The following is a 57,671-nucleotide window of genomic DNA, read 5'->3' as shown; positions in this document are numbered from 1 at the left end:
TGTCCTGCCATCGGCTACATCAGCACCGTGCGGATATCGCTTACCGGCAATGCGGCGGATGTGGCGGGCCGACGGAGGCCGGCCGGATCGACGTCCCGGTGAGCTGAGCTCCGCCAGCGACGTGGTTCCAGTGACGCCAAGACACCGAATGAGGCATCATTCGGTGCTCAAGCGTCACCGGAACGAAAGCTTGCCCACCACCTAGCGCGACAGAAGCAGCGCGTCTCCCTGACCGCCACCGCCGCACAGCGCTGCTGCAGCCTTGCCTGAACCGCGGCGCGACAGTTCGAGCGCCGCGTGAAGCACAAGCCGCGCCCCCGACGCTCCGATCGGGTGGCCGAGCGCGATCGCCCCGCCGTGCACATTGACCTTGTCGCCGTCGAGTTCCAGGTCCCGCATCGACTGCACGCTCACCGCGGCGAAGGCTTCGTTGATCTCGACCAGGTCGAGCTCCGAGGCCGTCCAGCCGGACTTGCTGAGGGCATCCGCGATCGCCCGTGATGGCTGCGAGTGCAGCGAGTTGTCAGGACCGGCCACCGAGCCGGATGCTCCGACGACAGCCAGCCAGGTCAGGCCGCGTTCCTCGGCCCAGGACCGGTCAGCGAGGATCAGCGCGCAGGCGCCGTCGCTGAGCGGCGACGAATTGCCTGCGGTGATCGTGCCTTCCTTGTCGAAGGCCGGACGCAGCGCGCTGAGGGTTTCGATCGTCGAGTCCCCACGCACTCCCTCATCGCTCGTCAGCAGCGTCGGCTCTCCACGACGCGAAGGCACGCTCACCGGGGTGATCTCGTCGTCGAACAGGCCGGAGGACTGCGCGGCGGCGGCGCGCTGGTGCGAGCCGAGCGCGATCCTGTCCTGTTCCGCCCGGTTGATGCCGAGCGGCCCGTTGTGCCGCTCGGTAGACAGCCCCATCGAGTCACCGTCGAAAGCATCCGTCAGTCCGTCGAAGGCGGCCGTGTCGACCATCGTGACCTCGCCGTACTTGTAGCCTTTCCGGGATGACGGCAGCACGTGCGGTGCGTTGGTCATCGACTCCTGGCCGCCGGCGACGACGACGGATGCCTCACCGGCGCGGATGAGACGGGCGGCGTCGGTCACAGCGGCGATCCCCGACAGGCACACCTTGTTGATCGTGACGGCAGGGACTTCCCAGCCGATCCCGGCCGCGCGTGACGTCTGCCTGGCCGGGTTCTGCCCGGCCCCTGCCTGCAGCACCTGGCCGAAGATCACCGCGTCGACGTCTGATGCGTCGACGCCCGATCGCTCGAGCGCCGCCTTGAGGGCGATCGCCCCGAGCTCGACCGCGCTGAAACTCGCAAGCTGGCCGAGCAAACGACCCTGCGGCGTGCGGGCTCCGGCCAGGATGACCACATCATTCGGACTCATGGAAGGACTCCTTCGTCGTTTCGCCGCGCTTCATCGCGCGGAATCCTCGTCTTAGCTTGACACGGATTTCGGCCAGTGTTCCCCTGCCGAAATCGAGAGCGTGCTCTACGTCGACTCCACACGAGGTTCAACGAGGTGGTCTTCCTGGCTCGGCGACATCCGCGCGTGGGGCGGGGTGATGTTGTGCCACGCTGCCCCACGAAGACTCATGGACGACCCGATAGGTTTGTACTCACGAGAGGCCGTCACGAGGTGGTCCTCGCTGCTGCCGGCATTACACGCGTTAGCTCGGTGATCCTGGCAGAACAGAGCCGCTTTTTGGCGGCAAACGCAGCAACGGAGGTGCGACGGTGACAATGGACAAGACAGTGGCGAGCGCAGCTGAGGCGGTGGCGGACATCGCGAGCGGATCGTCGATCGCCGTCGGCGGTTTCGGCTTGTGCGGGAACCCCATGACCCTCATCGAGGCGTTGCTTGAGAAAGGCAGCGACGAGCTGTCGATCGTCAGCAACAACTGCGGCGTCGACGACTGGGGACTCGGGGTGCTGCTGGCGAACCGCCGGATCCGCAAGATGACCTCCTCCTACGTCGGTGAGAACAAGGAGTTCGAGCGCCAGTTCCTCTCGGGCGAACTCGAGGTCGAACTGACGCCCCAGGGCACGCTCGCCGAGAAACTGCGGGCGGGCGGGTCAGGGATCGCGGCCTTCTTCACCCAGACCGGGGTGGGCACTCAGGTTGCGGAGGGCGGGCTGCCGCGGCGTTACGACGGTTCCGGCGGGGTCGCGATCGCTTCACCGCCCAAGGACGTCCGCAACTTCCCCGTGCGCGGCGAGGAGAAACCCTTTGTCCTCGAAGAAGCCATTTCGACCGACTTCGCCCTCATCCACGCCGAACGCGGCGACCGCCACGGCAACCTCGTCTTCAACAAATCCGCCCGCAACTTCTCCCCGCTGGCTGCGATGGCCGGCCGGATCTGCATCGCGCAGGTGGAAGAGCTCGTCGAGCCCGGAGAGATCGACCCGGATGCCGTTCACCTGCCCGGGGTCTTCGTGCACCGGGTCCTCTACGTCGGTCCGGACATCGAGAAACGCATCGAACGTCGCACCGTTCGCTCCACGGAAGGCAGCTGAACCATGGCACTCACCCGCAACGAAATGGCCGCCCGCGCCGCTCTGGAACTGGCCGACGGCGCCTACGTCAACCTGGGTATCGGCCTGCCCACCCTGGTGCCGAACTATGTGCCGGACGGGGTGACGGTCACACTCCAGTCGGAGAACGGCATCCTCGGTGTCGGCCCATACCCGACGGAGGATGCAGTCGATCCCGACCTCATCAACGCGGGGAAAGAAACGGTCACAACGCTGCCAGGAACGGCCTTCTTCGATTCAGCACTGAGCTTCGCGATGATCCGCGGCGGCAAGATCGACGCCGCCATCCTCGGCGCCATGCAGGTTTCCGCCACCGGCGACCTCGCCAACTGGATGATCCCCGGCAAGGTCGTGAAGGGTCCAGGAGGCGCGATGGACCTCGTCCACGGCGCAGGCCGCGTCATCGTGCTGATGGAGCACGTCGCGAAGGACGGATCGGCGAAGATCGTCAACGAGTGCTCACTGCCACTCACCGGCCGTGCCGTCGTCGACCGCATCATCACCGACCTGGCCGTCATCGACGTCACCCCTGACGGGCTCGTGCTCGTCGAAGTGGCCCCCGGGGTGAGCGTGGACGAGGTCATCGCCGCCACTGAGCCACCGCTCAAGGTCGCCGTCGGCGTCTGATCGCACACCGACGAAGGAGTCCAGAATGGCAACACTGCTCCCGGGCATCACGGCGAGAACGGTCAAGATGCCGAGGCCCGCCGCCAACATTCTCGAACGCGAGAATACGGGGGACGGACAGGTGCTCGAGCGCTACCAGGACAACGGTTGCGAGGTTCGCGAGGTGCTCTTCGACGGGTGTGGTCACTCTCCGCACCTTGCGCGCCCGGCTGAGTTCCGCGACGCGCTCCTCGCCCGGATCACCGGGGTGAGCGGTCGGCTGCCGTACAGGACGCCCGGCGTAGGATGATCCTGTGCCAGCAGTAAATTTGGGAATGCCCAAGGTCCCCGAGACCCTCGCTCCGCGACGTAAGTCGCGCCAGATCAAGGTAGGCAAAGTCCTCGTCGGTGGCGACGCGCCAGTGAGCGTCCAGTCGATGACCACGACGCCGACTCCGAACATCAACGCGACCCTCCAGCAGATCGCCGAACTGACGGCATCAGGCTGCGACATCGTTCGTGTGGCCGTGCCCAGCCGGGACGACGCCGAAGCGCTGCCGATCATCGCAAAGAAGAGCCAGATCCCGGTCATCGCCGACATCCACTTCCAGCCGAATTACGTCTACGCGGCCATCGACGCCGGTTGCGCGGCGGTACGGGTCAACCCCGGCAACATCCGCAAGTTCGACGACCAGGTCGCAGAGATCGCCCGTCGCGCCAAGGCCGCAGACGTGTCGATCCGCATCGGTGTCAACGCCGGCTCCCTCGACCCGCGCCTGCTGCAGAAGTACGGTAAGGCAACGCCTGAGGCGCTCGTCGAAAGCGCCGTCTGGGAGGCGAGCCTGTTCGAGGAGCACGACTTCCATGACTTCAAGATCTCGGTCAAGCACAATGACCCGATCGTCATGGTCAAGGCCTACCGGCTCCTCGCCGAACGCGGCGACTGGCCGCTCCACCTCGGGGTCACCGAGGCGGGTCCCGCCTTCCAGGGCACGATCAAGAGTGCGACGGCCTTTGGCATCCTGCTCTCAGAAGGCATCGGAGACACGATCCGGGTCTCGCTCAGCGCACCGCCCGCCGAAGAGATCAAGGTCGGCCTTCAGATCCTGCAATCGTTGAACCTGCGTGAGCGCAAGCTCGAGATCGTGTCGTGCCCGAGCTGCGGCCGGGCCCAGGTCGATGTGTACAAGCTCGCCAACGATGTGACCGATGGCCTGGAAGGGATGACCGTCCCGCTCCGCGTCGCCGTCATGGGATGTGTCGTCAACGGACCGGGCGAGGCGCGCGAGGCGGACCTCGGTGTCGCGTCCGGGAACGGCAAGGGCCAGATCTTCGTCAAGGGCGAGGTCATCAAGACCGTTCCCGAGTCGGAGATCGTTGCGACGCTCATCGAAGAGGCAAACCGCATCGCCGCAGAGATGCCCGCGAGCGAGACCTCGGTCGGCGCGCCGGTTGTCAGCGTCAGCTGAGGCGGGCTGTTCGGCGGCGGTTAGCGCCTGACGCGGTAGCGGAGATAGACGACCTTCGATGGGAAGGTGCGGGACTCGAGGAGTTCGAGATCCACCCGCCGCTCGCTCTGGGGAAAGAACGGCAGGCCACCGCCGACGAGCACGGGGTACACCTTGGGGCGATACTCGTCGATCAGGTCCAATGCGGCCGCTTCGGCAGCGAGGGTCGCGCCGCCAATCGCGATGTCGCCCGTTCCCGGTTGGGCCCTCAACCGCTCGATCTCCTCGGCCAGGGAGCCGGATGCCAGGCGGGCATTGCTCTTCACGTCGGTCAGTGCTGTGGAGAACACCACTTTGGGGAGTGGATTCCAGAGCTCGGTCCACACGCGTTCTGAGTCGCTGAGCGACGGATCCTGGGCGGCAGTCTCCCAGTAGAGCATCGACTCGTAGAGTCGCCGCCCAAGCAGATGGACGCCGACACCGCGTATCTGGTCAATCGCAAATTGAAAGAGCTCGTCATCCGGGTCCGCCCAGTTGAAGCCGCCGTCGGGCCCGACGATGTAGCCGTCAAGCGAAACGCCCATCGAATAAGTCACCCTGCGCATCAGGTTCTTCCTCCGCAACGGTCCCACGGTACCCCGATCGCCAGACCCCTCGTGAGGAATCCCCGAAAGTGCTTCACTGGGCATACCACATAACTGAGCAAAACTCACGCTGCTCACGAAGGAGGAGCATCATGGAAACGGCGACGTATCTCGGTACCGACATTGCGGGGCTGATGCACGCGGCACGCGCTGAAGCCCGGCGCATCATGGATGAGAACAAAGGCGACGTGATCAGCGATCACAAAGCCATCCTCGACCGGCTGGAAGCAAGCGACCTCATCACCGATGAGGAAGTGCGAACGCTGATGGAGCTGTACAAACTCGGGTACGAGGCAGGCGAGCCGAAAGGCGACGCCGAACGGGCGTACTTCTCCTCGCGTGACATCTACGACAGGATGGCCGCCAGCGGCAAGGCCAGCCCTGTCGCATTGGTCGTGGCGTCGGCAGCAGTCGGGTCGTTCGAGATCTCGGAGGGATCAGGCGGATCAACCACCGTCACGATCGCCCGGGTGAGCTACGGTTCCAGTCTCGCCGGCATCGGCGCCGGGATCGGTTCGCTCCTTGGCGGACCGGCCGGCGGTGTGTTGGGCGGGGCGATCGGAGGTCTCGTCGGCGGAATCGTGGACGACAAGAAGGGCAAGAAGTAAGGGCTTCAGAGTTCCGTGCTGCTGAGCACATCGGTTGCAGCGATCTTGAGCAGGCCGCCTTCGTCCACCAGCCGGTAGGACGTCACCTCCTTCACCACGCGCCCATCGCGGAAGAAGTAGGTGAGCGTCGCCTGTGCCCGGTCGGGCGCCGATGCGCTGACATCGGCGATTTCGACGTCGGCGATGTTCCCCCAGAACGCCTCGTAGGCGCGTCGGCCACCGGCATGGTTCTCCTGGTAGTCGGCGCTCATCATCGGCCATGCGCCGTCGATATCGCCCGGCAGCATCGCGTAGTAGCCGGAGACCGTCTCGACAGCCCGCTGTTCGGGCGTCGGCGGAACCGGCTCAGGCGTCGCCGACGGCTGCGCGGACGCGGGCGGCGAAGTGGGGGAGGGGGCGGTCGACGGCGAAGCGGCCTGCGATGGGGGTGCCGGGCTGCCCGTCGTTGGGGTCGGGGTGGGGCTGATCGCGGGTTCCGCAGCGTCGCCGGCACCAGGCTGGAGCGGATTGAAAAGCAGAATCGCTCCGACAAGGAGGGCAGCCACTACAACCATGATGCCGGCGATCACACCCGTCCGGCGACGCCACCTGTTCGGCCTCACCGGCGGGGTTTCCGTATGAGGTATAACGTGTGCGGGTTCCGCATCCGTCGTCACCCGGGGAAGGACTGCCGGTGCCCCCAATCGCTCCGTCGTGCCGGTGGGTGGTTCGTAGCGGGTGGGACGGTCGACGGGAACCGTCGGCACGGTGGGGTCGTGCACCGCGGTCGCGGCATCCGCGATCCGTTCGGTTCCGGCATCCTCGATGCGTTCGGTGTCGGCGCCCTCGATGCGTTCAGTTCCGACATCGTCGATGCGCTCGGTCTCAACGTCGTCGAAGACCTCGGTCCGCACGCCCTCGAGGTCCACGCCCTCGGGGTCCACGCCCTCGGGGTCCGCTGGCGCGGGGGCGTCCGGCGACGAATCCGGATCGACGGCTACCGCCGCAGGCGGGACCCGGATGTCGTCGTGCAACGCCGTCAACGACTCGACGACCGATGTCATGCTCGGCCGGCGTTTCGGATCAGCCGCGAGCATCTCCCGCAGTAACGGCGCAAGCGGACCAGCGTGCTCAGGCGGCGAGTACTCGCCCCGGGCCACCTTGTGGAGCAGCGCGATAGCGTTCTTGTCCGAACCGAACGGCGGTGCACCCTCGAGCATCGTGTAGAGAGTCGAGCCGAAAGAAAAGACGTCGGACGCGAAGCTCGTCGGCAGGCCCCGCGCCACCTCGGGCGCGAGGTATGCGGGAGTGCCGTGCATCATTCCCGTCGCGGTGATCGTCGCATCGCCGAGCGCGTGGGAGATGCCGAAGTCGCTGATCATCGCCGAGCCGTCCGCCGTGATGAGGATGTTCCCCGGCTTGACGTCCCGATGCACGATCCGCAGCTTGTGGGCCGCTGCCAGGGCCGAGCCCACCTGCGCCCCGGTCCGCGCCGTCTCGGACGGGGTTAGCGTGCCGTGCTCGCGCAGCAAGGTCGACAGCGGCGTGGACTCGATGAGCTGCATCACGATGCACGGCTGGCCGTCGTGCTCGACGACGTCGAACACCGTAACGGCGTGGGGATGATGAAGCCCGGCAGTGATCCGTGCTTCCCGCATCGCCCGATCAGTTGCCAACTGACGTTCGGCATCCGTCAACTCGAGTTGGGTGCGCAGCATCTTCAGCGCGACATCGCGGTGCAGGCGCTCGTCCCAGGCATGCCAGACGATTCCCATTCCGCCCGCGCCGAGCATCGCCATCAGCCGGTAGCGATCGGCGACGAGGGTGGACGGAGTACTCATGCAACGCGCTCCTTCGCAAACTACGAGAGAACGATACGCCCGCTGTTGGCGATCCCTCGTGGGCTTGCGTCACCGCTCCCGGTGTGGAATGGCGCCTGTTCCGGCGGGGTTTGCGAGCGTACGCAGGCCTGCGATGTCGGCGACACGACCACGAAGGGCGGAAGACATGCACAAGCGACTGCTGGGCCAGGGACTCGAGGTCTCGGCGATCGGTCTGGGGGCGGCGCCGTCGAACGCGGTAACTCCGACCGCAATCGCGGTGACGGTACTCGGGGCGTCCACGAATGTGACCGCCACGGTCGCGAACCGGTCCGCCGTCACTCTCACGCGGACGGCGCCACCGAACGGCGGTAGCGCGATCACGGGCTATCGGATCACGCCATACATCGGTACGGTCGCGCAGACCCTGGTCTCCGGGACACCGCCGGGCGGTCGATCAAGGGCTCGCGACGGTTCGGCGCACCCACCCCGACGTGGTCGGGCGCCTCGGTGAACAGCTCGCGGTCGACGTCGTCGCCAAGCCTCGAGCGAGGGGAAGCGCTGAGACGGGGCAGTCTGCCCGACGAGGAGCCGGTAGCGGCGATGGAGGAGCTTCTACTGCTCGTAGATTTTCTGCTGGCAACAGCCGGCCGGGTGCTCGCCTGAATCCGGTGTATCGAACGGTGCAAATTCCCAGCAGGGTGGCGGATTCCGTCGATTAGACTGACCGAACCGTGGGCGGCAACGACGCTCCCGCGCGACTTCTGGAGAGAAGCCCGCCGTGACACTGACAGCAGAACCCAGCACGCCGGTCCAGCCGACCGAGTTGGCGCGTGCCCACGACATCCTCACCACGATCGTCCGTGCGTACGGCGCGAAGGTCGTCGGGCAGTCGAGCCTCCGAACCAGCCTTCTCGTTGCCATGATGACCGGCGGGCACGTGTTGCTGGAGAGCGTGCCCGGCCTTGCCAAGACCACGGCCGCCGAGGCAATCGCCGAAGCCGTCCAGGCCCGGTTCAAGCGCATCCAGTGCACGCCGGACCTCCTGCCGTCCGACATCATCGGAACGCAGATCTTCGACCCGGCGACCGGGCGCTTCGACACCCAGCTCGGGCCGGTCCACGCGAACTTCGTGCTGCTTGATGAGATCAACCGGTCGAGCGCGAAAACCCAGTCGGCGATGCTCGAGGCGATGCAGGAGCGCCAGACCTCCATCGGCGGCGTGAACTACCCGCTTCCGCAGCCGTTCCTGGTGCTGGCGACGCAGAACCCGATCGAGCAGGAGGGCACGTATCACCTGCCCGAAGCACAGCTCGACCGGTTCCTCATCAAGGAGAACCTCGATTATCCAAGCCTCACCGACGAGGCGGAGATCGTGCGCAGGGTCAATTCGGGCATCTACGACGATGCGGCCCCTGCACTCGCCTCCGCATCCATCGACGACGTGCTGTTTCTCCAGTCGCTCGTACGGAGGGTGTATCTCGACCCGTCGATCCTGAACTACATCGTCCAGGCCGTTTTCGTCTCCCGGAACGCCGAACAGTACCTTTCCCCAGACCTCGCGGCATACATCCAGTACGGCGCGAGCCCCCGCGCATCGATCGCCTTCAGCGCTGTCGCGCGCGCCCTTGCCCTGCTCAACGGACGTGACCATGTCATCCCGGAGGACGTCAAATTCTTCCGGCACCAGGTGCTCCGGCACCGGCTGATCCTGGGCTTCGAGGCAGCCGCAGATAACGTGGAACCTGAAACAATCATCGACGCGATCTTCGCGGCGATCTCCGTTCCCTAGGACGCATCGTGGACGAACTGCTCCACCGCGTGAGGACACGACTGGCGATCCGCGCCCATCGCCGGGTACGCGGACTTCTCGACGGCGAGTACGTGTCGCTCTTCCACGGCAAGAGCCTCGATTTCGACGACCTGCGCGCATACATACCGGGCGACGACGTCAAGGACATCGACTGGAAAGCAACAGCCCGCGTCGGTTCCCCGCTGATCAAGAGGTACATCGCCACGAAGAAACACGCGGTGCTCCTCGTCGTCGACACAGGCAGGGACTTCGCCGCGTTGTCCGAGGGCGGGACGCCGAAGCGCGACATCGCCATTCTGGCTGCCGGGGTGATCGGTTACCTGGCCGTGCGCCATGGTGACCATGTCGGGCTTGTGGCCGGCGATGCGGACGGCACCGAATACGTTCCGCTTCGCGGTACGGAGTCGCACCTCGAACGACTTCTCCGCGTGATCCACCAGCGCACGAGCATGAGCGCCGGTCCCAGTCGCCTTGCCGCACAGCTCGACTACGTCCGGCGAACGTTCCGTCGTCGGATGCTGCTCATCGTGGTCGCGGACGACGGCGCTCTGGCCGGGCAGGTCGAGGAACTGCAACTGGTTCGGCGACTGCACGCCCAGCACGAGATCCTCTGGATCACCATCGGCGACGTCGATCCCACCCTCGGCGACTACGCCGACAAGGACATGATCGATGTCGCCGACGGGCGGGACCTCCCGCCGTTCTTTCGCAGGGACAGCGCGCTACGGGCCGAGTTCGAGGCCGCGGTCGCGACCCGGACCGCTGCATCCGCAGACCTGCTCGACCGGATCGGCATCTCCAGTCACCGCATGACAAGCGAAGAGGATGTCGTACCCGGGCTCTTCCGTCTGCTGGAGGGACACAACCATGCCAGGCGGTGACGGCTTCTACCCGCCGACGATGTACGCGCCGATCTGGGCGATCCTCGGCACGATCCTCCTTGTGCTTGTCGCAGCCTGGTATCTGTTCGTCTGGTGGTTCTCGAACCGCAAACACCGGATGCCGCAACCGGCACCGGCCGTAGATCCCCTCGTTGAGGCGGCCCGGCTGAAGGGCAAGTACTACGGCCTCATCGAAGAGGTGGAGAAAGCCTGGCGCGCTGAGGAACTGAGCACGCGGGCAGCTCACCAGAAGCTCGGCACCCTTGTGCGGTTCTACGTCTTCGAGTCGAGTGGCCGCAAAGCACAGGTCATGACACTGGAAGACCTCAACCAGGCCAACCTTCGGTCGGTGGCCGACGCCGTGGAACAGTACTACCCGGCTGAGTTCGCCGCCGTGGAACAGGGCGATGTGCCGTACTCCGCTGATGTGGCGAGGGAGGTGGTTGGCACGTGGAGCTGATGTACTGGTGGATGCCGCTCCTCTGGCTCGTCGTTACCGCCGGAGTTATCGTGCTGGCTCTGTGGCTGCACGCGAGGCGTCGAGCGCGCAACCTCGCGGACGCCGTACCCGTGGCCCATTCCGACAGGCTCACCGAACTGCCCGCTTACCGGACCGCGTTGGCACGGTACCGGGCCGCCCTGTTCGGCGCTGTTCTCGTCGTTTCACTCGTGCTGGTCGCCGCGGTGCTGATGAGTTCCCGGCTGGTCAGCATAAGCACGTACCAGCCCGAGATGCGGAACCGTGACATCGTGCTCTGCCTCGACGTCTCCGGTTCGATGGTCGACTACGACGCGGCGATCGTAAGGACATTCCGGGATCTCGTCGACAACTTCGACGGTGAACGGATCGGCCTCGTGCTGTTCAACGCATCCGCCGTCACCTATTTTCCCCTGACCACCGATTACCGCTTCGTCCAGGAGCAGCTCGCCTACCTTGAGAACGACCTGTCGTCGCCTCTCTCCGACTACGAATTCATCAACGGAACCCTGCTCGGCGAGGGCTCATCCCTCATCGGCGACGGTCTCGGCTCGTGCGTCCTGCGATTCGATGACGTCGACAAGGAACGGTCCCGTTCGATCGTGCTCGCCACCGACAACTACGTCGCAGGTCGGCCGATCCTCACCCTCCCGGAGGCCGGGGCTCTCGCGACCGAGCGGAGTGTCCGTGTCTATGGCATCAACCCGGGCGACGTCTCGAGCAAGGAATACATCGCTGAGTTCGCCAACGAGATGAAACAGGTGGTCCTCGCAACCGACGGAGGCTATTTCGCGCTCGCCGATCCGTCTGCCATCCCCTCGATCGTCGACGGGATAGAACAGCAGCAGACCACCCGGCTGACCGGCGAACCCATGCTCGTCCGAACGGATGAGCCCAGCTGGCCGTTCGTCCTGAGCGTGCTCGGCACGGCGCTGATCATGTACTTCGGCTGGAGGCTCAAGCGATGACCTTCTCGCCACTCCTCCCGATCGGGATGCTTGTTTTCATCCTCGGCACCATGGCACTCTTCGCGATAGTGCAGTTCGCCCGGGCGCCGAAACGGCCGGGCTCCTGGCACTGGCTGATTCGGCTGGGAATGGTGATCCTGTTGTTCGGGCTTGCTCTCCGTCCTGGGCTGCCCACCAACCTCCGGCCCCCGACAGCGTCAGGGGATGTCGACGTCTATTTCGTGGTCGACACCACGAGCAGCATGGCGGCCGAGGATTACGGCCCGGCAGGCGAACCCCGCCTCGTTGGCGTCCGCGCGGACATCGCTGACATCGCTTCCGAACTCGCGGGGGCGCGGTTCTCGCTGATCACCTTCGACGCCGAAACGGTGCAGCGTCTGCCGCTCACGACCGACACGTCCGCCCTCGTGTCCGGAGCCAACGCCCTGAACCAGGAGGTGACGATCTATTCGAGCGGCAGCAGCATCTCGGCTCCCGCCGGGTATCTCGCCGAACGACTGGCAGGGGACGCCGAACAATACCCGGACCGCACGCGCGTTCTGTTCTACCTCGGCGATGGCGAACAGACCGTTGCGCAGGCGCCTGAGTCGTTCGAGCCCGTCGGCACGTTCGTCGATGAGGGTGCGGTGCTCGGTTACGGCACCGCGTCCGGTGGTCGCATGCGGCAGTTCAACGGATACGACGAGAGCGACGCCGACCGGCCATACATCACCTGGTTCGGCGACGGAGGCATGCAGGAAGCGGTCTCCCGCATCGACGAGGTGGCGCTGGAGTCGATCGCGATGCAGCTCGGCGTGGACTACCTGCACCGCGATGCCGCAGCACCCGTCGACGCGGCCATCGCGGGGATCACTGTGGGCGATGTCAGTGCCGAACGGGAACCGGTGGTCGACACCCCCGAGTTCTACTGGATCTTCGCTATTGGGTTCGGGATGCTGGCCCTCACCGAGATCGGCGCACTCGCTGTCGCGCTCCGTGACCTCCGCCGCCTGGAAGGGGGCGGTCATGCTGCTTAAGGCGACGTCCTCCGCGAAACAGACCCGGCGGAGGATGATCCTGTTCTCCTTCCCGGTTGTGCTCCTTGCGCTGTTCGTTGCCTGGAAGCTGATCAGCATGCCTCTCCTCGCGCAGCGAGGAATCGACGCGTATGAACAGGGCAATTTCGACCGCAGCATCGAGGCATCCGATTCGCTCATGTTCCTCAACGTCGCCGAGCCCTGGATCCCCTACTTCAACAGGGGTACAGCGCAAGCCGCAGGGCAGGCATACTCAGATGCGACCGATGACCTTGCTGAAGCACTCGGGAGAGCACCGCAGGAGCGCCGATGCGAAGTGCGCGTGAATCTCGCCCTGGCCTGGGAAATGCAGGGTGACTCATACTTCGATGCCGGCTACTTCGCGGGGGCGATCAAGCTGTACGAGACCGCCAAGGCCGTCCTGGACGCCGGAGCGGACGAAGGCTGCTTCGAGCAGCAACCGCCGGAGGAACAACAACAGAACCAGCAGGAGCAGCCGACTCCGCAGCAGCCAGAAGACGGCACAGCCGAGCGGCTGCAGCAGGCCGATGAGCGGGTCACCGAAAAACTTCGCCAGAGCGAGCAGCAGGATGCTCCCGAGCAAGCGGGGCCGGATGCCGGCCAGCCTGAGGAGCAGGGCGACGGGGGAGGAGGCAAGGTCGACGACCTGCAAGAGCGCGGGGACCAGGCCGAGCAGGAGAAGCAGGACCAGGATTCAAGCCAGCGCGGTGAGGACAGGAACAGTGACTATGTCGAGAAGCCATGGTGACCGGAGCCTGGGTGACGCGGCGGGGCGTGCCGTCACGCGGCGATAGCATGGACGAATGGTTACGCGCCTCACCAACTTTTTCCTCAAGACCCTTCGTGAAGACCCCGCAGACGCTGAGGTGATCAGTCACCGGCTCCTTGTGCGGGCCGGATACATCCGGCGGCAGGCGCCCGGCATCTTCGCCTGGTTGCCGCTCGGCCTCCGGGTCAAGGGCAAGATCGAACGCATCGTCCGTGAGGAGATGACGAACGCAGGGGCTCACGAGGTCCACTTCCCTGCGCTGCTTCCGCGCGAACCATACGAAGTGACCGGCCGGTGGGAGGAATACGGCGACGGCCTCTTCCGTCTTCAGGACCGCAAGGGCAGCGACATGCTCCTCGCTCCCACCCATGAGGAAGTCTTCACCCTGATGGTCAAGGACCTGTACTCGTCGTACAAGGATCTTCCGCTGTCGATCTACCAGATCCAGGACAAGTACCGCGACGAGGCGCGGCCCCGTGCAGGCCTCCTCCGCGGCCGTGAATTCACCATGAAGGATGCGTACTCCTTCGACCACACCGACGCCGGCCTCGACGCCAGCTACCAGGCACAACGCGACGCCTACGAGCGGATCTTCACCCGCCTCGGCCTCGAGTACGTCATCGTGAACGCCGACGCGGGAGCAATGGGCGGCTCGAAGAGCGAAGAGTTCCTGCACCCGACCCCGGTCGGCGAGGACACCTTCGTGCGCTCTGCTGGTGGATACGCAGCGAATGTCGAGGCGTGGACGACCGAGGTGCCCGCCGCCATCGCCATCGACGGCCAGGCGGAGCCACAAGTCCACGACACCCCCAACACGCCGACCATCCAGACCCTCGTCGATCTCGCCAACGCTGAGCACCCGCGGGAAGACGGCGTCGCGTGGACCGCGGCCGACACGCTGAAGAACGTCGTGCTCGCGCTCAAGGCACTCGACGGAACTCGCGAACTCGTCATCATCGGCGTCCCCGGCGACCGCGACGTCGACCTGAAACGCGCCGAAGTGGCCTTCGCCCCCGCCGAGATCGAAGCGGCCACCGAGGCTGACTTCGCCAAGCACCCCGGTCTGGTCAAGGGCTACATCGGGCCGTGGAGTGAAGACGGGCCTGTTCTGGGCGAGAAGTCTGCTACCGGCATCCGTTACCTGCTCGACCCGCGTGTCGTCGACGGCTCCAGCTGGATCACCGGTGCCAACGCGGACGGCAGGCACGTCTTCGGGCTCGTGGCCGGCAGGGACTTCGTCAGCGACGGGATCGCTGACGTCGCAGACGTTCGCGCAGGAGACCCGGCCCCGGACGGCTCGGGCCCGGTCGAACTGGCACGTGGGATGGAAATCGGGCACGTGTTCCAGCTCGGTCGCAAGTACGCCGAGGCTCTCGGGCTCAAGGTCCTCGACGAGAACGGCAAGCTCGTCACGGTCACGATGGGTTCGTACGGGATCGGAATCACCCGCATCCTCGCGATCATCGCCGAATTGAACAACGACGAGAACGGCCTGATCTGGCCGGAGACCGTCGCCCCGTTCGACGTGCACGTCGTTGCCACCGGCCGCGACGCGGCGGTGTTCGAAGCGGCCGAATCCGTCGTTCGCGACCTGGAGGCATCCGGGTTCGACGTGCTCTTCGATGACCGCCCGAAGGTTTCACCAGGCGTGAAGTTCGGCGACGCAGAACTGCTCGGCATTCCCAGGATCGTCATCGCCGGCCGTGGAGTCGCAGACGGCGTGGTCGAGCTGTGGGACCGCAGGACCGGTGAGCGCACCCCGGTGCCGATCGCTGAAGCGGCGGCTGCGCTCAAGGGCTGACCTCGGCGGAACCCCCGCATTGCTCGGTCACAAATGGCTGGACTTTCTCGCGAAGTCCAGCCATTTTTGACGGAGCAATGGTGTGAACAGCCATTCGGACGCTGTGGTGACGAATGCCCGCATCGTCGGGTAAGTTAGAAGATCGATCCGCCAGTGCAGAAGTGGCGGTGGCAGCTGAATAGAGGGGTACCCCGGTGGACATCGATCTCAACGTACTGAAGATGATGGAGCGGGAAAAAGAGATCCCATTCGATGAGCTCGTCGAGATCATCGAACAGGCCATTCGCACGGCCTATGTGAAGAGCCAGACCGAACCCGGTGAAGCCGAACCCGAGGTGCGCGTCGAACTCAACCGCAAGACCGGGCACGTCGCCGTCCTCGTCCCGGAACGTGACGACGAGGGCGTTGTCATCGGCGAAGCCGAGTCGACCCCGGAGGACTTCGGCCGCATCGCCGCCTTCGCCGCCAAACAGGTCATCAACCAGCGCCTCCGCGACCTTGCCGATGACGCCATTCTCGGGGAGTTCAAGGGGCGCGAAGGTGACATCGTCGCCGGCGTCGTCCAGCAGGGCCCCAATCCGCGGATGGTGCACATCGACCTCGGCACCATCGAAGGCATCATGCCCCCCGAGGAGCAGGTCCCGGGGGAGGAGTACCGCCACGGTGCCCGCATCCGGGTCTACGTCACGAGCGTGGCCAAGGGAATGAAGGGTCCGCAGATCACCCTGTCGCGCACCCACCCGTCGCTCGTCCGCAAGCTGTTCGCCCTCGAGGTCCCCGAGATCGCCTCGGGAGTCGTCGAGATCGTGTCCCTGGCCCGCGAAGCCGGTCACCGCACCAAGATCGCCGTCCGAGCCAACGACCCCAGCGTCAACGCCAAGGGCGCCTGCATCGGCGAGCTCGGTCGCCGCGTGCGTGCCGTCACTGAGGAACTCGGTAACGAGAAGATCGACATCGTCGACTACTCGCCGAACCTGGCCACGTTCGTCGCGAACGCGCTGTCGCCGGCAAAGGTCACCAGCTCATTCATCCTTGATGAGTCCACAAAGGCTGTCCGCGCGCTCGTCCCGGACTACCAGCTGTCGCTGGCGATCGGCAAGGAAGGCCAGAACGCGCGTCTCGCTGCAAAGCTGACTGGCGCGAAGATCGACATTCAGCCGGACAGCATCCTCGAGGACGACTAACGTATGAGCCGACCGATTTGAGGGGATGCTAGGATGGGACCTGTTAGAACGTGCGTCGGATGCCGCGCTCGCGCCGACAGGTCCTCCTTGCTGAGGATCGTGGTCCGGGATTTCGAACTCGTGGTGGACACCGCCGCAGTTCTCCCCGGTCGTGGTGCGTGGCTGCATCCGCAAATCCAGTGTTACCAACTCGCAGTGAAGCGGCGGGCCTTCGGGCGCGCGCTACGCAACAGCGGGAAACTCGACACGGCAGCACTAGAAAATTCAGTACGAGAGAACAGGCTGAACGGCTAATGGACAACTAATGAGCGGCTCGAAATGAGACCCGTCCGTAATTAACGGTCCGCCCTGTCTGGGTGGACCCAGACAGGAGAATAGTGGCTGGAAAACCACGCGTACACGAGATCGCTTCTGAGCTCGGTGTCGACAGCAAGGTAGCCCTTGCGAAACTGAAGGAATTGGGCGAGTTCGTCAAGTCGCCCTCTTCGACGATTGAACCTCCGGTGGCCCGGAAGCTTCGTGCTGCCCTTGAGGCAGACGGCGCCAAGCCCGCCACGGATGCCCCGGCGGCGACGGCGACGAAGTCACCGGCAAAGCCTGGTTCACGACCAGGTCCTGCACCGGTGCCCGCACCGGCCCCCGCGCCAGCACCTGCGGCGAAGGCTGCCCCGGCTCCGGCCGCTGAGGCCCCCGCCGCCCCGGCTGCTGAGGCTCCGGCTGCGCCGGCACCTGCTGCGTCGCCGGCACCTGCTGCGTCGCCCGCTCCCGCCGCGCCGCCCGCGCCTGCTGCTCCGGCCGCAGACGCAGGCTCCGACGAGAAGCCGGCCAGCTCGGGTGCCCCTCGCCCCGGTGCACCCCGGCCAGGCAACAACCCGTTCGCTTCGGCTCAGGGCATGGGGCACCGGCCGACCGGAACCCCGCGCCCAGGCAACAACCCGTTCGCGAGCGCTCAGGGCATGGGCCAGCGCCCGGCAGCCCCGAGCCCGAGCAACATCCCTCGCCCGCAGGCACCTCGCCCCGGATCACCGCGTCCGGGCGCCCCTCGCCCCGGAGCACCGCGTCCAGGTGGCGCCGGTGGATTCCAGCGCCCAGGCGGCCCCGGCCGTCCCGGCGGTGCAGGCGGATTCCAGCGCCCAGGTGCCCCCGCAGCAGGTGGCTTCCAGCGCCCAGGCGGCGCCCCGGGAACCCCCGGCTCAAACTTCGGCCCCAACCGCCCCGCAGGCGGCGGCGGTCGCGGCCGTGGTCCAGGCGGTGGAACCGCAGGTGCGTTCGGTCGTGGTGGCGGCAAGAGCAAGTCACGCAAGTCGAAGCGGGCCAAGAGGCAGGAATTCGAGCTCAGGGAAGCCCCGTCGCTTGGCGGCGTGAGCGTTCCTCGTGGTGACGGAACGACTGTCGTCCGTCTGCGTCGTGGAGCATCCATCTCGGACTTCGCCGACAAGATCGACGCCAGCCCCGGCAACCTCGTGACTGTGCTGTTCCACCTCGGTGAAATGGCGACCGCCACGGAGTCCCTCGATGAGGCGACCTTCGGCATCCTCGGTGAAGAACTCGGATACCGGATCCTCATCGTCTCGCCGGAGGAGGAGGACCGCGAGCTTCTCGAGGGCTTCTCCATCGACCTCGACCAGGAACTCGAAGACGAAACCGACGAAGACCTCCAGGTTCGTCCGCCCGTCGTCACGGTCATGGGTCACGTCGACCACGGTAAGACCCGACTGCTCGATGCGATCCGCAACGCAAACGTTGTGGCCGGCGAAGCCGGTGGCATCACCCAGCACATCGGTGCCTACCAGGTCGTCGCTGAGCACGAAGGCGTCGAACGCCCCATCACCTTCATCGACACCCCGGGCCACGAAGCGTTCACCGCCATGCGTGCCCGTGGTGCGCAGGTCACCGACATCGCGATCCTCGTGGTCGCGGCAGATGACGGCATCATGCCCCAGACGATTGAGGCACTCAACCACGCACAGGCAGCAAACGTGCCGATCGTGGTCGCAGTGAACAAGATCGACAAGGAGTCCGCCAACCCGCAGAAGGTGCGCCAGCAGCTCACCGAATACGGACTCGTCGCCGAAGAATACGGTGGAGACGTCATGTTCGTCGACGTGTCTGCGCGCAACAACATCAACATCAAGGAACTCCTTGACGCCGTGCTGTTGACCGCGGATGCCGGCCTCGACATGCGCGCCAACCCGAACAAGGACGCCCGCGGTGTCGCGATCGAAGCGAAGCTTGACAAGGGTCGCGGTGCTGTTGCCACCGTGCTCATCCAGTCGGGAACGCTGAAGGTCGGAGACCCGATCGTCGCCGGAACGGCTTACGGCCGCGTCCGTGCGATGGCCGACGAGAACGGCGACGCGGTCGAATTCGCGACTCCGTCACGTCCGGTCCAGGTCCAGGGCCTGTCTTCGGTGCCTCGTGCCGGCGACACCTTCCTCGTCACGGATGATGACCGCACCGCGCGCCAGATCGCTGAGAAGCGTGAAGCCGCGGAGCGCAACGCCATGCTCGCCAAGTCCCGCAAGCGCATCAGCCTTGAGGACTTCACCCGTGCACTCGAAGAGGGCAAGGTCGAATCGCTCAACCTCATCATCAAGGGTGACGTCTCCGGTGCCGTTGAGGCGCTCGAGGAGTCGCTGCTCAAGATCGAGATCGACGAGAGCGTTCAGCTGCGCATCATCCACCGCGGTGTCGGTGCGATCACGGAGTCGGACGTCAACCTGGCGACCATCGACAACGCGATCATCATCGGCTTCAACGTTCGGCCCGACCCGAAGGCCCGGGAACGTGCCGCTCGCGAAGGCGTCGACATCCGGTTCTACTCGGTCATCTACAACGCCATCGACGATGTGGAAGCAAGCCTCACCGGCATGCTCAAGCCCGAGTACGAAGAGGTCCAGTCCGGTGTCGCCGAGATCCGCGAGGTGTTCCGCTCCTCGAAGTTCGGCAACATCGCCGGTGTCATCGTGCGTTCAGGAACGATCACCCGAAACGCTCGGGCGCGGGTCATCCGCGACGGCGTCGTGGTGGGAGACAACCTGGCCATCGAATCGCTGCGTCGCTTCAAGGACGACGTCACCGAGGTGCGGACGGACTTCGAGGCTGGTATCGGCCTCGGCAAGTTCAACGACATCCAGATCGGTGACGAGATCGAAACCACTGAGATGAAAGAGAAGCCGCGCGTCTAAGTCGACGTCGGTGGCGACAGCCTCCGTTCACCACCGGGACCCTCCAGGCCCGTTGGTGCACTGGAGGCTGTCGCCGCCGGTACCGCAACCCGCAGTAATGGCTTAAGGAGAAAATCATGGGCGAGAACCCACGAGCACGAAAACTGGCCGACCGCATCCAGGAAGTCATCGCGAAGCGCATCGAGCGCGGGATGCGTGACCCCCGGCTCGGATTTGTCACCATCACCGACGTCCGGGTCACCGGCGACCTCCAGCATGCCAGCGTCTTTTACACGGTGTACGGCTCGGACGAGGAGCGGGCAGACAGCGCCGCTGCGCTCGAAGCAGCCAAGGGGATGTTCCGCAGCGAGGTCGGCAAGAACATCACCGCCCGGCTGACCCCGAGCCTCGAATTCATCCACGACGCGCTCCCGGAGAACGCCAAGCACCTCGACGAGTTGCTTGCCCAGGCTCGCGAACGGGACGAGTCGATCGAAGCACTTAAGTCGACGGCTAAATACGCCGGCGATGAAGACCCATACGTCAAGCCGCGCGTCATCGCGGATGACGAAGACTAAACGAGCAACTACGCCGACAGGGCTGCGTGCCGCCTCAGGGCAGTACGTAGCCCTGTTCTCGTTGCACGGCAAGCCCGTCTGCGAGCAGGCCGGCGAGGGCGCGTTCACGCTGTGGCGCATCCGGCCACAGCGAATCGATCTCGCCCCGCGACACCGGAACATGAGCTGCCCGTAGTTCGGCCATGATCAGCCCGCGCACGTGGCGGTCACTGCCCTCGTACTTCTTCTGCACCGCTTTACGTTTGCCGTCGAACGGTGGGTAACCGGCCAGCCGCCAGGCGCAGGCATCCGCTATCGGGCACGCGTCGCACCGAGGGTTCCGTGCCGTGCAGACGACTGCCCCGAGCTCCATGATCCCGGCGTTGAACGCGTGCGCATCGTCCAGGCCATCCGGCAGCAGCGCCTCGAGTGCCGCCAGGTCGCGTCGCGATGAGGGAGGCCCAGGTTCGCCGTCGCCGTCGATGGCCCGGGCGAGAACCCGCCGGGTGTTGGTGTCGACCACCGGGTGCCGGTTGCCGTAAGCGAAGACCGCAACCGCCCGCGCGGTGTAATCGCCAACCCCGGGAAGCGACAGAAGCGTCGGGACGTCGTGGGGGACGACCCCGCCGTGACGTTCGGTGATTTCAACGGCAGCCCGGTGCAGCCACAAGGCACGCCTCGGGTAGCCGAGGTTCGCCCACGCTCGCACCGCCTCACCCGAGGGGGCGGCGGCGAGGTCCGCAGGGGTCGGCCAGCGCTCCAGCCACTCAGCCAGGCGCGGGATCACACGGGCCACCGGGGTCTGCTGCAGCATGAATTCGGAGACGAGGGTGCCCCAGGCCGGGAATCCCGATTCCCGCCAGGGGAGTGCGCGTCCGTGCTCGGCGAACCACTGGATGACCAGGGCCGGGAGGGCAGACGGTGTGCGCATCAGATCCAGCGTAAGCGAGAAGCCACGGCTCCTTCGCCGCCGGATCGTGCGGGGGTAGGCTCGGGTCATGAGACTGGTCACGACTCCGCGGGTGGACCTGTTGCGAGAGCTGCGGGCGGAGATCCTTCACAACTACCGTGTCGGCCGGGTTCTCATCGCCGTCGACGGCATCAGCGGTTCGGGTACCGCGGCATTCGCCGACGACCTCGCCGAGGTGTTCCGCGAGGAGGACCGCGCGGTCTTCCGGGCCTCGATCGACGACTTCCACCGGCCCCGGGAGGACCGGTACTCTCGGGGGCGCGACTCCGGCGAAGGCTACTATTCCGATTCGTTCGACTATTCCCTGTTCCGCCGCGTGCTCATCGAACCGTTCCGGATGGCTGGGAGCGCAGGTTTCCAGCTCGCCGGGTTCGACGAGGAACGGAACACGGGGGAGGAGGCGCGGTGGGCGACGGGTCCGAAGGACGCGTTCCTCCTCGTCGACGGAGTGTTCCTGCACCGCCCCGAACTGCGCGGCCTCTGGCATTATTCAGTCTGGCTCGACGTTCCCGTCGATGAGGCCTATCGGCGCCTGAACGAGTCGATCGGCGCGGACCGGCGACCGGATGCTGCGTCCAACGCCCGTTACGTCGGCGGGCAGGCGCTCTACACCATCGATGCTGCCCCTCGCGGCCAAGCTTCCGTGGTGATCGACAACGCCGACGAGGCACATCCGACGCGGTCGTTCCTCGACAGCTGCTGACGCGGCATCCGGCCCTCACATGCGCGCCGACTCACTCCCTGCGGACGGGTTCACCCGGTGCGCCGGGTGTTCTTGACCGCTTCGGGTGTGTAGGCGGCAAGGAGCGTGCTCATGAAAGCGATAGAGCTGAGGGCATCCGGTGGCCGGTGCGCGCGGATGCACTCACTGCGGACGGGCTCACGCGGTGCGCCGGGTGTTTTGGTCCGCAGTGGGTGAGTAGGCGGCCAGCTCCGGCACGGTGACGGGCGAGTGAAAGCGTCAGCGCGGAAGGCGGGGAAGCCGCGCCAGCACCTCGGCGGGCGACAGGAACTGGCCGGTCGACTCGACTTCGTGCACGAGCGCCGTCAGCGCGGCGTTCACCGGCGCATGAAAGCCGGCCAGCCGTGCCTCACGCACAACGGCGCCGTTGAGAAAATCGATCTCGGTGCGCTGGCCGCGCTTGAGGGACTGCAGCGTCGAGCCGGGGTTCGGCACCGACCCCATGCGAGCGGCGAACACTAACGGCAGAGCCTGGCCGAGAACGACCGGCAGGCGGGCGAACAGCCGCAGGTTGCGGTCGCTGAGTCCTTGCAAGGATCCGAAACGGATGCCCCTGGCGATCCCGGCGCGGACGGCCTCCCGCATACTCCGCGCCATCACCAGCCGAAGACGTCGGTTGCCGATGACCTCCTGCACGCTGAGGCCGGTGATGGCGGGTAGTGCGTTCAACTGGTTGACGACGAGTTTGGTCCACTGGGCGCCAACGAAGTTGCCGATCGCCTGAACCGGGAACGCTTCGCCGAGCACAGCAGCGAAGCGCAGCACCTCGGCGTCGGGCTTGCCAGTGCCCCTGCCGAGGTAGGTCATCGCCGGCGTCGTTACCGTCACCGATCCCGGCTCGAGATACGACGCCGCGATGATCGACAATGCACCGAAGCAGGAGGAATCCGGCAATGCGTCGCTCGCCGTCTTCACACCGTCGAGCCCGTTCTGCACGACGAGCACAGGGGTTCCTGCGAGCGCGGCGCCGTGCTCGTGGAGCGCCGCAGCGGCATCCTGCGCCTTTACCGTCAGCAACGCGAGGTCGACCGGTTCGTTCAGCCGGTTCGCGGCGACGAGGCGGGTTGTACGCCAATCCCCGAAACCGCCGGACAATCGCACACCGGATGCCGAAACCGCCGCCAACTGCGCGCCCCTGGCCACGAGAATCACGTCGTGCCCTGCCTTCTCGAGCAGGGCGGCAAAGGTCGAGCCAAGTGCCCCTGCCCCGATCACCGCGATTCGCATCCCGCCAGCCTACGATCTCCGCGGCCGCGCGGGCGCGCGATCCGCCTGTGGGAAGATGGTTCGTCGAAAGCAATCAGGGAGTGCAGTGAATTCCGGAATCCTGCTCGTGGACAAGCCCCAGGGAATCACGAGCCATGACGTTGTCTCCCGCACCCGCCGGCTCGCAGGCACGCGCAGGGTCGGCCACGCCGGCACGCTCGACCCGATGGCAACCGGCCTGCTGATCCTCGGGGTGAACGCGTCAACACGCTTGCTCACCTACGTCGTCGGTCTCGACAAGGAGTACCTGGCGACGATCCGCCTGGGCCAGTCCACCACCACGGACGACGCCGAGGGGGATATCGTCGCCACCGCAGCCCCGGATGCTGTCGCCGCGGTTCCCGAGGAAGCGATCGCCTCCGGCATCGGCGCGCTCACCGGGGCGATCAGCCAGGTGCCCTCCAGCGTCAGCGCCATCAAGGTGGACGGCAAACGGGCATACGCCCTCGTTCGCGCAGGAGAGGACGTCGACCTCGCGTCACGACCGGTCACCGTCTCCGTCTTCGAGATCCTCGATCGCCGGGATGCCGCTGGCACGATCGACCTCGACGTCCGGGTCGTCTGCTCCTCGGGCACCTACATCCGCGCGCTGGCGCGCGACCTCGGCTCCGGCCTCGGCGTCGGCGGACACCTCACCGCACTGCGCCGCAGCCGCATCGGACCGTTCGACATCGCCGGCGCCTCGCGGCTCGACGAACTCGACGTGGCCGCAAGCCTCATGTCGCCCGCCGCCGCGGCCTCCGCTCTTTTCCCCACGATCGCGCTGACCGACACCCAGGCGGCCGATCTGGGCCACGGAAAACGGATCGATGCCGCAGCGTTCGGTGAACTGAGCGAACCCGGGCAGGACGGCTTGTACGCCGCCGTAGCGCCGAATTCGAGGCTCATCGGCCTGCTGCGTATTAGCGGAGGCGTCGCCAAGAGCGTGGTGAACTTCCCGCCCGACGAGACGCCCAAGAATGCGCCCGAGAAGACGGCCACGACCGAGGAGACGGCGGATGCGCCGGGTCGGCGGGCAGGGGCATGATCGTCTGGTTCACGACGGTACAGGTTGCTGTCGCCGTCATCGCCGGTGTGCTGTGCATCGTCCTCGGCTTCGCCGGACGCAAACCCAGCGACCTCAGCCTCGGCGCCGTCGCCCTCGTCGAACTGCTGTTGATCGTCCAGTCGATCGTCGCGATCGTTGCGCCGGCGACCGGGAACGAGCCGGTTGGCAACATGCTCGAGTTCTACACGTACCTGGTGTCCGCCCTGATCCTGCCGATCGCCGCAGCCTTCTGGGCGCTCGTCGACCGGAGCAGGTGGAGTACGGTCGTCCTCGGAACAGCCGCCCTCGCGATCGCCGTCATGGTGTACCGGATGCAGGAGATCTGGACCACCCCGGTCGGATGACCGGCCGGGCGGGAACAGGTCCGATGGCTAATACACTGGGAAAGACATGATCAAGAACACTGGGACGGCCCGCGCGGCCGCCGGAACCGCCGAGGTGCACCCGGCTCGCATCTCCGGCGTCGGCCGGGTCCTCGTCGCCGTCTATGGCGTGCTGGCCCTCGCTGCCACCGGTCGTTCGTTCGTACAGATCGTCGGCCGGTACTCGGAGGCGCCCGTCGCGTACACGCTGTCGGCCCTCGCTGCCGTGGTGTACATCGTCGCGACGATCGCCCTGATCCGGAGCGGGAGTGGCTGGTACCTGGTCGCCTGGATCACGATCAGCTTCGAGATGCTCGGCGTCCTCGTCGTCGGGCTGCTCAGCATCGTCGACCCGCAGCTGTTCCCCGATGACACCGTGTGGTCGGTCTTCGGCCGCGGGTACCTGTTCATCCCGCTCGTGCTTCCGATCCTCGGCCTGTGGTGGCTCGCCAAACACCGACCGACTCGCGGCGCCACCGCATGATCACGTTCAACGCCCTCTCGGAGATTCCCGGCGACTTCGGCCCGTCCGCCGTGACGATCGGCAAGTTCGACGGTGTCCACGCCGGCCACCGCGCTGTGATCAAACGGCTCCGCGACGCCGCGGCCGAAGATCACCTTCGCTCCGTCGTTGTGACCTTCGACCGGCATCCTCTCGCCCTCCTGTCACCGGAGAAGTGCCCGGATGCCCTCGTGGGCTCCGACCAGAAACTGGACCTGCTCGCAGAGACTGGCGTCGACGCGACGCTCCTGCTCACCTTCGACCGGGACCTGTCGCTGGTGTCCCCTGAAGACTTCGTCACGAGTATCCTGGTCGAGACCCTCTCCGCCCGCCGCGTCCTCGTCGGGCACGACTTCCGGTTCGGCCACCGGGGAGCTGGCGACGTTCCGCTGCTCATCGAACTCGGCGAGAAGTACGGCTTCCGGGTGGAGGTCATCGCGGATGTCGCACCGAAGGACAGCAGGCGGGTCTCATCGACCTGGATCAGGCAGCTTCTCTCAGAGGGCAAGGTCTCCGACGCCGCTGTGCTGCTCGGGCACTCGCCGTCGGTCAGGGGCGTGGTCGTGCACGGGGCGAAACGGGGGCGGGAGCTCGGTTACCCGACAGCGAACCTGTCACCGGACTCACACGGACTGATCCCAGCTGACGGCGTCTACGCTGGCTGGCTCAAGGTCGGCGACAACCGGTACCCAGCGGCGATCTCGGTCGGCAACAACCCCACATTCGATGGTGTCGCGCTGAAGCAGGTCGAAGCCTATGTTCTCGATGAAGACATCGATCTGTACGACCAGACCGTCGAGGTCCAGTTCGTCGAACGCATCCGCGGCATGGTCGCCTTCACCGGCATCGAGCCGTTGATCGTTCAGATGGGCGACGACGTCGAACGCGTTCGACAGTTGCTCTCCTGACCAAGCGGCCCAGGAACAAGCAGCACAGGAACAAGCGGTTCAGGCGAGCCCCGGCCGGGGCACCGGCGCGAAGACGGCCGCGCGCTCGGGCGGTTGCATCGCCTTCCTCCCGTTGAGGAAGAGAACGATACCGGCCGCGTCAGCGACGATCTCAGACCCCGACCCAATCCGCCACCCGGCATCAGCGGCGACAAGCGTGCGATGCCGCAGCAGCGCGCGAGTCGATCGAGACGCCTTCAGCGCACTCATCGACGCGACACGGTGGGTTGTGTCGGCGGCGAACGGCAGCGAAATCTGGAGCGGATGCATGGCGTCGTACCCGTGAACGACCACCTCGGCGAGTTCGCCGATGTTCGTCCGGCCGCGTCCGGCCGCCTTTTCCCGGGCGATCACGCGCATCTGGCGCCGCAATTCGTCGGTGCCTCCGCCGTCGGCGATCCCTCGGGCGATATCGTCGAATGTGCGCATCGGGTTCACGTGGTGGCCGGCGACGGATGCCCGCAGAACGTCGCTCGTGAGGCGGAAGGAGCCGGTTCCCACCCGCCAGACGAGATGCGAGATGGTGTCCTTCACGCTCCAGCCGTCGCACAGGCTCGGCGCGGCCCATTGCGGGGCCGTCAGGGAGTCCAGCCCGTCAGCGACAACGTCGAGCGCCTCTGCGATCCGAGCGCCACGGCCGGGGGGAGGGGTTTCTGCACGGGAACCGAGAGAGGACATAGCCCAACCCTAAGCCCGGCCTCCGGCCATGGTCGAGCCGCCGACCGCCGTAAGCTTGACAGGTGACAGCCGCCTCGAACCGCCCGCTCCTGGCTGGACGTCTCCTCGCAATTGTCGGCATTGTCCTCGTCGCGGCGAACCTCAGGACAGCGGTGGCCGCGCTGTCACCCATTCTCGGCCGGGTATCGGCTGAGATCCCGCTCAGCGCGGTGGTCATCGGCCTGCTCGGTGCGCTGCCGCCGATCTGCTTCGCCGCCTTCGGCATTTTCACGCCCATGCTCGTCCGTCGTTCACGGCTCGAGGTCGTACTCGTCGGAGCCCTCGTCACCATCGTCCTCGGGCATCTCGTGCGCGGGTTCGCGGGCAACGTCGGAGCGCTCGTCGTCGGCAGCATCCTGGCGTTCGCGGGAATCGGTGTCGGCAACGTCCTGCTGCCCCCCCTCGTGAAGAAATACTTCCCCGACCGGATCGGGCTTCTCACTGCGCTCTACGTCACAACGATGTCGGTGAGCACCTTCGTTCCGCCGCTCGTTGCCGTTCCCGTCGCAGATTCCACCGGTTGGCGATTTTCGCTCGCGATGTGGGCGGCAGTCGGCGTCCTGGCCCTGATTCCATGGGCCGGTATTCTTCTGCGCGGGTCCGGCCGCAAGGCGGGGCCGAGCGTCGAAGAGGCGCGGCCGGATGTCGTCCGCAGCCTGTGGAGGTCGCCCCTGGCCTGGGCGCTGGCCGTCACCTTCGGACTTTCCTCGCTCAACGCCTACGCCATGTTCGCCTGGCTGCCGGTGCTGCTTGAGGATCTCGCCGGTGTGAGTGACGCGACCGCCGGCAATCTCCTTGCCGTGTTCGCCCTCATGGGTTTCCCCGCCGGGCTGCTCATCCCGTTGATCGCGCCACGAATGAAGAACGTCGCCGTCCTGGTCTACCTGGCGGTCGCCTTCTTCGTCATCGGCTACCTGGGACTGCTTCTCGCCCCTGCTGCCTTGCCCGTGCTGTGGGTGGCCCTCGTCGGCCTCGGGCCGATCCTCTTCCCGCTCGCCCTGGTGCTGATCAACCTCCGAACCAGGACCCACGCGTCCGCGATCGCCCTCAGCGGCTTCGTCCAGAGCCTGGGTTACCTCTTCGGCGCAGCCGGACCGCTCGCGTTCGGGATCCTCTACGCCGTCACCGGCGGGTGGACCGCCCCGCTCGTACTGATGATCGTGCTCGCGCTCAGCGGGATCGGCGCCGGTGCTGTTGTGGCGCGCGGCCGGACGCTCGAAGACGGCGCTTGACGCAACATTCGCGGCTCTTTCTCGCCCACTCTGCTCATATGAGCAGAAAAGGCTACGAGTGTTGAAACGAGCAGGAGAGCCGCCTACGCTGGGAATGTGGAAGCCATCGACAATGACGAGTTGCTCTCGATCCGGGCGGCGGAGCTCTACTACGACGAGAACAAAACCCAGGACGAAGTCGGAGCGATCCTCAAACTGACCCGCTGGAAGGTGGGCCGACTCCTCGCCTCCGCCAAGGAAAAGGGTTTCATCCGGATCGAAATCGTCCATCCCCGGGCTCGGCGCCTCACGTTGGAACGCAGCCTGAAGGAACGATTCGCGCTGGCCGACGCCATCGTCGTGCCAACGGCGGGAACGCACGACGCCGACGACCTCCGGGCGCGCGCCGCCCAGGGCGCCGCCGACTACCTGGCCAGCCTGCGACCCGTCCCACGGACCCTCGGCATCAGCTGGGGCCGCACGCTGCACGACGTCGCCGAGCACCTGGCCGAAGGCTGGGCCACCGGTGTCAACGTCGTCCAGATCAACGGCGGTGTCAGCGTCAACCAGCGGGCAGGAACCGCAGCAGCCACAGCATTCGAAATCGCGCGGAAAGCATCCGGCCAGGCCACCCTGCTGCCCAGCCCTGCAATCCTCGAGCGCCGCGAAACCAAACTCAGCATCGAAGCTGACCGCACCGTTGCGGGCGTGCTCACCATGGCGGCGAACGCGTCCGCCTACCTCTACAGCGCAGGCGTGGCCGGAGCGGACTCCGCGCTGGTTGAGAGCGGATACCTCACCGGCGCAGATGTCGACGAACTGGTGCGGCGCGGCGCCGTCGGCGACGTGGTCGGCCGATACATCGACGCCGCCGGAATGATCGTCGACCCGTCCCTCGACGAACGAACCGTCGGAATGAGCCTCGACGCGCTCCGAGCTGCAACGACGAGCATCGCCGTCATCGCGGGAGAGGGCAAGCATGCGGTCGCTCGCGCGGTCGTCACCAGTGGGCTCTGCACCGTTCTCGTCACCGACGAGGGAACAGCCCTCGACCTGCTCAACCCCGACTTCCCGGCCTGAGACGGCCGCACTCCAGGAGGAATCCATGACCGACACCCACAAGGCCATTGCGCCACGGCCGACCGCCCTCGAGCTTTTCGATGGGCCGGTCACCGACGCCAACCTGCGCCGCTACCTCGAGGGAATCCCCGGTATCGACGCGGTCGGGCTCGAACAGCGAGCCGCCGGCCTCGGTACCAGGTCGATCAAGACCACCTCGAAGAAGCGAGCGCTCGACACCATCATCGGGCTCATCGACCTCACCACCCTCGAAGGCGCTGACACCCCGGGCAAGGTTCGCTCGCTCGTCGCCAAGGCGGTCACCCCGGATGCTTCTGACCCGTCGACCCCGCGGGTCGCCGCGGTCTGCGTGTACGGCGACATGGTTCCGTACGCTGTTGAAGCACTCGGCGTGCACCACGCCAAGGGAACCGACTCGGGCATCCAGGTCGCTGCCGTCGCCACGGCGTTCCCGTCCGGGCGGGCCTCACTCGCGATCAAACTCAGCGACACCGCCGACGCGGTGGACGCCGGAGCGGATGAGATCGACATGGTCATCGACCGGGGAGCGTTCCTCTCCGGACGGTACGGACAGGTCTTCGACGAGATCGTCGCGGTCAAGGAGGCATGCCGCCGCCCGGACGGCAGCTACGCGCACCTCAAGGTGATCCTCGAAACCGGTGAACTCAACACTTACGACAACATTCGAAGGGCGTCCTGGCTCGCTATCCTCGCCGGCGGCGACTTCATCAAGACGTCGACGGGAAAGGTTGCCCCAGCGGCCACCCTCCCGGTCACCCTGCTCATGCTCGAAGTGGTGCGCGACTGGCACCGGCTCACCGGTGAGAAAATCGGCGTGAAGCCGGCCGGCGGCATCCGCACGTCCAAAGACGCCATCAAGTACCTCGTCACCGTCGCCGAAACGGTTGGCGAGGAATGGCTCCAGCCGCACCTGTTCCGCTTCGGTGCCTCGAGCCTTCTGAACGACGTCCTGCTGCAGCGGCAGAAGATGACGACCGGGCACTACTCCGGCGCCGACTACGTCACGATCGACTAAGGAAAATCATGAGCTTTCTGGACTACGCACCTGCCCCCGAGTCGACGGCGATCCTCAACCTGAAGAGCGACTACGGCCTGTTCATCAACGGTGGCTTCGTCGACGGACACGGCACGCCCTTCTCCACCATCTCCCCGGCCACCGAGAAGACGATCGCCACGATCGCCTCGGCCAACGACGAGGACGTCGACCGCGCGGTCGCCGCTGCACGCCGGGCCTACGACAACACCTGGTCTCGGATGTCAGGCTCCGACCGGGGCAAGTACCTGTTCCGCATCGCCCGTCTCGTGCAGGAGCGCGCCCGTGAACTCGCTGTCGCCGAGAGCCTCGACAACGGCAAGCCGATCAAGGAAAGCCGCGACGTCGACGTGCCACTCGTCGCCGCATGGTTCTTCTACTACGCCGGCTGGGCAGACAAACTCGACTACGCCGGAGCGGGCGCGAGCCCTACGGCGCTCGGCGTCGCCGGCCAGATCATCCCCTGGAACTTCCCGCTGCTCATGCTCGCGTGGAAGATCGCGCCCGCGCTTGCCGCCGGTAACACCGTCGTGCTGAAGCCGGCCGAAACGACACCGCTCACCGCGCTGCTGTTCGCCGAGATCCTGCAGCAGGCGGATCTGCCCGCCGGCGTCGTCAACATCGTCACCGGTGCGGGCTCGACGGGCGCAGCCCTCGTCAACCACCCGGGCGTGAACAAGATCGCGTTCACCGGCTCGACGAACGTCGGGCGGGGGATCGCCAAGGCGATCGCCGGAAGCGACAAGCGGGTCACCCTTGAACTCGGCGGCAAAGCGGCGAACATCGTCTTCGACGATGCACCCATCGATCAGGCCATCGAGGGAATCGTCAACGGAATCTTCTTCAACCAGGGCCATGTCTGCTGCGCCGGTTCACGCTTGCTCGTGCAGGAGAACATCCACGACGAGGTCGTCGACCGGCTCAAGGAGCGCCTCTCGACGCTCCGTCTCGGCGACCCGCTCGACAAGAACACCGACATCGGTGCGGTCAACTCCGCCGCACAGCTCGAACGCATCAAGACGTTGAGCGACATCGGAGAGAACGAAGGCGCCGAACGGTGGAGCGCCGACTGCGTGATCCCGTCCGAGGGATTCTGGTTCCCGCCGACGATCTTCACGAACGTGTCGACGAGCCACAGGATCGCCCGCGATGAAGTGTTCGGGCCTGTGCTGTCCGTCCTGACCTTCCGCACGCCGGCCGAGGCGATCGCCAAGGCAAACAACACGCCGTATGGGCTCTCCGCGGGAATCTGGAGCGACAAGGGCAGCCGCATTCTCGCCGTTGCCGACAAGCTCCGTGCCGGTGTGATCTGGGCGAACACGTTCAACCGGTTCGACCCGGCCAGTCCGTTCGGTGGGTACAAGGAATCCGGGTACGGCCGCGAGGGCGGCAGGCACGGTCTCGCCGCATACCTGAAACCGGAGGGCTCCGCCCGTGCCGTCACCGCCTCGCCGGCGGCCGACGCGACAGATTCCACCATCACGACGTCAAAGGAAGCCGCCAAATGAGCCGCCTCGCCGTACCCAAGACCTACAAGCTCTACATCGGCGGAAAGTTCCCCCGGTCGGAATCCGGACGCACATACGAAGTGGTGACGAAGAAGGGCGCGTTCCTCGCCAACGCCGCGAAGGCATCCCGCAAGGACGCCCGCGACGCCGTCGTGGCCGCGCGTTCAGCGGTGTCTGGCTGGGCGAACGCCACCGCGTACAACCGCGGGCAGGTGTTGTACCGGATCGCGGAACTGCTCGAAGGCCGTCGCGCCCAGTTCATCGACGAGATCGTTCAGTCGGAGGCTGTGTCGACGGCTGCAGCAACGCGCCAGGTCGATGAGGCCATCGACCGCTGGGTCTGGTACGCGGGCTGGGCCGACAAGTTCGTGCAGGTCACCGGCAACGCCAACCCTGTGTCCGGGCCGTACTTCAACCTCTCGGTGCCGGAGCCGACCGGTGTCGTCGCCATCGTCGCCCCGCAGGACTCGTCGCTGCTCGGGTTCGTGAGCGTCGTTGCGCCGGCCCTCGTCGCCGGGAACACCGTCGTCGTGCTCGCCTCCGAGCGACTCCCTCTCTCGGCGATCACGCTGTCCGAGGTGCTCGCGACGAGCGACGTGCCCGGCGGAGTCGTGAACATCCTCACCGGGTCTGCCGCCGAGGTCGCCCCGTGGCTCGCGTCACACGCTGACGTCAACGCTCTCGACCTGACCGGCGCTGGCGCGCTCGACTGGGTCGACCTGGAGATCGCAGCGGCCGAAACGCTCAAGCGCGTGTTGAGGCCGGAGGGCGGGACGGATGCTGCCGCCCCGAGCCTGGACCGGATCACGGCGCTGACGGAGACGAAAACGGTCTGGCACACGAAGAGTCTGATCTAGGTTTACGGGGGTGGGGCTGAGGGGCGTTTGCACCTCAGCTCAGACATTGAGCCCGTGGCAGACCGCACCGGCTCAAACCTCGACACCCCGCAAACACCCCTCAGCCCCGCCGGTGAGCGATCACACCTCGTTCGCGCGGGTTCAGCTTCGCCGCCCGAGGTAGCGGCTCAGCGGCGCGATCCATCGGGCCGAAAAGGCTGTTCGCGTGATCGAATGGGCCGCAAGGGTTTGTTCGTGTGCTCGGGGGTGGCCCTTCGGGACCAACCGGTTGCTCCTGAGGCCGTCGACTCGGCACGATGTGTTTGTTGCCGATGTGGTGCGTGAGGGACACGTCGAGGCGAATCGGGTGAGGCGATCCGGCGCAAATGGTCGTTCGGGTGATCGATTCGGCCATAAGGGTCGTTCGTGGGCGAGGGGGCGACCTGTGAGGACCGACCACGGTGTGGGATGCTGTCGCGCATGGAAGACGAGACCCTCGCGAAGAATCGAGTGCTGCCCTCCGAACTGGGTCACTGTCGACGTGCGCGTCCGACGGGCACTTGTGAGAAGGTGTCTTCACATATTCGGACGTACACTGGCAGGTCCGACCGAGGATCCAGGGGCGGAGAACCAAGAGAATCGACGGCATGTCAGGCAGTGAGAATGCGGACGGCGTGGACAGCACCGGGGCCTTCGCGACGATGGTGATCCGCGTCTGGCTGGAGAACCGTCCAGACGACCGATTCCGGGCGAGACTGACCTTCGCAGGCGATTCCGGGGGCGTCGGCTCCACGACGATGACGAATGCCCCGTCGGATGTTCTCGATGCCGTGCGGGACTGGCTGGCGGCAGTGCAGGCAGACGCCGCAACACCAGACGGTGCAGGGCACTAGCCCGCGGTTTTCCATAACCCTCGCCGTGCGTCAAGCCCGGGTCTGTGCGGCCGACTCCGTTGACATTCCATTGATTCCCCGGTCATCCTGATCTCAGTCGAAAGTGCTGAGGCGCCCAAGCCCAGACCCGCTGCTTTCCTCCCGTTTCCTCCGCAAAGGGGTGCCGTGATGGGATCAGATGACCGCATCCAGTGGACCGTTCGCCTCTTCGGGTTCTGGCAACTCAACCGAGATGGTCATCCGATCGCCGTCAGCACGCGACAACAGCGAATCATCGCGGCGCTTGCCGTCCGCGGCCCCCAAACCCGGCGCTCACTCGCAAGCCTGTTGTGGCCGGACAGCTCCGAAGCACAGGCCTCCGGCAACCTTCGAGCCAGCGTGTATCGGGTCTCGCATGAGCTTCCCTCGCTGTTGGGATCGTTCGGTGACGTCCTGGCGCTCGACGAAGACGTTCGCGTTGACGTGCTGTTGGTTCGCGACCTTCTCAGCGAAATCGAACACTCGACGGAGAACCTCCCACCCGACGCGGGGGAGTTGCTTCGCACCGCCGACCTGTTGCCTGGCTGGTACGAGGACTGGGTACTCTTCGAGCGGGAACGTCTGAATCAGCAGCGCCTCGGCGGCCTTGACGACCTCTGCCGTCGGGAACTGATGTCGTCGCGCAGCGCTGAAGCCATCTCGTTGGCAACCATGGCCACCCAGATCGAGCCGCTCCGGGAGCGGTCCCAACTGCTGCTGGTGCGGAGTTACCTCGCTGCAGACGACCGTGCCTCGGCGCTCAGGTCATACCGCGACTTCAGCGCCCTCGTCCACCGCGAACTCGGCATCGCCGCGTCGCCCCGCTTTGCAGAACTGCTCGGCCTTGCCATCCCCGGTGTAACGCAGCCGATGGGGCGCCCGTACTACGAGAGCCCAGCGCGCTCGGTCGCCGCCGGCGCCCGGATGTCCGTCGACGCGCGGAACGATCGCTGAATCCGCCGCAGACCCCGTGGTCCCCCGTATTGGGGCGGGGGGCATTTCCCAGAAGTAACGAAACGGTAACGGCAGCCTCTAGAGTAGGGCCACCGGAACTTCTTCCCGAGAAGGAACAGGTGGTCGATGACGACACCGCGCACCCGCACGCCCGGGGTTTTCCCGCTTGGCGCCAGCTTCTGCGCCGCCGTAGCCATCGTGGTTCTGCTGATCCTGAATCCGGCCAGCACCCCGGTGCACGCTACGGACATGTTCGGCGAACTGCGCACGCCGGGGGAGCCCTCGTTCGTTGCCGGGCACAGGGGCGACCGTTCGACGGCACCCGAGAACACCATGGCGGCGCTCACCAGGGCGCTTGCGTCGCCCCAGGAGTTCGTCGAGACGGATGTCACTCGCTCGCGTGATGGGGTGCCTGTCCTCTTTCACGATCGCACCCTTGGCCGCACCACCGACGGCAGGGGCCCGCTTGCCGACAGGACTCTCGCCGAACTCAAACAGCTCGACGCCGGATCCTGGTACTCCAGCGCATTCGCAGGGGAGCGCATCCCCACCCTCGAAGAATTCCTTGTCGTGCTCGCCCCGACCGGTAAGAAAGCCCTGCTCGAGCTGAAGGGATACTGGTCCGTCGACGACCTCGCCCCCGTCACCGCACTACTTGACCGATTCGATCTCGGGGGACGCGTCACCTTCATGAGCTTCAACCTCGGGTCGCTGTCGAGCGCCGCGGAGCTCGCGCCGGGCACGCCACGCGTTGCGATTGTTCGGTCGCTCCCTGACAACGCCGTCGACTTCGCCCGCTCGTTTCGCGTGATCGGCATCGTCACACCGGCATCGGTCATCGAAGAGCGGCCGGACGTCGTCGACGAGATGCACGCCGCCGGGCTCGGGGTCATGGTCTATACCCTGAACTCGAAAGAAACGTGGGCACAGGCCCGCGCGCTCGGCGTCGACGGGATCATCACAGACAAGCCGTCGAGCCTCGACAAATGGCTCGCGAAAAACGCTCCGGGAACCTGACGGGTACCCCCGGGGGGTATAGTGATCTCGAGCGCGCCACCGCGCCCGAGAGGACCCGATGACAGAGAACACAGCGACGCTCGAGATCTCCGGCATGACCTGCGCGAGCTGCGTTGCCCGCGTGGAGAAGCGGCTGACCCGCCTGGACGGCGTCGCGGCGGAGGTCAACCTCGCCACGGAGAAGGCAAGCGTGCGGTACCCGGATGCCATCTCGGTCGACGAGCTCGTCGCCGCTGTGGAGGCGGCCGGCTACTCGGCGGCGATCGTCCCGGAGAAGCGGGTGCAGGCATCCGGCCCTGAGGAACCGCCTGCGAACCCCGAGCCCGACCCGTTGCGCACCCGGCTTCTCGTCAGTGCCATCCTCAGCGTGCCCGTGGTCATCCTTGCGATGGTCCCGGCGTGGCAGTTCACCAATTGGCAATGGCTGTCGCTCGCGCTCGCCGCCCCTGTCGTCGTCTGGGGTGGCTACCCGTTCCACCGGGCTACCTGGGTCAATCTCCGTCACGGTGCCCTGACCATGGACACCCTCATCACCATGGGAACAGGGGCGGCCTTCGCCTGGTCGATCTGGGCCCTCTTCTTCGGCACGGCAGGGATGCCGGGCATGACCCACGAGTTCCGGCTGTTTACGCCAGACGCCGATGCGACATCCGCGATCTACCTCGAAGTCGCCGCGGGCGTCACCGTGTTCCTCCTGCTCGGCCGGTACCTCGAGCAGCGGTCGAAGCGCTCAGCAGGGCAGGCACTGCGCGCCCTCCTCGAGCTTGGGGCACGGGATGTCACGGTGCTCCGCCCCGATGCGCCAGCGGATGTGCCGCGCGAGACCACCATCACCATCGGCGACCTTGCCGTCGGTGACCTGTTCGTCGTCCGGCCGGGGGAGAAGATCGCGACCGACGGCGTGGTGCAATCCGGGTTCGCGGCCGTCGACGAGAGCATGCTGACCGGCGAATCCCTCCCCGTGGATGTTCGCACCGGCGACAGCGTCACCGGTGCGACCATCGCCGGTGGCGGCCGTCTCGTCGTCCGCGCCACCCGGGTCGGCAGCGATACGAAGCTCGCCCAGATGGCCCGTCTCGTCGAGGCCGCCCAGCTGGGCAAGGGTCGCGTGCAGCGTCTTGCCGACCGTATCTCGGCGATCTTCGTGCCCGCCGTGATCGCTCTCGCCGTTCTCGTGCTCGCCGCCTGGGTTCTCACCGGCAACCCTGTGTCGTCTGGATTCACCGCTGCCGTCGCCGTGCTCATCATCGCGTGCCCGTGTGCCCTCGGGCTGGCGACCCCCGTTGCCCTGCTCGTCGGCACGAGCCGTGGCGCACAGTCCGGCATTCTCATCACGGGACCTGAAGCCCTCGAGCGGGTCAGGGGCATCGACGTCATCGTGCTCGACAAGACCGGCACGGTGACCACCGGCGTCATGACCCTCACCGAGGTGACCGCAACCGACGATACGGCGCTGTCCCGCGCCGCGTCCCTCGAGGCGTACTCCGAGCATCCGATCGCTCGCGCCCTCGTCGCGGGTGCCGCAACCGACTCGCTTCGTCCTGTGAGCGGGTTCGTCTCGGCGTCCGGCCTCGGCGTCACCGGAACGGTCGACGGTGCGCATGTCGTCGTCGGGCGGCCGGCGTTTGCCGCCGACCACGGCTGCGTGATGCCCACGTCGCTCGCCGCAGCCGTCGCGACCGCCGAAGCCGCTGGAGCGACCGTCGTCGTCGCCGGGTGGGACGGTGAGGTCCGAGGGATCTTCGCTGTGTCCGACCGCGTCAAGCCGGGAGCCCGGGCGGCAGTGGACCGCCTCAAACGGCAGGGCCTCACCCCGGTTCTGCTCACCGGAGACAACGAACGCGCAGCGAACCGCGTCGCCACTGAGGTCGGCATCGACAGGGTTATCGCCGGAGTGCTACCTGAGCAGAAAGTCGACGAAGTCCAGCGCCTCCAGAGGGCGGGGCAGCGCGTCGCGATGGTCGGCGACGGGGTCAACGACGCCGCAGCGCTGGCTACAGCAGAGCTCGGCCTGGCCATGGGAACGGGGACGGATGCCGCCATGTCGGCCGCAGACATCACACTGGTCCGGGCAGAGCTCGGCGCCGTTGCGGATGCCGTTGCGCTGTCCCGGCGCACCCTCGGCACCATCCACGGCAACCTGTTCTGGGCTTTCGCCTACAACGTCGCAGCGCTCCCGCTCGCCGCGTTCGGACTGCTCAACCCGATGGTGGCCGGAGCGGCCATGGCGTTCTCGAGTGTCTTCGTCGTACTGAACAGCCTGCGGTTGCGTCGTTTTCGCCCCGGCGACTGACGCGCACCACGCCGACTGCGAATGTCAGCGATCTCCCGGGCGTGAATGCCGTACAATTGGTGTGCGCCCGCTTTTTACCGGTGTGTCGATCCGCATGAAGATTTCGCGTTGATCGGCCACTGAACCAGCGCCCGCATGTCTCGGCCAGTGGCATCCGCCTGGTCATTCGACTGCTCAGGAGGAGCATGCCGCACACCGGTACACGACGTTCATCCGGCCGACAGGCCAACCGGGGCTCATCGTCCTCGCGCGGTTCCTCTTCGAGGGGATCCGGCTCGCGACATGACGACGAAGCGCCCATCATCCCGATCCTCGCCCGCAAGGTGCGCGAGGTCGAGGCAAAGGCCCAGAAGGGCAAGGTCGGTCCGACCAACCGGACCAAATTCCAGGTGATCGCGTTCCTCGTTCGCGAAGAACGCGCCAAGGTCAAGGCAGACAAGGAACTCAGCGACGCGTCCCGGGTCGAACTCCTCAAACGCCTCGACGGCGTGGCGACCATCCTGGCCAAGACCGCGGCTCGTGACACCTCGCTCATCACCCTCCTCGAGGCGGATGCAGCGACGACACCCGTCGCGCAGAAGCTGCGGCGCGACTGGCTGCTCGAGTCCGGCGCAGAACTCAGCCCGGACGAGCTCATCATCACGACGAACAAGCCATCGGTCGAAGAGGTCGTCCCGGCGGAACTCGCCGAGAAGCAGGTCGTTCCGCAGTCGGTGAAGTCCCGCCTGCTCGCGAACCCGTTCCTCGCCCCCGACCTGGACCAGCCGGCCCCACCGCCGCCCGTCCGCGGCCGCCTCGGCAATTGGGAACTCATGGGACCGCTCTACAAGGCATTCGAGCAGGGCTCGGGCGGCCGCGCCGCCAGCATGGAGCTGCCAGAAGCGCCGAAGATCGACCGCCTGTCACCGAAGAATCTCGAGATCATGCGGCACCAGGCGCGCTTCGTCGAATCCGTGCGCGAAGGACACCGTACCTTTCTCCTCGCCGACGAACCCGGCCTCGGCAAGACCGCACAGTCGGTGCTCGCCGCTTCGGTGGCGAACGCGTACCCGCTCCTCGCCGTCGTGCCGAACGTCGTGAAGATGAACTGGGCACGTGAAGTGGAACGGTGGACCCCCAACCGTCGCGCCACCGTTGTGCACGGCGACGGCCAAGACCTCGATGCCTTCGCTGACGTCGTCATCGTCAACTACGAAGTACTCGACCGGCACCTCGCGTGGCTCGGGACCCTCGGTTTCAAAGGCATGGTCGTCGATGAGGCCCACTTCATCAAGAACATGCACTCCCAGCGCTCCCAGCATGTGCTGTCGCTCGCCAACCGCATCCGCAAGCAGACTCCTGGCGGAAACCCGCTCCTGATGGCGCTGACAGGAACCCCGCTGATCAACGACGTCGAGGACTTCAACGCCATCTGGCAGTTCCTCGGCTGGACCCAGGGCGACAAGCCCGCGCATCAGCTGATGGAGAAGCTCGAGGAGACCGGACTCACCCCCGCCGAACGGGAGTTCTACCCCGAGGCGCGCAGCGCCGTCATCGACCTGGGCATCGTGCGTCGCCGCAAGGTCGACGTCGCGAAGGACCTCCCGTCGAAGATGATCGCCGACATGCCCGTCGAACTCGACGACGACCTCGGCCGGTCGATTCGCGACGCAGAGCGTGAACTCGGCGCGAGGCTCCTCGCCAAGTACCGTCGGATCCTCGAAGCCCGTGGCGAACGCGCATCGTTCAACGGCGGTCCTGACACCGACATCATGCGCCTCGTCGCCCAGGGCGAGCTCGATGAGGCGAAGGCCTCTGGCGGCGCCGAGAACGTCTTCACCATGGTGCGCAAGATCGGCCAGGCCAAGGCGGTCCTGGCATCCGACTACACCGCGCAACTCGCGCACTCCGTCGGCAAGGTGGTCTTCTTCGCGAAGCACATCGACGTGATGGACACGGCCGAGCAGGTCTTCGCCGGCCGTGGCCTGCGCACCGTGTCGATTCGAGGCGACCAGTCGACTCCCGCCCGCCAGCAGGCGATCGACGCATTCAACAACGACCCGTCCGTCGCCGTCGCCGTGTGTTCGCTCACTGCGGCCGGTGTCGGCCTCAACCTCCAGGCCGCATCGAACGTGGTGCTGGCTGAGCTCAGCTGGACCGCCGCCGAGCAGACGCAGGCGATCGACAGGGTTCACCGGATTGGCCAGGAAGAGCCTGTCACCGCCTGGCGGATCATCGCAGCACATACCATCGACGCGAAGATCGCGGAACTCATCGACAGCAAGCAGGGACTCGCAGCCCGCGCGCTCGACGGCAGCGACCAGGACATCACGTCGAGTGATTCGGTCCAGCTCAACGCCCTCATCGCGCTGCTTCGCGACGCGCTGGAGGCGTAGCAGTGGCGAAAGCGGCCGTGAAGCCCGCGGTGCCAAACTTTACGCGACCGGCGCTCGCCCCGGGCATCCTCGCGGCGATCGTGCTGTTCGTCGGGGTCGCCCTGATCGACAGCAGCTGGTTCATCGTCGTGCGTTTCGTCGTGGCGATCCTTGCCGTGATCGTCGCGTGGTTCGCGATTGCGGGACGCAGATGGTGGTGGCTGGTCGTCCTCGTGCCGATTGTCGTGCTGTGGAACCCGGTGTTCCCGCTGGGGCTCACCGGAACAGGCTGGATGTCGGCGCAGCTGATCGCACCGATCTTCCTCGTGGCGGCGGGCATCATGATCACCGTGCCGCGGTCAGAGGCGCCGGAACGCCGCTGACCTGAGCACAGCTAATCCGCGTGCGCCTCTCTGTCGGGCGCCGTGCTGAACAACTACGCGCCCGGTTCGGGCGTCAGTTCCTCGGCCTCCGCAGGTGAATCTGCCTTCACCGAAGGGTCCTCCGCGACGCGATCTGCCTGCTCACCCGGATCCTCGGTCACCGACTCGCTCGTGTCGCCGGCCGGATCGTCGGCGACGAGGTCGGCATCCTGCGGCACGGAGAAGTCGCTGAGCGGGTCGTTGTCGTTCGTGTCGTGTGTCATGGTTCGAGGCTACGCGCGCGCAGCATCGAACTCCACCCATTGCGGAGTGAGGGGCGGAGTGACGTCAGGCGCTGAGCGCGGCCTTCACGGCCATGAGCGACGGGTTGGTGGCCGTCGAACCGTCGGGGTAGACCACGGTCGGCACCGTCTGGTTGCCGCCGTTGACGCTTGCGACGTACTCGGCCGTACCAGGAACATCCTCGATGTTGATCTCGATGTACCCGATGCCCTCTTTGTCGAGCTGTGACTTGAGGCGGCTGCAGTAGCCGCACCAGGTCGTTGAGAACATCGTGATCGTGCCGTCAGCGGGGATGAAATCCATGGTGAAAGAATCTTTTCGTCGGGACTGGAACAGGGCGGGGACCGCCGACCAGCGAACGGGCCGCGTCTCACGCTATCCTCAAGTCAGCAACGTCGCTGCCCTTTTCATTCCCCCAGCTCCAGTACGAGGAACAACCCTATGAGAATTGGTGTGCTCACCAGCGGTGGCGACTGCCCCGGACTGAACGCCGTCATCCGAGGCGCTGTGCTCAAAGGCACTCGGATCCACAACCAGGAGTTCGTCGGCATCCGCGACGGGTGGAAGGGTCTCGTCGAAGGGCTGACCATGCCGCTCGACCGGCACAGCGTCCGCGGGCTCGGCAAGCAGGGCGGCACGGTCCTCGGCACCAGCCGCACCAACCCGTTCGAAGGACCGCACGGTGGTCCCGACAACATCCAGGCTACGATGGACCGGCTCGGAGTCCAGGCGCTCATCGCCATCGGCGGCGAAGGAACCCTCGCCGCAGCGAAGCGGCTGACGGATGCCGGGCTCAAGATCGTCGGCGTACCCAAGACGATTGACAACGACCTCGACGCCACCGACTACTCGTTTGGGTTCGACACCGCAGTCGAAATCGCGACCGAAGCCATCGACCGACTCCGCACCACCGGTGAATCCCACCGGCGCTGCATGGTCGTGGAGGTGATGGGCCGTCACGTCGGCTGGATCGCCCTGCACGCCGGTATGGCTGCCGGTGCCCACGCCATCCTCATCCCCGAGCAGCCGCAGTCGATCGACCAGATCTGTGCCTGGGCGCAGAGCGTTGGCGATCGCGGGCGTGCGCCGGTCATCGTCGTCTCAGAGGGGTTCACTCTCGACACGATGGAAAGCGCGCACTCGGAGAAGGGCCTCGACGCGTTCAACCGTCCGCGCCTCGGTGGCATCGCCGACGTGCTCGCACCGATCATCGAGGAGTGCACCGGTATCGAATCCCGTGCCACAGTGCTTGGGCACCTCCAGCGGGGTGGCGTTCCGAGCGCGTACGACCGTGTGCTCGCCACGCGCCTCGGCATGGCGGCGATCGACTCCGTCATGAAGGAGGAGTGGGGGACCATGGTCTCGCTGCGGGGAACCGACATCGTCAACGTGCCGTTCGAGGATGCCCTCGGTGGGCTCAAGACGGTGCCTCAGGACCGTTACGACGAGGCTGCGATTCTCTTTGGCTAGAGCGAAGCTCTAGCAAAGGCGGCAGCCAGTACCAAGGTAATCTCGGGAACGTGACGGCGACCCCCAGCCATCTCGGCTGTTCGCGGCCGCCGGAAGCTCAGCTCGCGAGCCCCAGGGTGTCGAGCACCCACGCCAGCTCGTACGCCCGCTCGCGCCACGCGTTGTACCGCCCGCTCACGCCGCCGTGCCCAGCGTTCATCTCAACCTTGAACTGTACCGGGGCGCCGACCTCGCGCAGCCTGGCGACCCACTTCGCGGGCTCCACGTAGAGCACGCGGGTGTCGTTGATACTCGTCACAGCGAGGATCCGCGGGTATTCCACGTCGTCCCGCACGTTCTCATAGGGGGAGTACGACTTCATATATCCATAGACGTCAGCGTTCTTCAGCGGGTTTCCCCACTCGTCCCACTCGATGACGGTGAGCGGCAGGTCCGGGTCGAGGATGCTCGTGAGCGGGTCTACGAAGGGAACCTCGGCGAGGATGCCCGTGAACAGTTCCGGCGCGAGATTCGCGACGGCACCCATCAGCAGGCCGCCGGCGCTTCCGCCTTCGGCCACCATGGCATCCGGCGTCGTGTACCCGGCATCGACGAGGTGCCGCGCACACGCGACGAAGTCGGTGAAGGTGTTCTTCTTGCTGAGCGTCTTGCCGTTCTCGTACCAGGCCCTGCCGAGCTCACCGCCGCCGCGCACGTGGGCGATCGCGAACGTCACCCCGCGGTCGAGCAGGCTGAGCCGCGCAATCGACATCGCCGGGTCCATGCTCGCTTCGTAGGATCCGTAACCGTAGAGCAGAAGCGGAGCCGGGCGCGACGTGCCGCGTTTCCAGACGAGTGAGATCGGCACCCGGGTGCCGTCGTCGGCCGTCGCCCACTCGCGTGCCTGCTCGTAGTCGTCGGGGGAGTAGCCACCGAGAACCGGCTGCTGTTTCAGCTGCGTGAGTTTGCCGCTGGCCACGTCGAGGTCGTACACCGTTGCCGGCGTGACGAGCGACCCGTATGACAGCCGGACGGTCGGCTGTGCCCACTCCGGGTTCGCGGATGCCCCGACGGTATAGAGCGGTTCGTCGAAGCCGACTTCGCGCACGTCGATCGCGTCTGGCGACGAAACACCGTCGAGCGTGGCGATGGCAAGCCGGCTCAACCCGTCACGGCGGTAACCGAAGACGAGGTGACCGGCAAAGGCCTCCACGTCTTCCAGCCGCACCTCGTCGCTGTGGGCTCGCACGACCATGGCGTCCCCTGGGCCGTTGCCCGTGGCATCCGGCGATACCGCGACGAGCTCGAAATTGGGCGCGTCCGCGTTGTGCAGGATCAGGAGGGTGTCTTCACCGCCGATCACCGCGTGCTCGACGGAGTATTCGACATCGTCGCGTCGCGGCCAGACGACGCGTGGTTCGGTTGTGACATCGTGGCCGTCGATGAGCAGCCATTCGCTGGTGACACTCGAGGAGACGACGACCTGGACGTATCGGGAACTCCGGGTCACGCCGACGCCCACCCAGAACCGCTCGTCGGGTTCGGACAGAACGAGAACATCGGCTCGTGTCGGCGTGCCGACCTCGTGGCGCCAGAGGGTGTCAGGCCGCCAGGATTCATCGACGGTGGTGTAGAACACGAACCGGCCGTCAGGCGAGAACACGGCGCCGTGTGAGGTGTTCTGGATCTCGTCGGCAAGGTCCTCACCGGTCACGAGGTTGCGGACGCGCAGGGTGAACCGTTCATCGCCCTCGGTGTCAACGGCCCAGGCGAGGAGTTCGCCGTCCTGGGAAACATCGAACGAGCCGAGCGAGAAGAAATCGTGACCCTCGGCTTCAACGTTTCCGTCGAGGAGAATCTGTTCCCCTGGCACATCGACGCCCGGCTCGAGCGCCGGGGGAGTCCAGTCGTTCTCATCGGCGATCGGAGCGCGGCAGTGGATGCCGTATTCCTTGCCCTCGACGCTCCGGCCGTAGTACCACCAGCTCCCCTCGCGGACCGGCACACTGAGGTCGGTTTCGAGAGTGCGGCCCTTGATCTCGCCGAAGATCGTCTCCCGCAGGCCGGCGAGGTGTGCGTTCTGCTGCTCGGTATAAGCGTTCTCGGCATTGAGGTGCGCGATCACCTCGGCACTCTCCTTGTCGCGCAGCCACTCGTAGTTGTCGATCACGGTGTCGCCGTGGTGGATTCGCTCGGTTGGGTGCGTCGCCGCGCGCGGCGGAAGAAGAGAAGCCATGCTGCAACGCTACCCGCGTAGGGTCGAGGCATGAGCATCCTGCGCGCCCACACGTTGCACGACGGCCACACGATCCCCGCCATCGGGTTCGGCACCTACCCGCTGAAAGGGCAGGAGGCGACGGATGCCGTCATCAGCGCCCTCGACATCGGCTACCGGCTCATCGACACCGCTGTGAACTACGGCAACGAGGGTGCCATCGGCCGGGCGATCGCCGAGAGTGACGTGGCCCGTAACGAGATCGTCCTCACCACGAAGCTTCCCGGCAGGGACCACGGCTACGCCGAGACCATGCGTTCCTTCGATGCGTCGTGCGCGGCACTCGGGGTCGACACCGTCGACCTGTACCTGATCCACTGGCCGAACCCCCGCGTCGGCCGGTACGCCGAAAGCTGGAAGGCCATGGCCCAGTTGCAGAAGGACTCGCGGGTGCGCTCGATCGGCGTCTCCAACTTCACCGAGGAGTTGATCGAGCGGATCGGAACCGAAACCGGTGTCCTGCCAGCTGTGAACCAGGTCGAGCTGCACCCGTATTTCCCCCAGGAGGCACTCGTCGCGTTCCACGCCGAGCACGGGATCGTGACGGAGGCCTGGAGTCCGCTCGGCAAGCGAGCCGCCCCGTACCAGGAATCCGTTGTCGGCGACATCGCCGCAGCGCACGGGATCAGCGCCAGTCAGGTGGTGCTGCGCTGGCACCAGTTGCGCGGCGTCGTGCCGATTCCGAAGTCGGCGCATCGGACCGCCAGCGTTCGAACTTCGACATCCCGCCGGTGGAACTGAGCACGGAGGAGATCGCCGCGATCACCGCACTCGGCCGCGCCGACGGGCGACTGTTCGGCGGAGACCCGAACACCCACGAAGAAATGTAGTGCTCCTAGGCTGAGGTCATGTCCCTTCAGCCGAGGCCCGATTCCCGTTCGACTCGCCGCCGCAGCACCGCGGCGATTGTGCTCGCCTTCGCCGCCGCGGGTGTGCTGTGGCTTCCCGTTCCTGCGGTTGCCGCGGATCCCGGCATCCGCTCTGGCGTATCGGATTTCACCTTCAGCTCGTTCGACGGCGAGTACACCCTCGGCAGGGATGACCAGGGTCATTCGACCCTCACCGCCATCGAGACGTTCGTTGCACAGTTCCCCGACTTCGACCAGAACAAGGGCATCATCCGGGCCATCCCCGAGGGCTACCTCGGCGTCGACCTGCACACGCAGGTTGTTTCGGTGACGGATGCCAACGGCAACCCGGTCCCGTACGACGACTCGGAGACGGAGGACGGCTTCATCCAGCTGGCGCTCGGCACGGACGACTACGTCCGCGGCAGCCAGACCTACGTGATCGAGTACACGCAGCGCGACGCCGTGCGCGCCTTCGCTGACACCCAGGCAGACGAGTTCTACTGGGATGCGCCCGGGACCGGTTGGGAGCAGCCGTTCGCCGAGGCACAGATGCGTGTCGTGGTTCCCGAGGAACTGACCGGCGCACTGACCGGACAGTCCGCCTGCTACGTGGGACCGGAAGGGTCGACGAGGCAGTGCGAACTCTCAGAGACGAGCGTCGGTGGCGGGAGGGAGTTCGCGTCACCCGTCGCCGGGCTCGCACCGGGCGAAAACTTCTCGCTGGCGATCGCCTTCGACAAGGGCACCTTTGTGACGCCCGAGATTCCGTCCACGTGGCCGGTATTCACCGTGGTTCCTGCCGCGCTCGCGGGGGCAGGCGTGCTCTCGTTTCTCGCAGCCTTTGCCGCGAGGCGCCGGCACACGCGAGACGCTCCAGGCCGTGGCATCATCGTGCCGCAATACACAGTGCCGAAAGCACTCGACATCTTCGTCGCTGCAGACCTGATCGGCAAAGCAGCGAAGGCGATGCCTGCCCTGATTCTCAGCCTCGCTGTGAGGCGCAACCTGCGGATCATCGACGACGGCGAATCGTCGTCGCTGTTCTCGTCGAAGACGGACTATCGGCTGCAATTCCTGACGGATGCCGGAGCATCCGCCGCGGACGTCGAGGTCCTCGATGCGCTGTTCGGTCAACGCAGGCGGCCAGGCGCGATGAAGGACCTCAGCGCCACTGACACCGAGCTGGCAAAAGAAGTCCAGGCTTTCGTAGCGGGCGCGCCAGAGGCATCCGTCGACGCCGGGTACCGGGTGAAGCGAAGGGTTCGTGGTGCCCGCTGGTTCATCGCGGCGGCCATCATTGCGCTCGTTGCCCTCTTCGGACTGTTCATCGCCGCCGTGGCCCTGTACGGCGTCAACGCGTGGGTCGTGCTCTCCGGTGTGGTCGGGTTGGCTGCGACGATAGGGACCTTCTTCGCCGTCTCCTCCCGCAAGGCGCTGACAGCGGAGGGCGCCGAGGTGCGGGACTACCTGCTCGGCCTTCGCGAGTACCTGGCGCTGGCTGAGGCCGATCGCATCGCAATGCTGCAGAGCCCGGCCGGCGCAGAAAGGGTCAGCGTCGAGGACTCGGTCCACCCGGGCAACATGGTCGAGATGGTGGCCTTCTACGAGAAGCTCCTGCCGTTCGCGGTCCTCTGGGGAATCGACAAGCAGTGGGCCGAGGAGCTGGGGCGCTACTACGAACAGGCGGGCACTGGTCCGGACTGGTACTCGAGCAGGTCCGGTTTTTCTCCGTATGCCTTTTCCGCAGGCGTCGGGACCTTCGCGACCTCTTCCGGTTCGTCGACGCCGTGGTCTGCCAGCGCTACGGCGTCGAGTTCGGGCGGCTCTGGAGGCGGCGGCTTCTCCGGTGGTGGGGGCGGCGGTGGTGGTGGCGGCGGGCGCTGACATCCGTCGCAACACCGGGCTCAAGTTGACGCGTGCACCGAGCGGTGTAATCATCATTACGGCCGACTCAACTGGCAATCCTGTTTTCATGAACTCCCGGTGAATTCTCTCCGGGCCTTGTGCGTGCGGGGGAGTCCTTACTCAGAGAACTATGCCGGTGGACATCACCCTTATTATCGTGCTCGTCATTGCACTAGCTCTTTTCTTCGACTTCACTAACGGATTCCACGACACCGCGAATGCGATGGCAACACCCATCGCAACGGGCGCTTTGAAGCCCAAGGTCGCCGTGGGTCTCGCCGCGATCCTCAACCTCGTGGGCGCTTTCCTGTCGACGGAGGTGGCGAAAACCATCTCGGGCGGAATCATCAAAGAGGGCGACGAGGGGGTACTGATCACGCCGGAACTGATCTTCGCCGGTTTGATCGGCGCGATCGTCTGGAACATGGTGACCTGGCTGCTCGGTCTGCCCTCGAGTTCCTCGCACGCCCTCTTCGGCGGGCTCATCGGAGCCGCTCTCGTCGGTTTCGGCATCGGTGCGATCGACTTCGGCGTGCTCATGTCGAAAGTCATCCTGCCCGCCGTTCTGGCGCCGCTCACCGCAGGCCTGATCGCCTTCGTCGCTACGAAGCTCGCCTACGGCGTCACCCGCCGTTACGACGGCAAGCCAGACGGTCGATCCGGCTTCCGGTATGGCCAGGTGTTCTCCTCGTCCCTGGTAGCGCTCGCGCACGGCACCAACGACGCCCAGAAGACGATGGGTGTCATCACGCTGGCCCTCATCTCGGTCGGTCTGCTGGCGCCGGACTCGGGCCCCCCATTCTGGGTCGTCGTTGTCTGCGCCGTCGCGATCGCCCTCGGTACCTACATGGGTGGCTGGCGCATCATCAAGACGCTCGGCACGGGACTCACCGATGTGAAACCAGCACAGGGATTCGCCGCCGAGACAAGTACCGCCGCCACCATCCTCGCCTCCAGCCACCTCGGCTTCGCTCTCTCGACCACACAGGTGGCATCCGGGTCGGTCATCGGCTCCGGAATCGGTCGCCGCGGCTCAACCGTTCGCTGGAAGACGGCGGGCCGCATCGCCATCGGCTGGCTGTTCACCCTGCCTGCCGCCGGGGCTGTCGGGGCTCTCGCGGCACTCGTCGCGCACCTCGGCCCGTGGGGAGTCATCCTCGATGCCGTCGTTGGTATCGGAACGATCGTCTTCATCTTCCTCTGGTCGCGCCGCGACACTGTCGGGCACCACAACGTTGTCAGTGAGGTCGCGGCATCCGGCGAGGCGGTCGTCATCGCCCCCGAGATCGAGCCGAAGAAGGTAGCAAAGTGATCGACTGGATGGGATTCATCGTTGTTCTCGTCGCGGCGCTTACCGGCACCGTCCTGGTCGTCGGGTTCTACGCCCTCGGCCTGAAAATGCTTGTTCGTGCCGGGCGGGTGCCTGTCGTCATCCCTGCCGCGTTCACGGATGCCATCACCGTGTTGACCCCCGCTGAGATCAAGTCGGCGGCGAAGAAGGCAGCCAAAGCCGCGCGGAAGAACCCGCTGACGCCGATGCAGAAGCGCGTCGCGCTCATCGCTGCGTACTGCTGCTTCACGGTGTGTGGGCTCGCGATCCTCTTCGGGATCTACCTCATCGTGCCGGCGCTGCACGGCGGCTGATCCGCCCCACCCGCTCCGTTCCGCCCGATCCGACCGGCCTCGCCGCGGCGAATTCACCCGCTTCGGACGGGGGCATCGGGTGCGCGGGGGGAGTGGTCCGTAGCGCGTGAGCCGGTGCGGGTCCCTTGCGGATGCCGTTCGGGTCGACTGTTTCGGTCGGCGGCACTCATTCGTGCGGGATCACGCGCTTCGGACGGGGGCATCCGGTGCGCCGGGTGAGTGGGTCCGTAGTGCGTGTATTTGCGGATGGGCGGCGGCCCGAAGCGCGCGGGCCGGTCCGCCCCGCCCGCCCCGGACCGGCAGCCTCAGTCCGTACCGCGGAGGCGCCCGAGGGTGTTCATCACGTGGTAGATCACAATCGCGGCGATCGTCCCGAGCGCGATGCCGTTGAAGATGACGTCGCCGAACTGCCAGGTGTAGTTCGCGATGCCGATGATGAGCGCCGTCGCAGCGGTGAACTGGTTCTTCGGCTTCGAGAAGTCGACCTTGTTGTCGAGCCAGATCTTCACGCCGATGATCCCGATGAGGCCGTACAGGGCGGTGGTGACACCGCCGAGCACCCCGGCAGGGATCGTGTTGATCACCGCTCCCACCTTCGGCGAGAGACCGAGGAGGATCGCGACGATGCCCGCGACCCAGTACGCAGCCGTCGAGTACACGCGGGTGGCGGCCATCACGCCGATGTTCTCGCCGTATGTCGTCGTCGCCGAACCGCCGCCGAAGCCAGCGATGACGGTCGCGAGTCCATCGGCGAACAGGCCACGGCCGGTGAGCTTGTTGATCGACTGGTCCTCGACCATCTGTGCGACGCCGCGGATGTGACCCACGTTCTCGGCGATGAGAACGAGGACGACCGGCAGGAACGCGGGCAGGATCGCCCAGAGCGCCGGGTTCGTGAACGGGTTCGCTGGGCTGTTGAATTCAGGCAGGCCGACCCATGCCGCTTTCGCGACAGTGTCGAAGTTCACCTCGCCGAGGAACACAGCGGCGATGTAACCGACCACGACGCCGACGAGGATCGACATCCTCCCCAGGATGCCGCGGAACAGAACGGATGCCAGGACGACGGCTCCGAGGGTGATCGTCGCGGTCAGGGGCGCGGTCTGGAAGTTGTTCCACGCCGCTGGGCCGAGGTTGAACCCGATGAGCGCGACGATGGCGCCGGCGACCACGGGAGGCATGAGCGCGTTGATCCAGCCGATCCCGGTGACCTGCACGAGCAGGCCGACGAGCGCGAGCAGGATGCCGACGATCACGATGCCGAACAGCGCGCTCCCCATGCCCTCGGCTGTGGTTGCCACGGTGATCGGGGCGATGAAGGCGAAGGAGGAGCCCAGGTAGCTGGGGAGCCGATTCTTCGTGATCAGCAGGAAGAGGAGTGTGCCCAGTCCGGAGAACAGCAGCGTCGTCGACGGCGGGAAGCCGGTGAGGATTGGGACGAGGAACGTCGCGCCGAACATCGCGACGACGTGCTGTGCACCCAGTCCGATCATCCGCGGCCAGCTGAGTCGTTCGGCTGGGCCGACCACCTCAAGGGCGCCGACGTTCTTTCCGTCACCGTGCAGTTTCCAGGGCAGCGCCATGCGTTCTTCTTTCCGAGAGGGGGAGGGGAGTACCTCCGATACCGTATCGGCAATACGAGACGTGCGCAGACGAGCATCCAGCTGGCAATAAGCTGTAATTCTGCGCGCCACGTGAGTATCCGCTGGTGTCGCCCCATCACCTCTTTTCTTGGAAGGGCCCCCGCGTGGCAACGACAACTGCTCCAACCGTCAAGAACCGTGTCGACGGGTTCTTCGAAATAACCAAACGGGGCTCGACCTTCGGTAGCGAGGTGCGCGGTGGCCTGGTGACGTTCGTGGCGATGGCGTACATCGTCATCCTCAACCCCATCATCCTGTCGAGCGGTGTCGACATCGATGGCAACAGCCTTGGCTTCGCACAGCTGTCCGCCGTCACCGCGCTGACCGCCGGCGTGATGACCATCCTCTTCGGCGTGATCGCGCGCCTGCCATTCGCATTCGCCGCCGGCCTCGGCATCAACTCGTTTCTCGCGTTCAGCGTCGTCGGGCAGGTCACCTGGGCCGAGGCGATGGGTCTTGTCGTCATCAACGGCCTGCTCATCGTGTTGCTCGCCGCGACCGGGCTGCGGCGCCTCATCTTCGAAGCCGTGCCGATCCAGCTGAAGATCGCCATCACGGTCGGCATCGGCCTCTTCATCGCGTTCATCGGGTTCGTCAACGCCGGACTCGTCACGTCGACGGGCCAGGCGTCGCCGCCGGTCGGCCTGGGCACCAACGGGTCGGTGACCTCGCTGCCGACGATCGTCTTCGTGTTGACGCTGCTGATCACCGGTGTTCTCGTCGCACGCAAGGTGAAGGGCGCGCTGCTCATCGGCATCCTCGTCGGCACCGTCATCGCCTTGATCGCCGAGGCGATCTTCCCCGTCGGAGCGTCGAACGGCGGCGAAAACCCGGGCGGCTGGAGCCTTTCTGTCCCCGCGTTGCCGAGCCAGATCTTCAGCGTGCCCGACCTCAGCCTGATCGGCCAGTTCAGCTTCGGCAGCTTCGAACGGATCGGCGTTCTCGCCGCCCTCATGCTGGTCTTCACGCTGGTCTTCACGAACTTCTTCGACGCCATGGGCACCATGACCGGCCTCAGCAAGGAAGCCGGTCTTGCCGACGCGAACGGCAACTTCCCGCGCCTGAAGTCCGCGCTCATCGTCGAGGGTATCGGCGCTGTCGCCGGTGGTGCGTCGAGCGCGTCGTCGAACACCGTCTTCATCGAGTCAGGCGCGGGGATCGGCGAGGGCGCCCGGACAGGGTTGGCGAACATCGTCACCGGTCTGCTCTTCGTGCTGGCCATGTTCCTCACGCCGCTGACGAGCATCGTGCCGAGCGAGGTTGCATCCGCTGCGCTCGTCATCGTCGGTGCGCTGATGATGTCGCAGATCCGCGACATCGAATGGACCGAGTTCTCCACGTCGCTGCCCGTCTTCCTGACGGTGACCGTCATGCCGCTGACCTACTCGATCGCAAATGGCATCGGCGCTGGGTTCATCGCCTGGGTGATTCTTCGCTCGCTGAGCGGCAAGGCGCGCGAGATCAGCCCGCTGCTCTGGATCGTCGCCGTCGGGTTCCTGATCTACTTCGCACGCGGGCCGATCGAGGCACTTTTCGCCTGATCGGCGTCGGCGGTGCTGGCTAGGCTGGGCGCATGTCCATTCAGCTTGGCCAGTATCCGCCCGCTCGCCAGGTGCTGGTGCACCTGAGCGATACCCATTTCCTCGCCGGGGGAGCACTCCTGCACGGCGGGCTCACCACCGAGTCGAATCTGGAACGTGCTCTCGCGCAGGTCGAGGCAACGGGCATCCGCCCCTCTGCCCTGGTTTTCACCGGAGACCTGACCGACCTCGGTGAAACGGATGCATACGCCCGGCTGCGCGATCGGGTCGAGCCGGTGGCCGCGCGGCTGGATGCTGAACTCATCTGGCTGATGGGGAACCACGACGAACGCGGGCCGATGCGCCGCCAGCTGCTCGGACAGGAGGAGTCCGACACCCCGATCGACCGGGTCTGGAACCTTGGCGGGCTGCGCTTCATCGGACTCGACTCGAGCGTGCCAGGATTCCACCACGGTGAACTCGAGGATTCCCAGTTGGAATGGCTGGCCGCCGAACTTGCGACCCCGGCCGAGCTCGGCACGATCGTCGGCCTCCACCACCCGCCGGCGCCTGCCCCGCAACCGCTGTTCGACCTTCTCGAACTGCGCGACCAGTCCCGGCTTGAGACGGTACTTCGCGGAACGGACGTGCGGGCGATCCTCGCCGGGCACCTCCACTTTGCGATGACGTCGATGTTCGCCGGAATCCCTGTGTCAGTGGCCGCCGCAACCTGCTACACGATGAATCTCGGCAACCCGCCGAGATCGACGAACGGGATGAACGGCGGGCAGTCCTTCAACCTCCTTCACGTCTACGAAGACCGCATCACCCACTCGGTGGTGCCGATCGGCGACTTCGAGACCTCCGATTTCTTCAGCGACGCCTTCATCGCCGAGATGGAGGCACTGACCCCCGAAGAGCGGGTAGAGGCCTTCTCCCGCAAGCGCTGACGGCTCGTCGCGATCGAAGCCCGCGCAACGCCCCCGTTCGGGGGTTGGAGCATGAGGAAGTCTCACATACGCTGGAGGGGCCCCGAGCCTGAATAACGGTTCGAAGATGAACCGTTCTTCGATGAGGAAAATTTGCGATGGCTTTCGCCCTTGGTATTGACGTTGGAACGAGCTTCACGGCCGCAGCGATAACCCGTCCTGGCAGCGATGAGGCGCAGGCGTCAGAGCCGCTGGCTCTCGGAACGCGCGGCGGCGCGGTGCCATCGGTGATTTTTCTCGGCGACGACGGTCAGGTCCTCGTCGGCGAATCCGCTGAACGCCGTGGACGAGACCATCCCGAGCGCCTGGTCCGTGAGTTCAAGCGACGCGTCGGCGACGCTGTGCCGGTCGTGGTGGGTGATCTCACGGTCGCGCCCGAAGACATCTTCGCGACGATGGCACGGTGGGTGGTCGACAGGGCCGAGGAACGCGAAGGCGCTCCACCGGATGCCATCACCGTCACCCACCCGGCAAGCTGGGGACAACACAAGATCTCCCTGGTTCGTGAGGCCCTCGCCGGCGTCGGCCTTGCGGATGTCACGCTGATGACCGAGCCGGAGGCGGCTGCGCTTCACTACGCCTCTCAGGCTCGTGTCGACGCGGGCGCCACGATCGCGGTCTACGATCTGGGCGCTGGGACCTTCGATGTCGCGCTTCTCACCAAGACCGGCGATCGGTCTTTCGAACCGATCGGCCGGCCCGAAGGCATTGAACGCCTGGGCGGTTCCGACTTCGACGACGCCGTGTTCGGGCACGTCGTCGCTCACGCCAGCGACGCCTTCAGAGACCTCGACACCACGGATCCAGGAATTCTCGTGGCACTGTCGCGACTTCGCCGGGAGTGCACCGAAGCAAAGGAAGCCCTCTCGTTCGACTCTGAGGCGTCGATCCCCGTGCTGCTCCCCGGCAACCAGGGTTCGGTCCGCATCGTGCGCTCCGAGTTCGAGGGCTTGATCGATGCGCCTGTTCGCCAGACCATCTCGAGCCTTCAGCACGCCCTCGCGACCGCGGGGGTTGAACCGGATGACCTCGCCGCCATTCTCCTGATCGGCGGATCGTCGAGGGTGCCGCTTGTCGCGCAATTGCTGTCGGAGGAGGTAAAGCGGCCTCTCGCCATCGATGCCGACCCGAAAGCGTCCATCGCACTCGGGGCAGCCTTGGCGGCAGCGGCTGCACTACCCGGGGCGGTGAGGGTTGGCGCGGGTGGCGGGTCTGAAGAGGGACCGGACACCGAGCAATCACTCGAACCGGCCGATGCCCAGATCGCCCGCAGCAGCGGTCTGACTGCCGTCTCGATGTCATCTGTGCGGGCCAGGGCTTTCCAGGCGGCGCGGTTGGTCGGCATGGCGGCCGCGGTCGGTGTGATCATCGCTGTGGCCGGTTCGACACCCGCATCTCCCAACCTCACATCGAACGGGGCGTCGGCCACAGACGAAGCTGCCGGCCAGTACCAGGAGGGTACAGAGGAGGCGACACCCGTCGTGCCGTCTTCGACCACCGAACCGGCGCCAAACCCCATCGTGCCGCAGCCGATCGAACGAAACGACCGGGGGCCTCTTAAACCTCCCGAGGAACCCGCACAACCGGAAGCCGGGACGCAGGCTCCCGCACCCGGCGATGCTGAGACCGCACCAGTGAAGGAGGTCGTTCCTCCGGCAGGAACGACAACGAACCCCGCGCCCAGTCCTGCGCCTGCGCCGAACCCAGCACCAACCCCGGTTCCGACGCCGGACCCTGTCCCTGAGCCGACCCCGGACCCGGTTCCGGAACCAACACCGGAACCGACACCGGATCCCGCTCCGGACCCAACTCCGGAGCCAACCCCGGACCCGACTCCTGATCCGACACCGGAGCCGGGCCCTGAGCCGTCACCGGCCCCCGAGCCAGCACCGGAGCCCGCACCATGACGAGGCGGGAATCGTTGACCACCGCGGCGTCGGCCGACGGCGCCGGAGAAGCCTGAGCCATGTTGAGTTCAACGAGCGCACGACTGCTGCTCGACGAGGTGAAGTCCGAACCGCGGTCGCGACTGCTCGTCGGCGTCTCAGGGGTGGGAGGGGCCGGAAAAAGCACGCTCCTCGACCAGCTTGAAGGGCACTACCGTGCGGCAGGCGTAGACGTGGTGCGCGGGCCCAGTGGGGCGCACCCCCGCGCTCTCAACGGTCGCGGGACAGTCCTCGTCGACGACGCGCACAAACTCAACGACTCCGCCCTCACCGAGCTTCACTCCGTCGTCGAGCAACGCGACCTCAATCTCATCGTCGCCTACCGGTCCTGGCCACAACCGCCCGCTCTGCTGCGCCTCGCTCGCACACTCGAGCGCTACCACCCGTCCGTCGTGCTCGGCCCTCTCGATCGCGAAGCCGTCACGATGGCGTTGGCAGCTGCAATGGGCACACCGCCGCAGCCGGCGTTGGTGACCCAGGTGGTGCAGCTGACTGCTGGCATGCCGTGGCTGGTCGACCGGATCGCTGGCACGCTCACCGACAGCGTTTCCACCCTCGACCTCTGCCCGGTGATGGACCAGATCGGGTACGACCTCGACCGGATAAATCCGGAGGTGCGCGAGCTGCTGCTTACGCTCTCGGTCGGTTTCGATCTTTCCGGGCAGATACCGGAGACGCTCGGGCAGCGAAGCGATGAGGGCGTCGACGCCCTCATCGCCGAGGCGCGCGCAGCTGGACTGATTCTCCCCGATGGCAGGCAGATTCCCCTGATCGAGAAGACGGTGCTCCACGCCACCCCGCTCTACCGCATCCGCAACCTCCAGCGTTCGCTCGTGACCAGCTACCCCGTCGATCGTGGCGTCCTCACCGAGACGGCCCGGGCACTTGCACGGAGCGGATTGAAAGACGACCGCGTCGCAGAGAGCCTCCGCCAGGCGGGAGACGCGGTACTGACCACCCAGCCGTCGCTCGCATCCGCGCTCTACGGCGAAGCCCTGGACGCCGGGGCAGATGAGCTCGCCATCGCTGCGAGACGTGCACAGGCCGCTGCGGCGACCGGCGACCTCGAGGTGGCGACAGGGCTCCTCGACAAGCTTTTCGCCCATGAGAGTCCGCCTGATCTGACCCGGGCATCGGACGTCGCCGCCGCTGTGTGGGCCCAGCGGGGGATGCTCGTGCGCAGCGCCGAGGTCTACCGGTGGTTGGGGACCGAGCGAGCCGGTTGCTCGGCCGCTCTCGCGGGTGTCGCAATGATCGGCGTCGGCGACACGGACGGCGCCGAAGGCATGTTCTCGGTCGGCGACTGCGACGGATCCCGCTCGCTGTCGACCGTTGCGGTTCAGCTGATCGGGCAAGGCATCCGCGACTCCATCACGCCCGCAGCGGATGATGCTCTTCCATCGCTCACCCGCGCGTCGGACGTCATGTCCGCTTCTGGTGCAGTCATTCCCTTGCCGGACTATCCGGCCGCCCTTGCCGCCCTTGTGGCACTTCACAGCGGGGAACTCAGCATCGCCGACTCGATTCTCGACGCGGCACTCGAACGCGGTCAATGCGGCTCGGTGGCAAGGCCCCGGCTTCTTCTCTTGCGCGCATGGACCGCCATGCAGGCTGATCGGCCGGAGCGGGCGCGCGCAGCGATCGCAGACGCGACCCAGGCCGGTGGCGGACTCGTACAGCGCGACGAACTGTTGCTGCGTGCCATCGAGGTCGGGCTGGCGCGTCGGGCGGATGATGTACCCGCCCTGGTTCTGGCCTGGCAGCGTGCGAGGGAAAACATCCTTCACGCCGGCGTCGACCTGTATAGCCTTATGCCGTTCGAAGAGCTCGTGGTCGCTGCGGCTCGTCTCCGGGAATCCGGTCGCCTGCAATCCCACCTGGCGCAGGCATGGGACCTGCTCACGCGGCTCGGCGAACCCCCGCTCTGGTCGGTCCGGCTGCACTGGTCAGCTGTGCAGGCCGCCATCCTGACCGAACGCCCATCGGATCTGGCTCCGCACGCCGCTGCACTCGTGCGTGCCGCGCAGCACAGCCACCTCGCCTTCGTACTGGCGGCGGCAGGACGCGCATGGATGTCGGTGCTGGCCCAATCGTTCGAGGTGACGGCAGTGGAGACCGCTGCGCGTGGCCTGGCTTCGGTCGGGCTGACCTGGGACGGATCCCGGCTGGCCGGCCACGCTGCTGCGCGCACCGAGGAACGGAAAGACATGGCGAGGCTCCTCGCCTGCGCTCGGGACCTGCACCCCGGTACGGCTGCGGCAGCGCCTTCGGCTCCCGCCGAGGTCAAAGCCGCCACCCGAGCCCCTGTCGGCGGCATCCGTGACGACACGGGTCTGAGCGCACGGGAGCGTGAGATTGCCCGCCTCGTGCTCGAGGGCAAAACCTACCGTGAAATCGGTGAGACGGTGTTCATCTCGCCGCGCACGGCAGAGCATCACATCGCGCGCATCCGTTCGCGGCTTGGGGCCTCGAATCGGTCCGAATTGCTCACTCTGCTGCGGGTGGCCCTCGAGGGTCCCGACGTTCACGGTGAGTGGCGGGAAGCCGAGCAGCCGGAACAAACCGCGTACATGCGCCGGTGAGGCGCCCAAACCCCCCTGCTCCCTAACGGGCTGTGCTCGAATCCCTCATTGCGGTTCCAGGCATTAGGGGACCAATCACCGATGCGGGTGGCAAAGGCCGAAACCTAGCGTGGAAGTCGCGTCAGACATCCGCCTG

The 57,671-nt window shown here is 66.2% G+C and carries 51 protein-coding genes and 1 pseudogene; 42 read left to right on the top strand and 10 right to left on the bottom strand.

Features of this window, described 5'->3' with window-relative positions:
- Positions 1–201: 201 nt before the first annotated feature.
- The gene (locus BM197_RS09870) at positions 202–1,386 is read right to left on the bottom strand and encodes an acetyl-CoA C-acetyltransferase (protein ID WP_090710986.1); all 1,185 of its coding nucleotides are present in this window, start codon (positions 1,384–1,386) and stop codon (positions 202–204) included.
- A gap of 356 nt (positions 1,387–1,742) precedes the next feature.
- Between BM197_RS09870 and BM197_RS09865 the strand changes: the two genes are divergently transcribed.
- From BM197_RS09865 to ispG, 4 genes are read left to right on the top strand one after another with little or no spacing between them, the layout of a single operon-like run.
- The gene (locus BM197_RS09865; RefSeq protein ID WP_090710985.1) at positions 1,743–2,516 is read left to right on the top strand and encodes a CoA transferase subunit A; all 774 of its coding nucleotides are present in this window, start codon (positions 1,743–1,745) and stop codon (positions 2,514–2,516) included.
- A gap of 3 nt (positions 2,517–2,519) precedes the next feature.
- Positions 2,520–3,161, top strand: a complete 642-nt coding sequence (locus BM197_RS09860) for a CoA transferase subunit B (protein WP_177216798.1) — start codon at positions 2,520–2,522, stop codon at positions 3,159–3,161.
- Between the two features lie 25 nt (positions 3,162–3,186).
- Positions 3,187–3,450: a hypothetical protein gene (locus tag BM197_RS09855; protein ID WP_090710984.1), complete on the top strand. Its 264-nt coding sequence runs from the start codon at positions 3,187–3,189 to the stop codon at positions 3,448–3,450.
- A gap of 4 nt (positions 3,451–3,454) precedes the next feature.
- Complete coding sequence (gene ispG / locus BM197_RS09850; protein ID WP_177216797.1) at positions 3,455–4,609, top strand: flavodoxin-dependent (E)-4-hydroxy-3-methylbut-2-enyl-diphosphate synthase; 1,155 nt, start codon at positions 3,455–3,457, stop codon at positions 4,607–4,609.
- A gap of 20 nt (positions 4,610–4,629) precedes the next feature.
- Here ispG and BM197_RS09845 read toward each other — a convergent pair whose 3' ends face one another.
- The gene (locus BM197_RS09845; protein WP_090710982.1) at positions 4,630–5,193 is read right to left on the bottom strand and encodes a dihydrofolate reductase family protein; all 564 of its coding nucleotides are present in this window, start codon (positions 5,191–5,193) and stop codon (positions 4,630–4,632) included.
- Positions 5,194–5,324: 131 nt separating this feature from the next.
- On the opposite strand from BM197_RS09845, the gene BM197_RS09840 reads away from it, so the two are divergent.
- A complete protein-coding gene (locus BM197_RS09840; protein WP_090710981.1) occupies positions 5,325–5,840 on the top strand; it encodes a hypothetical protein in 516 nt (171 codons plus the stop codon).
- A 5-nt stretch (positions 5,841–5,845) separates the two neighbouring features.
- On the opposite strand, the gene BM197_RS09835 is transcribed toward BM197_RS09840, so the two are convergent.
- Positions 5,846–7,660, bottom strand: a complete 1,815-nt coding sequence (locus tag BM197_RS09835; RefSeq protein ID WP_090710980.1) for a serine/threonine-protein kinase — start codon at positions 7,658–7,660, stop codon at positions 5,846–5,848.
- A gap of 166 nt (positions 7,661–7,826) precedes the next feature.
- Between BM197_RS09835 and BM197_RS09830 the strand changes: the two genes are divergently transcribed.
- The 12 genes from BM197_RS09830 to rbfA all read left to right on the top strand — a co-directional run bounded on the left by BM197_RS09830 (position 7,827) and on the right by rbfA (position 20,315).
- Positions 7,827–8,153, top strand: a complete 327-nt coding sequence (locus tag BM197_RS09830) for a fibronectin type III domain-containing protein (protein WP_090710979.1) — start codon at positions 7,827–7,829, stop codon at positions 8,151–8,153.
- Positions 8,154–8,426: 273 nt separating this feature from the next.
- Positions 8,427–9,431, top strand: coding sequence for an AAA family ATPase (locus BM197_RS09825; RefSeq protein WP_090711214.1), 1,005 nt, complete (start codon positions 8,427–8,429; stop codon positions 9,429–9,431).
- Positions 9,432–9,439: 8 nt separating this feature from the next.
- Positions 9,440–10,333 (top strand): DUF58 domain-containing protein, encoded by an 894-nt coding sequence (locus tag BM197_RS09820; protein ID WP_090710978.1) that lies wholly within the window; start codon positions 9,440–9,442, stop codon positions 10,331–10,333.
- Positions 10,320–10,793, top strand: coding sequence for a hypothetical protein (locus tag BM197_RS09815; protein ID WP_090710977.1), 474 nt, complete (start codon positions 10,320–10,322; stop codon positions 10,791–10,793). Before BM197_RS09820 ends, BM197_RS09815 begins: the two co-directional genes overlap by 14 nt.
- A complete protein-coding gene (locus BM197_RS09810; RefSeq protein WP_090710976.1) occupies positions 10,793–11,779 on the top strand; it encodes a VWA domain-containing protein in 987 nt (328 codons plus the stop codon). Before BM197_RS09815 ends, BM197_RS09810 begins: the two co-directional genes overlap by 1 nt.
- Positions 11,776–12,795: a VWA domain-containing protein gene (locus BM197_RS09805; RefSeq protein ID WP_090710975.1), complete on the top strand. Its 1,020-nt coding sequence runs from the start codon at positions 11,776–11,778 to the stop codon at positions 12,793–12,795. The genes BM197_RS09810 and BM197_RS09805 overlap by 4 nt, the downstream gene beginning before the upstream one ends.
- The gene (locus BM197_RS09800; protein ID WP_143095049.1) at positions 12,785–13,564 is read left to right on the top strand and encodes a hypothetical protein; all 780 of its coding nucleotides are present in this window, start codon (positions 12,785–12,787) and stop codon (positions 13,562–13,564) included. The genes BM197_RS09805 and BM197_RS09800 overlap by 11 nt, the downstream gene beginning before the upstream one ends.
- Positions 13,565–13,619: 55 nt before the next feature.
- Positions 13,620–15,386 carry a proline--tRNA ligase gene (locus BM197_RS09795; protein ID WP_090710973.1) on the top strand — a complete coding sequence of 589 codons (1,767 nt, stop codon included), beginning with the start codon at positions 13,620–13,622 and terminating at the stop codon, positions 15,384–15,386.
- Positions 15,387–15,580: 194 nt separating this feature from the next.
- Positions 15,581–16,570: a transcription termination factor NusA gene (gene nusA / locus BM197_RS09790; protein ID WP_090710972.1), complete on the top strand. Its 990-nt coding sequence runs from the start codon at positions 15,581–15,583 to the stop codon at positions 16,568–16,570.
- Positions 16,571–16,603: 33 nt separating this feature from the next.
- Complete coding sequence (locus BM197_RS09785) at positions 16,604–16,864, top strand: YlxR family protein (protein ID WP_090710971.1); 261 nt, start codon at positions 16,604–16,606, stop codon at positions 16,862–16,864.
- Positions 16,865–16,947: 83 nt separating this feature from the next.
- On the top strand, positions 16,948–19,758 hold the full coding sequence (gene infB, locus BM197_RS09780; protein WP_090710970.1) for a translation initiation factor IF-2: 2,811 nt from the start codon (positions 16,948–16,950) through the stop codon (positions 19,756–19,758).
- Between the two features lie 116 nt (positions 19,759–19,874).
- Positions 19,875–20,315, top strand: a complete 441-nt coding sequence (gene rbfA / locus BM197_RS09775; RefSeq protein ID WP_090710969.1) for a 30S ribosome-binding factor RbfA — start codon at positions 19,875–19,877, stop codon at positions 20,313–20,315.
- A gap of 34 nt (positions 20,316–20,349) precedes the next feature.
- On the opposite strand, the gene BM197_RS09770 is transcribed toward rbfA, so the two are convergent.
- A complete protein-coding gene (locus tag BM197_RS09770) occupies positions 20,350–21,225 on the bottom strand; it encodes an HhH-GPD family protein (protein WP_090710968.1) in 876 nt (291 codons plus the stop codon).
- Positions 21,226–21,292: 67 nt separating this feature from the next.
- On the opposite strand from BM197_RS09770, the gene BM197_RS09765 reads away from it, so the two are divergent.
- Positions 21,293–21,967 (top strand): nucleoside/nucleotide kinase family protein, encoded by a 675-nt coding sequence (locus BM197_RS09765; protein WP_090710967.1) that lies wholly within the window; start codon positions 21,293–21,295, stop codon positions 21,965–21,967.
- A gap of 258 nt (positions 21,968–22,225) precedes the next feature.
- On the opposite strand, the gene BM197_RS09760 is transcribed toward BM197_RS09765, so the two are convergent.
- A complete protein-coding gene (locus BM197_RS09760) occupies positions 22,226–23,233 on the bottom strand; it encodes a ketopantoate reductase family protein (protein WP_090710966.1) in 1,008 nt (335 codons plus the stop codon).
- Between the two features lie 55 nt (positions 23,234–23,288).
- On the opposite strand from BM197_RS09760, the gene truB reads away from it, so the two are divergent.
- From truB to BM197_RS09740, 4 genes are read left to right on the top strand one after another with little or no spacing between them, the layout of a single operon-like run.
- A complete protein-coding gene (gene truB / locus BM197_RS09755; RefSeq protein ID WP_090710965.1) occupies positions 23,289–24,299 on the top strand; it encodes a tRNA pseudouridine(55) synthase TruB in 1,011 nt (336 codons plus the stop codon).
- Positions 24,296–24,664, top strand: a complete 369-nt coding sequence (locus tag BM197_RS09750) for a hypothetical protein (RefSeq protein ID WP_090710964.1) — start codon at positions 24,296–24,298, stop codon at positions 24,662–24,664. The genes truB and BM197_RS09750 overlap by 4 nt, the downstream gene beginning before the upstream one ends.
- 46 nt (positions 24,665–24,710) lie before the next feature.
- Positions 24,711–25,166 carry a hypothetical protein gene (locus tag BM197_RS09745; protein ID WP_090710963.1) on the top strand — a complete coding sequence of 152 codons (456 nt, stop codon included), beginning with the start codon at positions 24,711–24,713 and terminating at the stop codon, positions 25,164–25,166.
- Positions 25,163–26,092: a bifunctional riboflavin kinase/FAD synthetase gene (locus BM197_RS09740; protein WP_090710962.1), complete on the top strand. Its 930-nt coding sequence runs from the start codon at positions 25,163–25,165 to the stop codon at positions 26,090–26,092. Before BM197_RS09745 ends, BM197_RS09740 begins: the two co-directional genes overlap by 4 nt.
- Positions 26,093–26,131: 39 nt before the next feature.
- Here BM197_RS09740 and BM197_RS09735 read toward each other — a convergent pair whose 3' ends face one another.
- Positions 26,132–26,809 (bottom strand): maleylpyruvate isomerase family mycothiol-dependent enzyme, encoded by a 678-nt coding sequence (locus BM197_RS09735; RefSeq protein ID WP_090710961.1) that lies wholly within the window; start codon positions 26,807–26,809, stop codon positions 26,132–26,134.
- A 62-nt stretch (positions 26,810–26,871) separates the two neighbouring features.
- Between BM197_RS09735 and BM197_RS09730 the strand changes: the two genes are divergently transcribed.
- The 11 genes from BM197_RS09730 (at position 26,872) to BM197_RS09680 (ending at position 40,449) form a co-directional block, all read left to right on the top strand.
- A complete protein-coding gene (locus BM197_RS09730) occupies positions 26,872–28,080 on the top strand; it encodes an MFS transporter (protein ID WP_090710960.1) in 1,209 nt (402 codons plus the stop codon).
- A gap of 96 nt (positions 28,081–28,176) precedes the next feature.
- On the top strand, positions 28,177–29,139 hold the full coding sequence (locus BM197_RS09725; RefSeq protein ID WP_090710959.1) for a sugar-binding transcriptional regulator: 963 nt from the start codon (positions 28,177–28,179) through the stop codon (positions 29,137–29,139).
- A 25-nt stretch (positions 29,140–29,164) separates the two neighbouring features.
- On the top strand, positions 29,165–30,175 hold the full coding sequence (deoC, locus tag BM197_RS09720; RefSeq protein WP_090710958.1) for a deoxyribose-phosphate aldolase: 1,011 nt from the start codon (positions 29,165–29,167) through the stop codon (positions 30,173–30,175).
- Positions 30,176–30,183: 8 nt separating this feature from the next.
- On the top strand, positions 30,184–31,701 hold the full coding sequence (locus tag BM197_RS09715; RefSeq protein ID WP_090710957.1) for an aldehyde dehydrogenase family protein: 1,518 nt from the start codon (positions 30,184–30,186) through the stop codon (positions 31,699–31,701).
- Positions 31,698–32,558: an aldehyde dehydrogenase family protein gene (locus tag BM197_RS09710; protein ID WP_090710956.1), complete on the top strand. Its 861-nt coding sequence runs from the start codon at positions 31,698–31,700 to the stop codon at positions 32,556–32,558. Before BM197_RS09715 ends, BM197_RS09710 begins: the two co-directional genes overlap by 4 nt.
- A gap of 626 nt (positions 32,559–33,184) precedes the next feature.
- On the top strand, positions 33,185–33,430 hold the full coding sequence (locus tag BM197_RS09705) for a hypothetical protein (RefSeq protein WP_090710955.1): 246 nt from the start codon (positions 33,185–33,187) through the stop codon (positions 33,428–33,430).
- Positions 33,431–33,598: 168 nt separating this feature from the next.
- Positions 33,599–34,402, top strand: coding sequence for an AfsR/SARP family transcriptional regulator (locus tag BM197_RS09700; protein WP_090710954.1), 804 nt, complete (start codon positions 33,599–33,601; stop codon positions 34,400–34,402).
- Positions 34,403–34,528: 126 nt separating this feature from the next.
- Positions 34,529–35,419: a glycerophosphodiester phosphodiesterase gene (locus BM197_RS09695; RefSeq protein WP_090710953.1), complete on the top strand. Its 891-nt coding sequence runs from the start codon at positions 34,529–34,531 to the stop codon at positions 35,417–35,419.
- A gap of 58 nt (positions 35,420–35,477) precedes the next feature.
- On the top strand, positions 35,478–37,712 hold the full coding sequence (locus BM197_RS09690; RefSeq protein ID WP_090710952.1) for a heavy metal translocating P-type ATPase: 2,235 nt from the start codon (positions 35,478–35,480) through the stop codon (positions 37,710–37,712).
- A 185-nt stretch (positions 37,713–37,897) separates the two neighbouring features.
- Positions 37,898–40,087, top strand: coding sequence for a DEAD/DEAH box helicase (locus BM197_RS09685; protein WP_090710951.1), 2,190 nt, complete (start codon positions 37,898–37,900; stop codon positions 40,085–40,087).
- A 29-nt stretch (positions 40,088–40,116) separates the two neighbouring features.
- The gene (locus tag BM197_RS09680) at positions 40,117–40,449 is read left to right on the top strand and encodes a DUF6804 family protein (protein WP_245762480.1); all 333 of its coding nucleotides are present in this window, start codon (positions 40,117–40,119) and stop codon (positions 40,447–40,449) included.
- A gap of 53 nt (positions 40,450–40,502) precedes the next feature.
- Here the strand turns inward: BM197_RS09680 and BM197_RS09675 are convergent, their stop codons facing one another.
- Together BM197_RS09675 and BM197_RS09670 are read right to left on the bottom strand one after the other, a co-directional pair.
- Positions 40,503–40,712 carry a hypothetical protein gene (locus BM197_RS09675; RefSeq protein WP_090710950.1) on the bottom strand — a complete coding sequence of 70 codons (210 nt, stop codon included), beginning with the start codon at positions 40,710–40,712 and terminating at the stop codon, positions 40,503–40,505.
- A 64-nt stretch (positions 40,713–40,776) separates the two neighbouring features.
- Complete coding sequence (locus tag BM197_RS09670; RefSeq protein WP_090710949.1) at positions 40,777–41,034, bottom strand: mycoredoxin; 258 nt, start codon at positions 41,032–41,034, stop codon at positions 40,777–40,779.
- Positions 41,035–41,172: 138 nt separating this feature from the next.
- On the opposite strand from BM197_RS09670, the gene BM197_RS09665 reads away from it, so the two are divergent.
- A complete protein-coding gene (locus BM197_RS09665; RefSeq protein ID WP_090710948.1) occupies positions 41,173–42,201 on the top strand; it encodes a 6-phosphofructokinase in 1,029 nt (342 codons plus the stop codon).
- 97 nt (positions 42,202–42,298) lie between these two features.
- Here the strand turns inward: BM197_RS09665 and BM197_RS09660 are convergent, their stop codons facing one another.
- Positions 42,299–44,416, bottom strand: a complete 2,118-nt coding sequence (locus BM197_RS09660; protein ID WP_090710947.1) for a S9 family peptidase — start codon at positions 44,414–44,416, stop codon at positions 42,299–42,301.
- A gap of 30 nt (positions 44,417–44,446) precedes the next feature.
- Here BM197_RS09660 and BM197_RS09655 point away from each other — a divergent pair.
- The 4 genes and pseudogenes from BM197_RS09655 (at position 44,447) to BM197_RS09640 (ending at position 48,855) form a co-directional block, all read left to right on the top strand.
- A pseudogene (locus BM197_RS09655) lies at positions 44,447–45,285 on the top strand (aldo/keto reductase).
- A gap of 18 nt (positions 45,286–45,303) precedes the next feature.
- Positions 45,304–47,190 carry a DUF2207 domain-containing protein gene (locus tag BM197_RS09650; RefSeq protein ID WP_090710946.1) on the top strand — a complete coding sequence of 629 codons (1,887 nt, stop codon included), beginning with the start codon at positions 45,304–45,306 and terminating at the stop codon, positions 47,188–47,190.
- A 157-nt stretch (positions 47,191–47,347) separates the two neighbouring features.
- Positions 47,348–48,523 carry an inorganic phosphate transporter gene (locus BM197_RS09645; RefSeq protein ID WP_090711208.1) on the top strand — a complete coding sequence of 392 codons (1,176 nt, stop codon included), beginning with the start codon at positions 47,348–47,350 and terminating at the stop codon, positions 48,521–48,523.
- A gap of 8 nt (positions 48,524–48,531) precedes the next feature.
- Positions 48,532–48,855 carry a peptidase gene (locus tag BM197_RS09640; RefSeq protein ID WP_090711210.1) on the top strand — a complete coding sequence of 108 codons (324 nt, stop codon included), beginning with the start codon at positions 48,532–48,534 and terminating at the stop codon, positions 48,853–48,855.
- A gap of 305 nt (positions 48,856–49,160) precedes the next feature.
- Here the strand turns inward: BM197_RS09640 and BM197_RS09635 are convergent, their stop codons facing one another.
- Positions 49,161–50,438, bottom strand: coding sequence for a uracil-xanthine permease family protein (locus BM197_RS09635; RefSeq protein ID WP_090710945.1), 1,278 nt, complete (start codon positions 50,436–50,438; stop codon positions 49,161–49,163).
- Between the two features lie 164 nt (positions 50,439–50,602).
- On the opposite strand from BM197_RS09635, the gene BM197_RS09630 reads away from it, so the two are divergent.
- The 4 genes from BM197_RS09630 to BM197_RS09615 all read left to right on the top strand — a co-directional run bounded on the left by BM197_RS09630 (position 50,603) and on the right by BM197_RS09615 (position 57,535).
- Positions 50,603–52,039 (top strand): NCS2 family permease, encoded by a 1,437-nt coding sequence (locus tag BM197_RS09630; protein WP_245762479.1) that lies wholly within the window; start codon positions 50,603–50,605, stop codon positions 52,037–52,039.
- Between the two features lie 32 nt (positions 52,040–52,071).
- Positions 52,072–52,968, top strand: coding sequence for a phosphodiesterase (locus BM197_RS09625; RefSeq protein WP_090710943.1), 897 nt, complete (start codon positions 52,072–52,074; stop codon positions 52,966–52,968).
- Positions 52,969–53,105: 137 nt separating this feature from the next.
- Positions 53,106–54,914, top strand: a complete 1,809-nt coding sequence (locus tag BM197_RS09620) for an Hsp70 family protein (RefSeq protein WP_090710942.1) — start codon at positions 53,106–53,108, stop codon at positions 54,912–54,914.
- Positions 54,915–54,973: 59 nt separating this feature from the next.
- Positions 54,974–57,535, top strand: coding sequence for a LuxR C-terminal-related transcriptional regulator (locus tag BM197_RS09615; RefSeq protein WP_245762478.1), 2,562 nt, complete (start codon positions 54,974–54,976; stop codon positions 57,533–57,535).
- Positions 57,536–57,671: the final 136 nt, after the last annotated feature.

This window comes from Mycetocola miduiensis (genome assembly GCF_900115155.1).
Lineage (GTDB): Bacteria > Actinomycetota > Actinomycetes > Actinomycetales > Microbacteriaceae > Mycetocola_A > Mycetocola_A miduiensis.
The sequence above is the reverse complement of the archived record's forward strand: the minus strand, read 5'-3'. Positions and strand labels throughout refer to the sequence as shown.

Excerpts from the sequence above, each read along its gene's own strand:
- BM197_RS09765 (WP_090710967.1), top strand. The coding sequence starts at position 21,293 with ATGAGACTGGTCACGACTCCGCGGGTGGACCTGTTGCGAGAGCTGCGG.
- BM197_RS09815 (WP_090710977.1), top strand. The coding sequence starts at position 10,320 with ATGCCAGGCGGTGACGGCTTCTACCCGCCGACGATGTACGCGCCGATC.
- BM197_RS09715 (WP_090710957.1), top strand. The coding sequence starts at position 30,184 with ATGAGCTTTCTGGACTACGCACCTGCCCCCGAGTCGACGGCGATCCTC.
- BM197_RS09620 (WP_090710942.1), top strand. The coding sequence starts at position 53,106 with ATGGCTTTCGCCCTTGGTATTGACGTTGGAACGAGCTTCACGGCCGCA.
- BM197_RS09865 (WP_090710985.1), top strand. The coding sequence starts at position 1,743 with ATGGACAAGACAGTGGCGAGCGCAGCTGAGGCGGTGGCGGACATCGCG.
- BM197_RS09855 (WP_090710984.1), top strand. The coding sequence starts at position 3,187 with ATGGCAACACTGCTCCCGGGCATCACGGCGAGAACGGTCAAGATGCCG.
- BM197_RS09860 (WP_177216798.1), top strand. The coding sequence starts at position 2,520 with ATGGCACTCACCCGCAACGAAATGGCCGCCCGCGCCGCTCTGGAACTG.
- BM197_RS09740 (WP_090710962.1), top strand. The coding sequence starts at position 25,163 with ATGATCACGTTCAACGCCCTCTCGGAGATTCCCGGCGACTTCGGCCCG.
- truB (WP_090710965.1), top strand. The coding sequence starts at position 23,289 with ATGGTTCGTCGAAAGCAATCAGGGAGTGCAGTGAATTCCGGAATCCTG.
- BM197_RS09735 (WP_090710961.1), bottom strand. The coding sequence starts at position 26,809 with ATGTCCTCTCTCGGTTCCCGTGCAGAAACCCCTCCCCCCGGCCGTGGC.
- BM197_RS09830 (WP_090710979.1), top strand. The coding sequence starts at position 7,827 with ATGCACAAGCGACTGCTGGGCCAGGGACTCGAGGTCTCGGCGATCGGT.
- BM197_RS09710 (WP_090710956.1), top strand. The coding sequence starts at position 31,698 with ATGAGCCGCCTCGCCGTACCCAAGACCTACAAGCTCTACATCGGCGGA.
- BM197_RS09700 (WP_090710954.1), top strand. The coding sequence starts at position 33,599 with ATGGGATCAGATGACCGCATCCAGTGGACCGTTCGCCTCTTCGGGTTC.
- BM197_RS09625 (WP_090710943.1), top strand. The coding sequence starts at position 52,072 with ATGTCCATTCAGCTTGGCCAGTATCCGCCCGCTCGCCAGGTGCTGGTG.
- BM197_RS09810 (WP_090710976.1), top strand. The coding sequence starts at position 10,793 with ATGTACTGGTGGATGCCGCTCCTCTGGCTCGTCGTTACCGCCGGAGTT.
- BM197_RS09685 (WP_090710951.1), top strand. The coding sequence starts at position 37,898 with ATGCCGCACACCGGTACACGACGTTCATCCGGCCGACAGGCCAACCGG.
- BM197_RS09785 (WP_090710971.1), top strand. The coding sequence starts at position 16,604 with ATGGGACCTGTTAGAACGTGCGTCGGATGCCGCGCTCGCGCCGACAGG.
- rbfA (WP_090710969.1), top strand. The coding sequence starts at position 19,875 with ATGGGCGAGAACCCACGAGCACGAAAACTGGCCGACCGCATCCAGGAA.
- BM197_RS09670 (WP_090710949.1), bottom strand. The coding sequence starts at position 41,034 with ATGGATTTCATCCCCGCTGACGGCACGATCACGATGTTCTCAACGACC.
- BM197_RS09840 (WP_090710981.1), top strand. The coding sequence starts at position 5,325 with ATGGAAACGGCGACGTATCTCGGTACCGACATTGCGGGGCTGATGCAC.
- BM197_RS09615 (WP_245762478.1), top strand. The coding sequence starts at position 54,974 with ATGTTGAGTTCAACGAGCGCACGACTGCTGCTCGACGAGGTGAAGTCC.
- BM197_RS09745 (WP_090710963.1), top strand. The coding sequence starts at position 24,711 with ATGATCAAGAACACTGGGACGGCCCGCGCGGCCGCCGGAACCGCCGAG.
- deoC (WP_090710958.1), top strand. The coding sequence starts at position 29,165 with ATGACCGACACCCACAAGGCCATTGCGCCACGGCCGACCGCCCTCGAG.
- BM197_RS09870 (WP_090710986.1), bottom strand. The coding sequence starts at position 1,386 with ATGAGTCCGAATGATGTGGTCATCCTGGCCGGAGCCCGCACGCCGCAG.
- BM197_RS09660 (WP_090710947.1), bottom strand. The coding sequence starts at position 44,416 with ATGGCTTCTCTTCTTCCGCCGCGCGCGGCGACGCACCCAACCGAGCGA.
- BM197_RS09635 (WP_090710945.1), bottom strand. The coding sequence starts at position 50,438 with ATGGCGCTGCCCTGGAAACTGCACGGTGACGGAAAGAACGTCGGCGCC.
- BM197_RS09650 (WP_090710946.1), top strand. The coding sequence starts at position 45,304 with ATGTCCCTTCAGCCGAGGCCCGATTCCCGTTCGACTCGCCGCCGCAGC.
- BM197_RS09665 (WP_090710948.1), top strand. The coding sequence starts at position 41,173 with ATGAGAATTGGTGTGCTCACCAGCGGTGGCGACTGCCCCGGACTGAAC.
- BM197_RS09835 (WP_090710980.1), bottom strand. The coding sequence starts at position 7,660 with ATGAGTACTCCGTCCACCCTCGTCGCCGATCGCTACCGGCTGATGGCG.
- BM197_RS09640 (WP_090711210.1), top strand. The coding sequence starts at position 48,532 with ATGGGATTCATCGTTGTTCTCGTCGCGGCGCTTACCGGCACCGTCCTG.
- BM197_RS09750 (WP_090710964.1), top strand. The coding sequence starts at position 24,296 with ATGATCGTCTGGTTCACGACGGTACAGGTTGCTGTCGCCGTCATCGCC.
- BM197_RS09690 (WP_090710952.1), top strand. The coding sequence starts at position 35,478 with ATGACAGAGAACACAGCGACGCTCGAGATCTCCGGCATGACCTGCGCG.
- BM197_RS09800 (WP_143095049.1), top strand. The coding sequence starts at position 12,785 with ATGCTGCTTAAGGCGACGTCCTCCGCGAAACAGACCCGGCGGAGGATG.
- BM197_RS09760 (WP_090710966.1), bottom strand. The coding sequence starts at position 23,233 with ATGCGAATCGCGGTGATCGGGGCAGGGGCACTTGGCTCGACCTTTGCC.
- BM197_RS09795 (WP_090710973.1), top strand. The coding sequence starts at position 13,620 with ATGGTTACGCGCCTCACCAACTTTTTCCTCAAGACCCTTCGTGAAGAC.
- BM197_RS09705 (WP_090710955.1), top strand. The coding sequence starts at position 33,185 with ATGTCAGGCAGTGAGAATGCGGACGGCGTGGACAGCACCGGGGCCTTC.
- BM197_RS09770 (WP_090710968.1), bottom strand. The coding sequence starts at position 21,225 with ATGCGCACACCGTCTGCCCTCCCGGCCCTGGTCATCCAGTGGTTCGCC.
- BM197_RS09675 (WP_090710950.1), bottom strand. The coding sequence starts at position 40,712 with ATGACACACGACACGAACGACAACGACCCGCTCAGCGACTTCTCCGTG.
- BM197_RS09695 (WP_090710953.1), top strand. The coding sequence starts at position 34,529 with ATGACGACACCGCGCACCCGCACGCCCGGGGTTTTCCCGCTTGGCGCC.
- BM197_RS09805 (WP_090710975.1), top strand. The coding sequence starts at position 11,776 with ATGACCTTCTCGCCACTCCTCCCGATCGGGATGCTTGTTTTCATCCTC.
- BM197_RS09845 (WP_090710982.1), bottom strand. The coding sequence starts at position 5,193 with ATGCGCAGGGTGACTTATTCGATGGGCGTTTCGCTTGACGGCTACATC.